Source organism: Corynebacterium atrinae (assembly GCF_030408455.1).
Classification (GTDB): Bacteria; Actinomycetota; Actinomycetes; order Mycobacteriales; family Mycobacteriaceae; genus Corynebacterium; species Corynebacterium atrinae.
This window is the reverse complement of record NZ_CP046977.1, coordinates 2,677,898-2,721,150: the sequence shown is the minus strand read 5'-3', so window position 1 is coordinate 2,721,150 and position 43,253 is coordinate 2,677,898. Positions and strand designations below refer to the sequence as shown.

The 43,253-nt window shown below is 63.1% G+C and carries 42 protein-coding genes (1 of these 42 cut by a window edge); 16 read left to right on the top strand and 26 right to left on the bottom strand.

The annotated features are described in order from the left end of the window. Nucleotides 1-799 precede the first annotated feature (799 nt). The 8 genes from rpmH (at nt 800) to CATRI_RS13105 (ending at nt 6,075) form a co-directional block, all read left to right on the top strand. On the top strand, nt 800-943 hold the full coding sequence (rpmH, locus tag CATRI_RS13140; RefSeq protein ID WP_015402223.1) for a 50S ribosomal protein L34: 144 nt from the start codon (nt 800-802) through the stop codon (nt 941-943). Between the two features lie 15 nt (nt 944-958). Next, complete coding sequence (gene rnpA / locus CATRI_RS13135) at nt 959-1,327, top strand: ribonuclease P protein component (RefSeq protein ID WP_290218386.1); 369 nt, start codon at nt 959-961, stop codon at nt 1,325-1,327. Further along, nucleotides 1,320-1,601, top strand: a complete 282-nt coding sequence (yidD, locus tag CATRI_RS13130) for a membrane protein insertion efficiency factor YidD (protein ID WP_290218382.1) — start codon at nt 1,320-1,322, stop codon at nt 1,599-1,601. Before rnpA ends, yidD begins: the two co-directional genes overlap by 8 nt. Before the next feature lie 5 nt (nt 1,602-1,606). After that, nucleotides 1,607-2,566 (top strand): membrane protein insertase YidC, encoded by a 960-nt coding sequence (gene yidC, locus CATRI_RS13125; RefSeq protein ID WP_290218381.1) that lies wholly within the window; start codon nt 1,607-1,609, stop codon nt 2,564-2,566. Between the two features lie 88 nt (nt 2,567-2,654). After that, complete coding sequence (rsmG, locus tag CATRI_RS13120) at nt 2,655-3,311, top strand: 16S rRNA (guanine(527)-N(7))-methyltransferase RsmG (RefSeq protein ID WP_290218378.1); 657 nt, start codon at nt 2,655-2,657, stop codon at nt 3,309-3,311. Between the two features lie 82 nt (nt 3,312-3,393). Continuing rightward, a complete protein-coding gene (locus CATRI_RS13115) occupies nt 3,394-4,311 on the top strand; it encodes a ParA family protein (RefSeq protein ID WP_290218375.1) in 918 nt (305 codons plus the stop codon). Further along, nucleotides 4,311-5,396, top strand: coding sequence for a ParB/RepB/Spo0J family partition protein (locus tag CATRI_RS13110; protein ID WP_290218372.1), 1,086 nt, complete (start codon nt 4,311-4,313; stop codon nt 5,394-5,396). The genes CATRI_RS13115 and CATRI_RS13110 overlap by 1 nt, the downstream gene beginning before the upstream one ends. A 16-nt stretch (nt 5,397-5,412) precedes the next feature. Continuing rightward, nucleotides 5,413-6,075, top strand: a complete 663-nt coding sequence (locus CATRI_RS13105) for a hypothetical protein (protein ID WP_290218368.1) — start codon at nt 5,413-5,415, stop codon at nt 6,073-6,075. On the opposite strand, the gene CATRI_RS13100 is transcribed toward CATRI_RS13105, so the two are convergent. The 7 genes from CATRI_RS13100 to CATRI_RS13070 all read right to left on the bottom strand — a co-directional run bounded on the left by CATRI_RS13100 (nt 6,072) and on the right by CATRI_RS13070 (nt 15,912). Beyond that, complete coding sequence (locus CATRI_RS13100) at nt 6,072-7,253, bottom strand: N-acetylmuramoyl-L-alanine amidase (protein ID WP_290218365.1); 1,182 nt, start codon at nt 7,251-7,253, stop codon at nt 6,072-6,074. The two genes, CATRI_RS13105 and CATRI_RS13100, sit on opposite strands and share 4 nt — an antisense overlap. Before the next feature lie 43 nt (nt 7,254-7,296). Continuing rightward, a complete protein-coding gene (gene trxA, locus CATRI_RS13095) occupies nt 7,297-7,620 on the bottom strand; it encodes a thioredoxin (RefSeq protein ID WP_290218363.1) in 324 nt (107 codons plus the stop codon). 11 nt (nt 7,621-7,631) lie between these two features. Beyond that, on the bottom strand, nt 7,632-8,579 hold the full coding sequence (trxB, locus tag CATRI_RS13090; protein WP_290218360.1) for a thioredoxin-disulfide reductase: 948 nt from the start codon (nt 8,577-8,579) through the stop codon (nt 7,632-7,634). Between the two features lie 84 nt (nt 8,580-8,663). Continuing rightward, nucleotides 8,664-9,221, bottom strand: a complete 558-nt coding sequence (locus CATRI_RS13085) for a sigma-70 family RNA polymerase sigma factor (protein WP_290218357.1) — start codon at nt 9,219-9,221, stop codon at nt 8,664-8,666. 98 nt (nt 9,222-9,319) lie between these two features. After that, nucleotides 9,320-12,562, bottom strand: a complete 3,243-nt coding sequence (locus CATRI_RS13080) for a lipid II flippase MurJ (protein WP_290218355.1) — start codon at nt 12,560-12,562, stop codon at nt 9,320-9,322. 6 nt (nt 12,563-12,568) lie between these two features. Next, nucleotides 12,569-15,130 (bottom strand): hypothetical protein, encoded by a 2,562-nt coding sequence (locus CATRI_RS13075; protein WP_290218353.1) that lies wholly within the window; start codon nt 15,128-15,130, stop codon nt 12,569-12,571. After that, a complete protein-coding gene (locus CATRI_RS13070) occupies nt 15,127-15,912 on the bottom strand; it encodes an NUDIX hydrolase (RefSeq protein WP_290218350.1) in 786 nt (261 codons plus the stop codon). Before CATRI_RS13070 ends, CATRI_RS13075 begins: the two co-directional genes overlap by 4 nt. A gap of 74 nt (nt 15,913-15,986) precedes the next feature. Here CATRI_RS13070 and CATRI_RS13065 point away from each other — a divergent pair, with 74 nt between their 5' ends. The 4 genes from CATRI_RS13065 to CATRI_RS13050 are packed head-to-tail and all read left to right on the top strand — an operon-like array spanning nt 15,987 to nt 19,117. Next, nucleotides 15,987-17,459: a CCA tRNA nucleotidyltransferase gene (locus CATRI_RS13065; RefSeq protein WP_290218346.1), complete on the top strand. Its 1,473-nt coding sequence runs from the start codon at nt 15,987-15,989 to the stop codon at nt 17,457-17,459. A 7-nt stretch (nt 17,460-17,466) separates the two neighbouring features. Beyond that, complete coding sequence (locus tag CATRI_RS13060) at nt 17,467-18,072, top strand: YqgE/AlgH family protein (protein ID WP_290218343.1); 606 nt, start codon at nt 17,467-17,469, stop codon at nt 18,070-18,072. Nucleotides 18,073-18,074: 2 nt separating this feature from the next. Then, nucleotides 18,075-18,776 (top strand): AzlC family ABC transporter permease, encoded by a 702-nt coding sequence (locus CATRI_RS13055; protein WP_290218340.1) that lies wholly within the window; start codon nt 18,075-18,077, stop codon nt 18,774-18,776. Further along, the gene (locus CATRI_RS13050; RefSeq protein ID WP_290218337.1) at nt 18,773-19,117 is read left to right on the top strand and encodes an AzlD domain-containing protein; all 345 of its coding nucleotides are present in this window, start codon (nt 18,773-18,775) and stop codon (nt 19,115-19,117) included. Before CATRI_RS13055 ends, CATRI_RS13050 begins: the two co-directional genes overlap by 4 nt. Here the strand turns inward: CATRI_RS13050 and CATRI_RS13045 are convergent. The 8 genes from CATRI_RS13045 to CATRI_RS13010 form a co-directional block, all read right to left on the bottom strand. After that, complete coding sequence (locus CATRI_RS13045; protein ID WP_290218335.1) at nt 19,114-19,434, bottom strand: hypothetical protein; 321 nt, start codon at nt 19,432-19,434, stop codon at nt 19,114-19,116. The genes CATRI_RS13050 and CATRI_RS13045 overlap by 4 nt on opposite strands. Nucleotides 19,435-19,484: 50 nt before the next feature. Beyond that, nucleotides 19,485-20,468: a bile acid:sodium symporter family protein gene (locus CATRI_RS13040; protein ID WP_290218333.1), complete on the bottom strand. Its 984-nt coding sequence runs from the start codon at nt 20,466-20,468 to the stop codon at nt 19,485-19,487. 590 nt (nt 20,469-21,058) lie between these two features. Next, nucleotides 21,059-21,403, bottom strand: a complete 345-nt coding sequence (locus CATRI_RS13035) for a Rieske (2Fe-2S) protein (RefSeq protein ID WP_435384209.1) — start codon at nt 21,401-21,403, stop codon at nt 21,059-21,061. A gap of 137 nt (nt 21,404-21,540) precedes the next feature. Then, a complete protein-coding gene (locus CATRI_RS13030; protein WP_290218325.1) occupies nt 21,541-22,110 on the bottom strand; it encodes a hypothetical protein in 570 nt (189 codons plus the stop codon). 31 nt (nt 22,111-22,141) lie between these two features. Continuing rightward, complete coding sequence (locus CATRI_RS13025) at nt 22,142-23,716, bottom strand: efflux permease Rv1217c-related protein (RefSeq protein WP_290218323.1); 1,575 nt, start codon at nt 23,714-23,716, stop codon at nt 22,142-22,144. Beyond that, nucleotides 23,713-24,594 (bottom strand): ABC transporter ATP-binding protein, encoded by an 882-nt coding sequence (locus CATRI_RS13020; RefSeq protein ID WP_290218322.1) that lies wholly within the window; start codon nt 24,592-24,594, stop codon nt 23,713-23,715. The genes CATRI_RS13025 and CATRI_RS13020 overlap by 4 nt, the downstream gene beginning before the upstream one ends. A 196-nt stretch (nt 24,595-24,790) precedes the next feature. Beyond that, nucleotides 24,791-25,738: an SRPBCC family protein gene (locus CATRI_RS13015; protein WP_290218320.1), complete on the bottom strand. Its 948-nt coding sequence runs from the start codon at nt 25,736-25,738 to the stop codon at nt 24,791-24,793. Continuing rightward, complete coding sequence (locus tag CATRI_RS13010; protein ID WP_290218318.1) at nt 25,735-25,974, bottom strand: helix-turn-helix domain-containing protein; 240 nt, start codon at nt 25,972-25,974, stop codon at nt 25,735-25,737. The genes CATRI_RS13015 and CATRI_RS13010 overlap by 4 nt, the downstream gene beginning before the upstream one ends. Before the next feature lie 131 nt (nt 25,975-26,105). On the opposite strand from CATRI_RS13010, the gene CATRI_RS13005 reads away from it, so the two are divergent. Continuing rightward, complete coding sequence (locus CATRI_RS13005) at nt 26,106-26,603, top strand: GyrI-like domain-containing protein (RefSeq protein WP_290218316.1); 498 nt, start codon at nt 26,106-26,108, stop codon at nt 26,601-26,603. On the opposite strand, the gene trpA is transcribed toward CATRI_RS13005, so the two are convergent. From trpA to CATRI_RS12970, 7 genes are all read right to left on the bottom strand, one after another. Then, nucleotides 26,604-27,446 (bottom strand): tryptophan synthase subunit alpha, encoded by an 843-nt coding sequence (gene trpA, locus CATRI_RS13000; protein ID WP_290218314.1) that lies wholly within the window; start codon nt 27,444-27,446, stop codon nt 26,604-26,606. A 2-nt stretch (nt 27,447-27,448) separates the two neighbouring features. Continuing rightward, entirely contained in the window at nt 27,449-28,696 is a 1,248-nt protein-coding gene (gene trpB / locus CATRI_RS12995; protein ID WP_290218312.1) for a tryptophan synthase subunit beta, read from the bottom strand. Further along, entirely contained in the window at nt 28,693-30,138 is a 1,446-nt protein-coding gene (trpCF, locus tag CATRI_RS12990; RefSeq protein ID WP_290221197.1) for a bifunctional indole-3-glycerol-phosphate synthase TrpC/phosphoribosylanthranilate isomerase TrpF, read from the bottom strand. Before trpCF ends, trpB begins: the two co-directional genes overlap by 4 nt. After that, the gene (trpD, locus tag CATRI_RS12985) at nt 30,125-31,153 is read right to left on the bottom strand and encodes an anthranilate phosphoribosyltransferase (RefSeq protein WP_290218310.1); all 1,029 of its coding nucleotides are present in this window, start codon (nt 31,151-31,153) and stop codon (nt 30,125-30,127) included. Before trpD ends, trpCF begins: the two co-directional genes overlap by 14 nt. Next, complete coding sequence (locus CATRI_RS12980; protein ID WP_290218308.1) at nt 31,154-31,801, bottom strand: anthranilate synthase component II; 648 nt, start codon at nt 31,799-31,801, stop codon at nt 31,154-31,156. Further along, the gene (locus CATRI_RS12975; RefSeq protein WP_290218306.1) at nt 31,798-33,360 is read right to left on the bottom strand and encodes an anthranilate synthase component 1; all 1,563 of its coding nucleotides are present in this window, start codon (nt 33,358-33,360) and stop codon (nt 31,798-31,800) included. The genes CATRI_RS12980 and CATRI_RS12975 overlap by 4 nt, the downstream gene beginning before the upstream one ends. A 271-nt stretch (nt 33,361-33,631) precedes the next feature. Next, nucleotides 33,632-34,090 (bottom strand): SdpI family protein, encoded by a 459-nt coding sequence (locus tag CATRI_RS12970; protein WP_290218304.1) that lies wholly within the window; start codon nt 34,088-34,090, stop codon nt 33,632-33,634. 109 nt (nt 34,091-34,199) lie between these two features. On the opposite strand from CATRI_RS12970, the gene CATRI_RS12965 reads away from it, so the two are divergent. Beyond that, complete coding sequence (locus CATRI_RS12965; RefSeq protein WP_290218303.1) at nt 34,200-35,444, top strand: dicarboxylate/amino acid:cation symporter; 1,245 nt, start codon at nt 34,200-34,202, stop codon at nt 35,442-35,444. Here the strand turns inward: CATRI_RS12965 and CATRI_RS12960 are convergent. From CATRI_RS12960 to CATRI_RS12950, 3 genes are all read right to left on the bottom strand, one after another. Continuing rightward, nucleotides 35,419-35,703, bottom strand: a complete 285-nt coding sequence (locus tag CATRI_RS12960) for a hypothetical protein (protein WP_290218300.1) — start codon at nt 35,701-35,703, stop codon at nt 35,419-35,421. The genes CATRI_RS12965 and CATRI_RS12960 overlap by 26 nt on opposite strands. A 72-nt stretch (nt 35,704-35,775) precedes the next feature. Next, nucleotides 35,776-37,110, bottom strand: a complete 1,335-nt coding sequence (locus CATRI_RS12955; RefSeq protein WP_290218298.1) for an MFS transporter — start codon at nt 37,108-37,110, stop codon at nt 35,776-35,778. A gap of 11 nt (nt 37,111-37,121) precedes the next feature. After that, the gene (locus CATRI_RS12950; RefSeq protein ID WP_290218296.1) at nt 37,122-37,502 is read right to left on the bottom strand and encodes a YbaN family protein; all 381 of its coding nucleotides are present in this window, start codon (nt 37,500-37,502) and stop codon (nt 37,122-37,124) included. Between the two features lie 41 nt (nt 37,503-37,543). Here CATRI_RS12950 and CATRI_RS12945 point away from each other — a divergent pair, with 41 nt between their 5' ends. Both CATRI_RS12945 and leuS read left to right on the top strand, forming a co-directional pair. Next, entirely contained in the window at nt 37,544-39,535 is a 1,992-nt protein-coding gene (locus tag CATRI_RS12945; RefSeq protein ID WP_290218295.1) for an exo-alpha-sialidase, read from the top strand. An 11-nt stretch (nt 39,536-39,546) separates the two neighbouring features. Next, entirely contained in the window at nt 39,547-42,360 is a 2,814-nt protein-coding gene (gene leuS, locus CATRI_RS12940) for a leucine--tRNA ligase (protein ID WP_290218292.1), read from the top strand. Here the strand turns inward: leuS and CATRI_RS12935 are convergent. Beyond that, nucleotides 42,357-43,253, bottom strand: the 3' portion of a protein-coding gene (locus CATRI_RS12935; RefSeq protein ID WP_290218289.1) for an MDR family oxidoreductase. Its footprint extends 93 nt past the window's final position; 897 of the gene's 990 nt are visible here — the last part of the coding sequence; its start codon lies off the right edge, out of view — the gene reads right to left on this strand; it ends in the stop codon at nt 42,357-42,359. The two genes, leuS and CATRI_RS12935, sit on opposite strands and share 4 nt — an antisense overlap.

The window sequence follows — 43,253 nt, the reverse complement described above, 5'->3', positions numbered from 1 at the left end:
CGGTACCTCGTTCCTGGATCATCTCAATTTGGGCGCACGAGACCACCGAAGTGAGCTGCCCAGCCGTAAATTCTGTTGCTGACGGAGGTTGTACACTGTGTCATTCACAGGCCAGTATCACTGAAAAAGTGCCTGCCACCTCGCTATCCACAAAATTATTCACAGGTGTGGATAACGGACCCCCGAACATGTTATCCACAGCTTAGTCGAAAGGTTGTGGATAACCTATTTGGGTGGTGATACTGCTGTGACCTGGGATTAAGGGTCGAAGGTGGGAAACTCTCAACCTTTAATTTACAGTTATCCACAGATCCGCTCACTCACACGGTGTGATTCTTTCTGATTGCTCTATTGTTACTAGCTCTCCGGAAGTGCTGTCTAGTGATTTGGCATGAACTTCTGTGAGTGCCCGGTCATGGGCGACTAAATTGTCAGAAGGTTGCCAGGGAAAATGAGCAAAGACCCCGGTAACCAGCGATGAAAGACATCGGTGTTATTTCAGGTGCCCCCGAAGACCTCAGGTGAATGAGTGGGCGTGTCGATTTGTTCGAGGTCCGCGGATTCGCGTAGTCTGGCATGGTCTGTCACACCGCCGGACAAGGATTCGGAAGGTGTGTGTGAGAGCAGAGTCGGCACTGAATTCGGGCCGCGGCACGCACTACCCCGCCGCGCGTCTGTGTGGACACTGCGCGCCCCAGGTGGAGTTTTCCACCCTGGGCATCTCCAAACCGTCATTTCACATTTGTACGGAGGTCCGATCCCGGTCGGCCTCCGCGTTACGTAGTAGAGGAGAACAACCGTGGCAAAGGGCAAGCGGACGTTCCAACCAAATAACCGTCGTCGCGCACGCGTGCACGGCTTCCGTACCCGTATGCGTACCCGCGCCGGTCGTGCAATCGTCTCGGCTCGTCGTCGTAAGGGCCGCGCCAAGCTCACCGCTTAAGAGGAGCACACTCCGGTGCTTCCTCAACAGCAAAAATTCACGTCGCCGTCTGACTTTAGCCGGACGATCAAGCGTGGACGCCGTGCAGGAACCCGCACCGTTGTGGTCCACCTGGTGGATCGCTCCAGCATGCCCGACGCGGACATTGCCCTCCAGGGCGGTCCCCGCGTCGGGCTTATTGTGTCCAAGGCCGTCGGGAACGCGGTGATCCGTCACCGTACTTCTCGGCGGCTTCGGCATATCTGTGTTTCACGCTTTGGGTCTCTCCCAAAGCCCACTGACCTGGTGATTCGTGCCCTGCCGGCGGCAGGGACGGCGTCGTCAAGCGAGCTTGACAGCGACCTGAACAAAGCGCTGAAGAAACTGGGAGTGGGACATGGATGAGGACCTGCCAGTACCGCGGGGATTGATCGCCCGCGGGCTCACTGCAGCAGTGCGTTTCTACCAAAACTATCTTTCGCCCCTTAAGATGGGGTCGTCCTGCCGATTCGAACCAACGTGCAGCGCCTACGCTTTAGAGGCTGTTTCACGCCACGGGGCCGCCACCGGCGTTGTCATGACGCTATCCCGGCTAAGCAAGTGTGGCCCATGGCATCCGGGCGGGTATGACCCCGTAACCACGCGAAACTCGACACCAACTGATATCAAGGAGTTCTGACACAGGTGCTCAACTTCATCTACTGGCCTATTTCGGCCATCCTGTGGTTCTGGCACAAGGTATTTAGCTTTGTCCTCAACCCGGATTCCGGCATCTCCTGGGTGCTCGCCATTATCTTCCTCACCTTCACCATCAAGGCTTTGCTGTTCAAGCCGACGATGAACCAGCTCCGCTCCGGCCGCAAGATGCAGGAGATGCAGCCGAAGATGCAGGAGATTCGCGCCAAGTACAAAAATGACCAGACGAAGATGATGGAGGAGACGCGCAAGCTCCAGAAGGAGATGGGCGTCAACCCCATCGCCGGCTGTCTGCCCATGCTGGTGCAGATCCCCGTGTTCATCGGCCTATTCCACGTGCTGCGCTCCTTCAACCGCACCGGCCAGGGCGTTGGCCAGCTCGGGATGTCGATCGAGCAGAACTACCACACCCCGAACTACATCTTCGGCGTCGATGACGTGCAATCCTTCCTCGATGCCACGCTCTTCGGCGTACCGCTCTCGGCGTTTATTTCGATGCCGCAGGAGATGTACGCCGCGTTCCCCAACGTCGAGTTCACCCGCACCGACATCATGTTCGTCGCCGTGCCGCTGGTGCTCATCATCGCCGTGGCCACGCACTTCAACGCCCGCATGTCCATTGACCGCCAGGCCGCCCGCATCGCCTCCGGCAAGCAGGCCGCCCCCTCCGGTGACCGCGCCGAAATGATGCAATCCCAAATGGCCATGATGAACAAGATGATGCTGTGGTTCATGCCGCTGACCATCCTGTTCACCGGCTTCCTCTGGCACATCGGCCTGCTGTTCTACATGGTCTCCAACAACGTGTGGACCTTCTTCCAGCAGCGCTTCATCTTCAACAAGATGGACGCGGAAGAGGCCGCCGAGGAAGAGGCCCGCAAGGCCCTTAAGCGCACCACTGCGCCGGCCCCCGGAGCCCGCAAGACGAACAAAAAGAAGAAGAAATAGCTTCTTCCCCGCTTCGCCCCCACAGCCACCGCCCGAGCGCGGTGGCTGTGTTGATTCACGCTCATGACCACCAGGTAGTCTCAGGGTCATGAGTCAGACCCCGGATCCCGTTGTGGAACCCATCCCGGCCGCCGCGGCCGATGTGTTCGGCGACCGCCTGCCCCTCGCGGAGGCCTACCACCACTCCCTGGCCACTGATGGCTCGCTGCGAGGATTTATTGGCCCCAGGGAGGTGCCGCGCCTGTGGGAACGCCATATCCTCAACTGCGCCGTGGTGGGTGAGGTCCTAGAGCATGGGATAAGGGTCGCCGACGTCGGATCCGGGGCCGGCCTGCCGGGTATTCCGCTTGCATTGGCACGACCCGACCTAGAGATCATCCTCATCGAGCCGCTGCTCAAGCGCTCGGTGTACCTCGCTGAGGTGGTGGAAATGCTCGCGCTGCCCAACGTCACGGTCATCCGTGGCCGGGCCGAGGAGAAGTCGGTGCGCGCGCAGCTGGGGGCCGTGGATGTGGTCACCTCCCGTGCCGTCGCCCCCCTGGGCAAGCTGGCCGGCTGGTCGTTGCCACTAGTGGGCGTGGGCGGCTCCATGATCGCCATGAAAGGCTCCTCGGTGACCGAAGAACTGACCCGTGACGCACGAGAGATCAAGCGTGCTGGAGGGGGCAAGGCGGAGATTATCAGCGTGGGTGGGAAACTGCTGGCAGAGCCGACGACCCTCATCCGTATCCCCCGGGTGCGTTGAGGAAGTGCTCACTACCGGGTGAGCAACCACTAAGGTAGTAAGAGCTACGTCGACAAGTGCAGGAAGAGGTCCACGCACATCCATGGATGACCACACACGGGTACGTTCCCCCCGGGCCACGCTGCCCAAGCCGGAACGCCCACGCCTGATCACCGTCGCGAACCAAAAGGGCGGGGTGGGCAAGACGACCTCGTCAGTCAACCTGGCTGCCAGCCTGGCGGAGCACGGTAACAAGGTGCTGGTCATCGACCTCGACCCGCAGGGCAACGCCTCGACCGCGTTGGGGGCCGTGCATACCTCCGGCACCACATCCAGCTATGAGATGCTCATCGGTGAGGCCACTGGCCTCGAGGCGATGCAGCAGTCAACTGCCCACGAAAACCTCTATTGCATCCCCGCCACCATCGATCTAGCGGGCGCCGAAATTGAAATGGTCAGCATGGTGCGCCGCGAGTACCGGCTCCATGACGCGCTGCGCCGCGGGTTCATCCAGGAACAGGGCTTCGATTACGTGTTCATCGACTGCCCGCCCTCGCTCGGGCTGCTCACCATCAACGCGATGACGGCCGTCGACGAGGTCCTCATCCCCATTCAGTGCGAGTATTACGCCCTGGAAGGTGTGGGCCAGCTGCTCAACAACATCACGATGATTCGTGAGCACCTGAACACTAACCTGCACATCTCGGCCATCCTGTTAACGATGTACGACGGCCGCACCAAGCTCTCCGAGCAGGTGGCCACCGAGGTGCGCCAGCACTTCGGCGATGTGGTGTTGATCAACCTCATTCCCCGCTCGGTGAAGGTCTCCGAGGCGCCCGGTTTCGGCCAGACAATCATTCAGTTCGACCGTTCCTCGAAGGGAGCGATGGCGTACCTCGACGCCGCGTGGGAATTCGGAGCTCGGGGCGACTACCAGACGGTAGCTTCGACTGGCGCCATCGGAGTGAGCCCGGAAACCGCCGCCGAGCTCAACGCTTTGGACACCGTGGAGGAGCAATAATGACCGACGATAAGGCTAAGAAGCTGCCCAAGGGCGCCCCTAAGATCGTGCAGGAACCCCGCAAGGGTGGCCTGGGTCGAGGTCTTGCCGCGCTCATCCCTTCGGGCCCTACCTCCGGCTCGCCCCGCCTCGGCGACGGTGCGGCCGACGTCATTTTGGGGGGCACCAAGGGTGCCCGCCAGGCCAGCTCAACGACGGCTCCACCGGCGAAACCGTCAAAGCTTGAACCCCGGGGCGTCGATAAGCAGGCGGTAACGCCAGCCGACGGTTTCGGTGCCACCTACCGCGAGATCCCCCTCGGGGAGATCGTGCCCAACCCGCAGCAGCCCCGCCAGGTCTTCGATGAGGAGGCGCTGGCCGAGCTCGTCCATTCGATTCGCGAGTTCGGGCTCATGCAGCCGATCGTCGTGCGCCGCGCCGCCGATGACTCGGGCTACGAGATCATCATGGGTGAGCGCCGCTGGCGGGCATCCTCGAAGGCGGGTCTGCGCACCATCCCGGCGATCGTCCGGGAGACCGACGACGGCGACATGCTGCGCGATGCCCTCCTGGAGAACATCCACCGCGTGCAGCTCAATCCGTTGGAAGAAGCCTCGGCCTACCAGCAGTTGCTCGAGGAATTTGGCGTCACCCAGACGGAGCTGGCGGACCGCCTGGGCCGTTCTCGTCCCGTAATCACAAACACCCTGCGCCTGCTCACCCTGCCGGTGGCGGTGCAACGTCGGGTGGCGGCCGGAGTGTTGTCCTCGGGCCATGCCCGGGCGATCGCCGGCGTGAAGTTGGGTGATGACACGTCTGCCGCGCAGGACCATCTAGCCGACCGGGTCGTCGCCGAGGGGTTGAGCGTGCGCGCCACGGAAGAGGCCGTGACTCTGCTCAACCGCAACGGGGCCCCGGCGGAGAAAAAGCAGGCCACCCCGGTCGCTCAGCCGGAGGCCTTCATCCGTGCGGCGGACCGCCTCGCCGACGAGTGGGATACCAAGGTTACGGTCACGATGGGTCGCCGCAAGGGCAAGATGGTCGTCGAGTTCGGCGACCAGGAAGACTTCGAACGCATCCTCGCGCTCATCGAGGGTCAGGGATAGCGCAGGAGAGCAAGGCGTGTACGCGACGCTGATCCCCTTGAGCCAGGACACGCTGGACCAGATTCACCCGCAGGCCGCGCGTTCCATCTTCTGGGAGCTCGACGCGGAGGCCGCCGCGACGGTCCTGGCGACGAGTGATCCGGCCTTTGAGAAGGAAGCCTGGCTGGCCAGGACGCTGTTCGACTACGGCTCCTGCGGCTTCTCCATCGCGCGCAGCACCTTCAACCATGCGGTGGCCACGGTGCTGTTCTGCTCGCGTATCGACGCCCCCGGGGCCGCCCAGCTGCCTACCGCCCCGGTCTCCGCGGACGCCGAGCTGCTCACGTCACTGTTCATCGACCCCGGCTTCGCCGGTGTCGGCCTGGAGGCCGTGCTTCTCGACGCCGTCATCATGGAACTGGTCGGCAGGGACGTCCCCGCCATCGAGGCTTTTGGGTGGCGCAGTGACTTCTTCGCCCGCCCGGATGTGGATTATCTGCTGCGCGGGGTCGTTGGGGATCTCGTGCGCTCCGCCCCGGAGATTGGGCTTATTTCCGTCTCGGTGCTGGAGGCAGCCGGATTTAAGGTGATCGCGGATCACCCCGTACTCCCCCGCCTGCGGCTCGACCTGCCGCCCCAGCAGGATCTGCTTTCGGCCGCGGACGTGGAATTGCTCCTCGCCCGGGCGCGCTCCTGCTAGAGGTTCTCCGCCTTAAGCAGCTCGGCAAACTTGAACGTTCCGGTCGGCTGATCATCCTGATCGAGCAGGTAGAGCCGTTTCACGGCCACGACTATCGCCTCCGCGATGGAATCGCGCACAGCCGGGTTCGTCAGCTTGGCGACATCGTCCGGGTTCGTCAGGTAACCCGCCACTAGCTCCACCGTTGGCATCTGCGTTAAACGCAGCAGCTCCCACGTGCGGGCATGGCTGCCGCAATTCTGCAGCTCCGTGCGGGCAACGATTTCTCGCTGCACGTAACCCGACAGGGTCTCACCCGTGAGGGAACTATCGCCGTGATCCGAACCGAAGTAGAAGGTAGCCACGCCGGAGGCCTTCTCATTGGGGTAGGAATCGCACTGCAGGCAAATCATGAGGTCGGCGCCGAAGGCGTTGGCGATCTCGGCCCGAGTCTTAGAAGAGGGATTATCCATCCGCGGGCGGGAGATGATCGTCTCCATGCCTGCGGCGACCATCCGGCCCTCCAGGCGAGAGGCCAGGTCCCACAGGATTTCCTCCTCGGTGATCTCGCCGTACAGACCCATGACGCTGCGACCCTGGTGAGACCCGCCGAACGCGGGGTCAATGACTACGCGCTTGCCTGCCAGTTTCGGGCCGGCGCTGCGGACGCTCTCCCGCTCCCGAATCGCCTGCGGGGAACCGCCGGTGATGCGGCGACCCAACAACTTCAGGGCGCGAATCGTATCCGGACCGCACACCCCATCGTCTTGCAAGCCCGAGTTGAGCTGGAAGTTCACCAGTGCCTCATAGGTGGCCCGGCCGAAGTGTCCGTCGATGCGGTGGGCGTAGAAACCTAACTCTTGGAGCTGGTTTTGCAGCTGGGATACGTCATCGCCCACCAGCTCGTTACCGGGCTGGAAGGAGAGCACGCGGGCACCGAGCCGGTACGAGGCCTGGCGAAGTTCGCGCAGCGTCGTCTCATCGATCGCGCCGGAGGGAATAATGCCACGGGACTGCTGGAAGGCCTTGAGGATGACGGAGAGCTCCTCATCAAAAAGCTTGTCTTCCTCGTCGAACTTCTGCGATTTCCAATCGGTGAGGGCATCCTCAAACCCGGGGAGCAGGCCGAGACGAGCGAGCGTCGAACGAGCTTCCGCAACGCGGGGGCTGCGATCCCCGACACGTAGTATCTTCGTCACGACACTCCTTCCAGTCCAGACTTTCGAAGTCTCAGACTACCAGTCAGAGATGAGATTCCAGCTTTGCCACGATCGCCGACTTGGGCTGCAAGCCAACAAACTCGTCAACCTTCTCGCCGTTTTTGAAGAACATGACAGCGGGGATCGACATGACCTGGAACATGGCCCCGAGGGTGCGCTCGGCGGAAACATCGACCTTGGCGACGGTGACCTTATCCCCCATCTCATCGGCGATTTCCTCGATGATGGGGCTGAGCTTCTTGCAGGGGCCACACCAGTCGGCCCAAAAGTCGACGATGACCGTCTTGTCGGAGTCGATGACCACGTCCTTGAACGTGGCCTGGGTGACGTTAATGACGTTGCTCACGATCAGTGTCCTTAAAGGTTTTCGAGGTAATGCTGGGCGTCCAATGCCGCGCGGCAACCGGAGCCCGCGGCGGTAATCGCCTGCTGGTAATGATCATCGACCAAGTCGCCGGCTGCGAAGACGCCGGGGAGGTTGGTGCGGGTGGAAGGCTCGTCGACCTGGACGTAGCCGCCGCCGTTGAGGTCCACCTGGCCGTCAAGGAAGCCGGAGCGCGGGTCGTGGCCGATGGCGACGAACATCGCGGACACGGGCAGCTCCGAGACCTCCCCGGTGACCGTGTCCCGGAGGACCAGGCCCGCAACCTTGCCAGCCTTTTCGCCGGTGCCCTCAATGACGCGGTCCACCACCTTGTTCAGCGCGAACTCAATCTTGTCGTTCTGCTTCGCGCGATCAAGCATGATCGGCGAGGCGCGGAAGCCCTCGCGGCGGTGGATGATGGTCACCTTGTCAGCGAATTTGGTAAGGAAGGTCGCCTCCTCCATCGCGGAGTCACCACCGCCGACGACGGCGATCTCGGCGCCCTTGAAGAAGAACCCATCACAGGTGGCACAGCTGGACACTCCCCGACCCATGAGCTCCGACTCGCCGGGAACGCCGAGCAACCGCGGGGCGGCACCCGTCGCGAGGATGACGGTGCGGGCCTGGAAGACCTCATCTCCAACGTGGATCTTCTTGATGTCGCCGCTAAGCTCCACCGAATCCACCAGCTCCATGCGCAGGTCGGCGCCGAAACGCTCGGCCTGGGAACGCATCTCCACCATGAGGTCCGGGCCCATGATGCCCTTTTCAAAGCCCGGGTAGTTCTCCACCTCGGTGGTGTTCATCAACGACCCGCCGTACTCGTAGCCCTCGAAGACGATGGGCTTGAGCTCCGCGCGGGCGGCATACAAGGCTGCGGTGTACCCCGCCGGCCCCGAGCCGATGATCGCCACATCGTGGATGGTGTCAACAACGGTCATAGTGTGGGATCTCCTGAGTTCGTTGGGTACGTCTGCGGCCTAAGTCTATCCTCCGCCTCCGGTACAACGCCCAGCCACCGTGGTTCATTCCGGCTCCAAATTCTCCCCCAAGTTCTCCCGCAGCGCCTGCCGCGCGCGAGCGCGGCGGGACTTGATGGTGCCAGGCTGGACCCCCTCCTGCCGGGCGACGTGGGCGATCGAATACCCGGCGACGTCGATAAGCCACAGTGCCTCGCGCTGGTTGGGATGCAGCTTGGCTAAACCCTCCTGCAGGTGCAAGAGGGTTTCTTTGTGGTGGATGGGATCGACGGCGAGCTTGAGATTGATCTCGTGCGGGATGGCCTCCCCGTCCAACACGGCCAGCTCGACTTGGTTGCGATGGTTACGGAAGTCCCAGCCGGTGTTCATGACCAGGCGGTGCAGCCAGGTGCTCAGACTCGCCTCGTGGCGGTAGGTGTGTAACTTGCGGCTGGCGCGCAGGAAGGCCTCTTGGAGAATGTCATTGGCATCTTCCTCGTTGTGGCCGTACTTGCGGGCGACCCACAACAGCCGCGCGCGGTGCTTTTCCACGATCCTGCTAAAGGCCCGCATGTCTCCCCCGATGTAGGCCGCTATGAGAGCTCCGTCTGGCTGGTTCATCATTTCCCCCCGGAAATTGTGGTGACCAACCCAGTCCACCCCAGGGGAGCCAACCCCGCCACCGGAGGAGCTCAAAGCGCCCACTCCAGTGGGAACACCTGCTAGCGGGTGCCCACCAGATCTACCTCGGCGATCTCCGTGGGGGCACCGTCAGTGGCTGGCTGAGTGATCCACAGCAGCACCGCCGAGACCTCGACTGACTGCGGCAATGCGATGGTCGTGGTTCCTGCGTGCAAGGTGCCCTGCGCTAGGCGTGACGCATCGCCGGGGTTGACGCTGCCGGCATCGCTGACCGAATAGATTTCGAAGGAGGCACCTGAGCTCGTGGCCTGCACGAGGACGGTTTGCAACTGAAACTGCTCCCCCGCGTCGATGGTTACGCCGGAGGGGAAGGTACTGGGAACCCAGCGGGTAGCAGCATCATCATCGGTGACCTCGGGAGCGCTTGCGCCCACGGGAGCGAGGATGATGGGCAGCTCCGTCGGGGCGGCTTCGCTGGAGCGCTGCAAGGAGTCGCTGGTGACGGGCGCCTCCACATTGCCCTTACCGAAGATCGACGCCACGTAAGTCGTCAGCGCAGCGACCAGCACCACCGCGCCGATGGCAAGCAGGGCGATGAGGGTGGTCATTCGCCCCGAGTAGGCCTTGGAGCCGAAGCCCGGCTTGGCCGAGGGCTTCGGGGTGGAGTCTTCGGGGACGACCAGGACCTCCTCGGCCCGTTCGCCGCCCTCGTCCGCGTCTTCCACCCCGGCGAAGGCGCGGAGCTGGCGGGCGAGATCGCGCATATCCGCGTTTTCGGCGCGGGCCGCATCGACGAGGTGCTCGAGGCCGTGGCTAGAGGAAGCGAGCAGCGCCAACGCGGAGGCGATGGACTGTCGATCGCGGTCGATGGAGGCACCCGGCAGCACCGCCGGGAACGCCAGGACCGCCGTGCCGTCGGTGGAGATGCGGATGCGGGCACGGTTGTCCAAGCCCAACGGTGAGTTGGACTGGTGGGCGTTAGCGGCGGCGTCGACAAGCGGGGCGAGCGCCAGGGCGATGGCCTGTGGATCGAGGCGATCGTCGGACTCGGCGACGGCCTTGAGGGATGAGCCGGGAACCCAATCGGCGACGATGAGGCAGCCGGAGCGATAGGCCAGCGCCTCGACGTCCGGCCCCGCGACCTTGCGGGTGCGGCGCGAGACCTCGGAGGCGATGCCGGCGGCCGCGGCCGAAGAGGTCGGGGCCAGTGGGGCGCTACCGGTGGTGTCCACAAAACTCAGTGCCACTTCGCGGCCGGTGGCCAGCTCCTTGGCCTGCCAGAACCGCGCTCCGGGGACGGAACCGTGATCGGCGAGGAGACGGAAGCGGCCGTCGGAGACCGGCGCGCCGGGAACTAGGCGCGGGCCGCGGACCACGCCGGCGGACATGGGCGGCGGTACCGGGGAGGCGTTGAAGGGGTCCATCGCCATGAGCTGGCTGGACATTTCGCCGACGCTGGGCTCCTCCACCTGGATCTCGCGGGAGGTGTCGGGGCGGATGATGCGGGACAGCCCGGGGATCCGACCCAGGACGCGGCCCAAGTTCTGGACCTCGGGCAAGCGGGAGAACGACAGCGCGAAGCCCGTGACCACGAGGAAGATGAGGCCGACAATAGACATCCGCAGCAGGAAGCCCACGGAACCCAGGGGACGGAAGAGCGGCTCGGCGAAGAACAGGAGCAAGTAATCAGCTAGCAGCGCCACGGCGACGCCGACGAGCGAGGCCGCCGCCGCCCAGATCGTCGTGCGCATCAGCGAGCGGGTGCCCAAGTGACCGAGTTTGCGGCGAAGCAGGAGCGCGCCAATGACCGCACCGGTGATGAAACCGAAGCCGTTGGCGGCACCGAGGAGCACGACGACGCGCTCGGGGGCGGTGGCCACCGTTGGTGCCAGTAGCGACAAGACGATCTTGGTCACCGTGATGCCAGCGATGATGAAGGTGGGCGTCCACGCCTCTTCGCGGGCGTAAAACACACGCAAGTGGAGCAGCACGAGGGCGTAAGGGATGAGCGTGAACGCGGAGAAGCTCAAGGTCAGGCCGATGAGGGTGGCTGAGGCGCCATCGAAGTTGCGGTAGGCAAACAGGCCCATGCCGATCTGGGGGCCAAACGCCGTGAGGAACACGACGATGGGAATGAGCGCGATGAACGTCAGCTTGGAGGCCAGGTTGAGGTCACCCACGACTGCCTTGTCGTCGCCATCTGCGGCATTGCGGGACAGCCGCGGCATGATCGCGGTGAGCAGGGTGACGCCGATGATGCCGTAGGGGACCTGGAGCAACAGCCACGCCTGTTGGTAGATGTTCGGCGCAGAAGCATGCGCCTCAGAGGCGATGCGCATGGTGACGATGTAGCCGACCTGGGAGATCCCGACGTACACGATGATCGCCATGGCCATGCCGCCGAATTGCCGCAGCCGGTGGTCGATGCCCCACAGGGGGCGCAGGTCCACGCCCGCCTTTTTCAGGTAGGGCAGCATGATGAGCGCCTGGATGATCACGCCCAGGGTGGTCCCCGCGCCCAACAGCATGACGTGCGGGTCGAGGATGCCGGAGGGGGCGTGGGGGTTAAGGAACCCCGGGACTGACATGTAGAGGACGAGGACGGCGATGGAGACGACATTGTTTGCCACCGGTGCCCAGGCACCCGGTTTGAAGATGGATTTGGTGTTGAGTACCGCCATGAACAGCGCAAAAATGCCGTAGAAGAAGATCTGTGGCAGCAACAAGTAGGCGAAGGATGTCGCCTGGATGACGTTAACCTTGCCCTCGTCATCGAGCATGATCCGCGTGAGAATCGGCGCGGCCACCACCGCCAGCACCGTCACCACGATGAGCAGCGAAGCCGAGAGGGTGAACAGGCGCCGGAAGAAGGCCGCTCCCCTATCGGGGTCTTCCTTCTCAGCCCGGACGAGCACGGGCACCACGAGCGAGGTGAGCACCGCGCCGAGGACGATCTCGGTGATGAGGTTGGGCAGAGTGTTCGCCGAGTTGAAGGCCGAGGCTACCGCCGGGCCCAGCGCCGCACCGATGAGCAGGTTGCGCAGGAAGCCGGTGATGCGGGAGATGAGGGTGGCCACCGCCATCGACCCACCGGCCCGCACGACTTCCGAGTCTGTGGCTACCTTCTCCGGGAGCGCCTCGTCGGGAACTCCCAGCATGATGCCCGGCGCGGAGGTCAGCGTCGAGCGATCGTGGTCACGCCCCGTTGCTCTTGGCTGAGTGGTGCCGCTTCGTCGGTCGGGCACAGGTGCCGGAGGCGTCGGCGTGGAAAAGCGCGAGCGCTGTCCGACGGGCGGAGTGGGGTTGGTTTCATTGGTAGTCACTTTGACCTAACCATTCTTGATGTGTTCACTCTGACGACGCTGGTAGGAGCGTCGGCGCCCGACCCGGAACACCAGCGTCAGGGTGAGCCCGATGACGAGGAGCAACGCGATTCCGTAGGTTCCGACAATACCGGCCCGGGTTTGCACGGTAATTTCCACCGGAGTGGAGATTGGCGAGCCGTCGCGGGTGGCCAGCCACAGTTGCAGCTGTGTTTGATCTCGCCCGGAGGGGCCGGAGGGCAGATCCGCGGTCATCTGCACCGTGATGGAGCCGTGCGCGGGGATATGGACCCGCTCGGGCACGTTGACGTGGGCACCGGTGGGTCCGGAGTATGCCAACTCGGCGTCGACAGGCAACGGCAGCCCGTTTTCGGCGACGATGAGCAACGGTGAGCTTTCCGAAACACGCGTGTACACATTGCCCGGCGGAATCAGAGCCACCGATCCGCGCAGGTCCTGGAGGGCTTGGCGGTTGGCGTCGAGGCGTTCGTCGGTGCGCAGCACGGCGGTGTCATAGGTGCTGATGCTGTTGCGATCGGTCGCAGTAAGCGAGGAGACGACGTCGAGACGCAGGGGCAACGTGAACCCGTAGCGGGTGAGGGCGATCGCGGGATCGTTGAGGGTGATGCGGGTGAGATCGTCGATGTAGCGGGCCTGCTGGCCCGCGCGGAGGACCTCGGCGTCGCTGATGACGGAGGGGTCCACGTAGGGGCTACCGAAGCGCACGACGCCCGGGGTCGGCGGGGCGATGGGCTGGCTTTCGAGTCCCGTCGGAGTGGTCACGGCGGTTCCCAGGGCGAGCGGTAGCGCCCGGGAGTCAGCGAACAGCGCCGCAGTGGTGTCCAGCAGCGTTGCTGCGGTGTCGGGATCGAGGTTGGCGGGTGGGACCGCGAAGATTGGGTCGGGCTTTTGTGCCCAGTTACCTGGCAGGGACTTTTCCGCGACCGTCAGGCGCAGGGCCGTGCCCGCCGAAATGGCGCGGGCGGCGGTGGAATCCTCCAGATAGTCGAAACGGGCTTCCGGGTTGGAGTAGCCGGTCGTTGCCGGCGCGGGACCGGTGGAGGCGAGCATGGCTCCCAGTGCGCCGGGGAACTTCCACGCTGTAATGCCCGGTGCGAGCAGCGCCGAGGAGTCGGTCGAGGGCACGCCCCAGGTTGTATTGTCGGCGACGAGGACGCTCACCGACTGCGCGGGTGCGGGCGGGACGGCCGGAATTGCCGGGGTGAGGTCGGTGGATTCCAGGGCGGTGTCATCATCAGTAGTGGGTTCCTGCGGCGCGAGGGCGGCGACTTCCTTCTCCCACTTCTGCTGCATGCCGCCGGTGGACACCGTTGAGGTCGAATGGTCGGCCCACCCGAGCGCCGGAGCGGCTTGCTCGGTGACGTACCCGCTGTTGGGGATAACTAGATTGTTCACTGGGGTCGCGCCCAGCTCCTCCTGGAGCACGGTGGGTCCGCGTTCCACGGACTCGCGGAAGAGCCACTCATCGCGGGTGGCGGCTACGGCGTTGAGGTCGGCATTGTTCCAGGGCAGGGCAACGGTACAGCTCCGGGAAGCGACCTCGCGGAGCCTATCCAGCCACTGCTGCGCGTGCTCCGCACCGGTGCCCTTCTCCCCCTGGTCCGCCTCGTTGCTGCTGCCCCAGGAATCGCGGAGCCGTTGGGATTTTTGTACCGGGGACGGGCGGGTTCCTGCTACGACGTAGCCATCAGTTGCCATTCGCGCGACCGTGTCCACCAGCGCGGGATCAATGGCCAAGCAGGAACCCTCCCGCAGATTTCTCGCCTGCGGACCATCGGTGATGGCGTAGCGATACGTCGACAGCAGCCGGTCCAGCCGCCCACCCTCCGCGAGTTGTCCCGCGAGCTGTTCGCTGCTCAGGATCAGTGCCGGTTGCTCTGGTGCGGTTCCCAGCTCTCCGGGGACGATATCAATCTCCGCGGTGAGCGGATACACGAGGTTGAGCCCCGGCGCCTGCGGCGGGGTCGTCTCGCCCTCAGTCGCCTCGGCCGCCACCGACACGAGCATCCGCTCGCTGCTCAGCGACTGTTCGCCTCCGTCGTCCAGCGTGCCACTCAGCGAAAACATCACCGGGTACACCGCGCCGGGTTCGAGGGAAAGGTCATCGGCGCTCACCGTGATGGTGACATCGCGCCGCTCCCCCGGTTCCACATCGGAGATGCTTATCGACGCCCCCCTCAACGGGTAGGCCGAATCCTCCAGGCTCAGAGCCTGCCGGGCCTGCCCCGCCGTCGGCGTGGGGTAGCCCCGCTGCGGGCGCAGTGTGAGGTCGCGAGCCGTGGAGTCAGCTGAGTTCGATACCGTCAGCGTGACCGTCAGCGGTTGGCCGGGTTGGAGTTGGGAGGCCCCGAGATCGGGAGCCTCGCGCAGGTCGAGGTTGATGCCGTCATCTGGTTCGCTGCGGGCGGCCGGGTTGACCCATTGTTCCGCGACCGAAGGGTCGCTGGGGCTGACTGGAGTCGGGAGGGCGTGTGCGGGGGTGACCCAGGCGGGCGTAGATAAGCACAGCAATACCCCGGCAACCAGGAGGCGCTGTGGGCGGCTCACCGTGGGGTCGCCCTTCCGGCCGCCTTCTCCTCCCGCGCCAACTCGGGCAGAAGGTCGTGCGCGGTGCGGGCGAGCTTACGCTCATCGGCATAAGCCAGGTGTTCAATGAGCTCCGAAACGGGGATCCAGGATACCTCCGTGACCTCCGGGTCCTCGTCGTTGAGGCCACCGTCGACAAAGCGCAGGAGGTGATGGTGCACCGTCTTGTGGATGCGCACGCCCTCCGACACAAACCAATAATCGATCACGCCGAGATCAGCGAAAGTTTCGCCGTGAACTCCGGTCTCCTCCCACACCTCGCGCTCGGCCGTCGCGCGGCGGTCCTCCCCCGGCTCGACGTGCCCCTTTGGCATCGACCACAACAGACGCCCGCGACGATCAAGCCGGCCGATCAACGCGACATAAACCCGGCTGAGATCCACCTCTCCGGCGTCGTTGACGGCCTCCGCCAGACCGGAGACGACGAGCCCACCAGCGGACGTCTCATCGCGGGTGACCATCCGACTATTCGCTGACGTGCGGCGTTTATGCTGCGTGTTCCGCTGATTGGAGCGCTGATTCGTCCGCTGGGCCGAAGAGCGACGGCGGTTGCCGGATCCGTCGCGGTTGCCGGACTTCCGTCGCCCGCGATTCTTGTCGTCCTCGCCCGCTGACTCGGGCTTTTGAGCTTTGTGCGCCTTCTGAGTCTCCTCCGGGGCGCCCTGGGCACGGCGACGCGACCGTCGGCGGCGGCGCCGGCGTTTCGGATCGTGGGAATCCGATCCCCGCTCAATGTCAGTCATCCCCGCCATCGTATCCGCTGGGAGCACCTTTCGAAATTCCCGGACGCCCGTGTGTCACCGGTAGATTGGTGGCTGTGACTTTTGAGGACGCTCCGCTGACCCCCCTGGCCCTGTTATCGCGGGCCGAGAAGACCATTGTCGGGCTCGCCCCAGTGCTCTCTGATTTGGTGGCGGCCTTCGCGGCCCGTGGTGTTCCTCTCTATCTCGTGGGTGGCTCCGTGCGCGACGCGGTCCTCGACCGCCTGGGCCATGACCTGGACTTCACCACTCCCGCCCGGCCCGATCTCATCCTTGAGATCCTCAACGAGTGGGCCGAGACAGTGTGGGATACCGGCATTGACTTCGGCACCGTTTCCGCCGTCAAGGCCGGCCAGCAGATCGAGATCACCACCTTCCGCTCCGATACCTATGATGGGCAGTCCCGCAACCCCGCCGTCATGTACGGCGACACCCTCGAGGGCGATCTCATCCGCCGCGACTTCCGCTGCAATGCGATGGCCGTCGAGCTGTCGCTTATCGACGGTTCGCTGGAGGGACGCTTCCACGATCCTCTCGGTGGACTCGACGATGTGCTCAGCCGCCGCCTGGACACCCCCGACGCCCCCGAGATCTCCTTCAACGATGATCCCCTGCGCATGCTCCGCGCCGCCCGCTTCGTATCTCAACTCGGGTTCGGCGTAACTGACCGGGTCCGCTCCGCCATGACCGAAATGGCTGGTCAGATCGAACGCATCACCGTCGAGCGCATTCAAGTGGAGTTGGACAAGCTGATGCTCGGTGATGCCCCTTGGGCCGGAATGAACCTGCTGGTGAGTACCGGTATCGCAGCCTTTGTTTTCCCGGAGATCCCCGCCATGCGGGCCATGCAGGACGAACACCGCCAACACAAGGACGTCTACGCCCATTCCATGCAGGTCCTGCGCCAGGCCATTGATCAGGAAGAGGACGGCCCCGACCTGGTGCTACGCTGGGCGGCTTTGCTCCATGATTGCGGCAAGCCCGCCACCCGCTCCTTTGACGATGGCCGCGTTTCCTTCCACCACCACGAAGTCGTCGGGTCCAAGCTGGTGCGCAAACGCCTGCGCACCCTGAAGTACCCCAAGCACGTCACCTCCGACATCAGCCAGCTGGTCTACCTGCACATGCGGTTCCACGGCTTCGGCGAGGGCCAGTGGACTGATTCCGCCGTGCGCCGCTACGTCACCGACGCCGGCGAGCTCCTACCTCGCCTGCACAAGCTCGTTCGCGCTGATTGCACCACCCGCAACCAAAAGAAGGCGGCCCGCCTGCAGCGCACCTACGACCACCTGGAGGAGCGGATCGCCGATATTGCCGCGAAGGAAGACCTAGCGCGCGTGCGCCCCGATCTTGACGGTAACGCGATCATGCAGGTCCTCGAGCTGCCGCCGGGCCCGGAGGTGGGCAAGGCGTGGGCATTTTTGAAGGAACTACGCCTGGAACGCGGTCCCCTGGAGCGCGAGGACGCGATTGCGGAACTGCGCCAGTGGTGGGAAGCTGAACAGTCACATCGTGAGGAAGGACAATAGCGTGTCAATGCCTGACTTTTTCGCCGATCGGCTGTTCAATGCCCTCGAGCGCAACACGCCCGAGCCCGGCATGTTGCTCGTCGCGGCCCCCGGCATGCTGTCCGAGGAATTCAACCGCACGGTCGTGCTCATCATCGAGCACAACGAGCACCTGACCTTCGGAGTGAATCTCGCCTCGCGTAGCGACGTCGCCGTGTTCAACGTCATGCCCGAATGGCTACCCGCCGTGGCTAAGCCCCAAGCCCTTTACATCGGCGGCCCGCTGAGCCAGCAATCTGTCGTCGGGTTGGCCATGACCAAACCAGGCGTCGATCCGGGGCAGGCCCCCCAACTTAACCGCCTGGCCAACCGGCTGGCACACGTCGACCTGCGTGCCGACCCGGAGGAGATTGCCGACCTCGTCGAAGGCGTGCGCCTATTCGCCGGATACGCTGAGTGGGCCCCGGGCCAATTGGACGAGGAGATTGAACGGGGTGACTGGTTCGTTGCCCCCGCCCTCCCCACCGACGTAGTGGCCCCCGGCCGCGCTGATTTGTGGGGTGATGTTATGCGCCGCCAGCAGATGCCCCTGCCGCTGTTCTCCACCTTCCCCGCTGATCTGGTGGACAACTAGGGATGGGTACTGAGGAAATAAAGAAGGGCTTACGCGAAGCGTGGCCCGTTGCCCTCGGGCTCATTCCCTTGGGACTAGCCTTCGGCCTTCTTATTACCCAGGTGGGATTTGCCTGGTGGTGGGCCCCGATCTTTTCGTTGGTCATCTACGCTGGATCAACAGAGTTCCTCACTATCAGCCTTATCACCTCCGGCGTGGGTCCGGTCTCAGCTGCCATCACTGGCTTCATGGTGAACTTCCGCCATATTTTCTATGGCCTCACGTTCCCCCGGGATGCCATCGGCAGCCGAGCTGGTCGCGCCTATTCCACCTATGCCCTGACGGATGAGAACTACGCGATCGTCTCCGCTCGCCCGCCCGGCAAGGTCAGCGGCGCTTGGGTGCTGACAATCCAGATCTTCTGCCAGGCCTCTTGGGTTTGTGCCGGCATCATCGGTGCTCTCGTGGGTGGAGTGATTCCTTCCGGACTGCAGGGCATGGAGTTCGCCCTAGTTGCCTTGTTCGCGGTTCTGGCCTGGGAGACCTTCCGCAACAACCCGGATTGGTCGTTGCCTATCATCGCACTCGTCCTGGGTGTCCTCGTGGGCCTCGTTTCCCCCAGGCACCTGCTCATGATCGCGCTGCTGCTGTACTTTTTCACCCTCCTGGCGCGCTACCTCTCCCCCGCTCTTGATCAGAAGCTGGAATGGAGGCGGAAGCGATGAACTACGGACTGCCCGAGGGAGTGACCCTCATCGGTGCGCTGGCAGTTCTGCTGCCGATTGCCTTAGTGACGCTGACGCTGCGCTGGCTTCCCTTCGCCTTCGTCAATGTCCTCAAGGGCAATGAGTTCTTCGGGTTGCTCGGCCGCATGATGCCCGTCGGCGTCATGGTGGTCCTGGTCGTGTACACGCTCTTCGGGCAGTCCGGGGCACCCGGCGGAGTGTGGGCGGCGTTGATCGCTCTGGCCCTCACCCTTGGGCTACATGCGTGGCGGCGTGATTCCGGCCTCTCCATCCTCGGGGGAACCGCGGCCTATATGCTGCTGGTCAATCTGGTCTTTTAGAGCTCGGGGAAGGTGGCGGAGGCCTCCGCCCACAGTCCCTCAAACTCCTCGTCGGTGAGCTTGCGGGCGTCGATGTCCGGGAAATCCGCGTAGGTGTCGGGGTGGGGAACCACCGTTTGGGGGCGGTTGTCCATCCCCACTGCCATGTCTTGGGTGGCGGCCCCGCGAATTCGCTCGGCCGGATCCAGCTCGATGATGCGGAGCATGGTGCAGGTCTCGGAGTCGATCTCCTCCAGCTCCGCCAGGTGGGTGACGGACCCGGCGCCGGGGATGCTCATATCGATGCGGACGTAGAGGTGCTGTTTCACGTGAAACATCTTCTGCTGTTTTGGGTCGAAGTGCAAGCCCGGTGGGCGTCGATAAGCAATCAGTAATGCACCTTGGTGGGCTCGCCGCCGCGGGCCTCTCGGGCGTAGCGTGCCGCCAGCCAGGAACACATCATGAGCTGGACTTGATGGAAGATCATGAGGGGCAGGATCAACAGCCCCAGGTTTGCTCCGGCGAAGATAACGGATGCCATGGGCAGCCCTGTAGCCAAAGACTTCTTCGTGCCGCAGAACTGAACTGCCTTGATGTCCTTGTCACTGAAGCCGAGGCGCTGAGCGCTAAATCGCGTCAGCCACAACATAGACGCCACGATCGCGATCGACAGCCCAATGAGGAAGGCGATCTCCCCCACCGTCACCTCGCCCCATACGCCGCTGACCACGCCGGCCGAGAAGGCGGAGTACACGACCATGGTGATCGAACCACGGTCGATCAATTTGGTGGCCTTGTTAGCCGCGAAGCCCTTGACCCACCGGCGTGCGAGTTGCCCCAGAATGAACGGCAGCAGCAAGAGCATGGCGATGTCGATGAATACCTGGGCATCAATATGAATCCCGTCGCCCTGGGACATAAACACCATTACCAGCAGCGGGGTGAGAAACACGCCCGCCAGATTGGAGGCGCTGGCTGAGACGATTGCGCCAGCGACGTTACCCTTGGCGATTGACGTGAAAGCCACCGACGACTGCACCGTCGACGGCACGAGGGTGAGATAGAGGATGCCCAGGTAAAGGCCCTCAGGGATGACATTGGTCAGCGGCTGCAAGGACCAGCCCAGCAGCGGGAACACTACGAAGGTAAACCCCAGGATCAACAGGTGCAGCCGCCAATGCATGAGACCCTTGAGGGCCTCACGCGTGGACAGACGGGCGCCGTACAAAAAGAACAGCAGCGCGATAGCCAGATTCGTGGCAACGGAGAAGTACCTCGCGAACTCCCCGCGAGCCGGAGCGATGAGAGCGACGACTACAGCTAGGACGATGAGCACGATGAGCGGATCGACCCGCCGAAGTCTGGACATCATGCCTTGAGTGTACGACCCGGCGGGGTTCACCTAGGGCTTGAGGCGTCTGCACCCGCTCGTCACGGCGTTTCCGTGCGTTGAAACCGACGATTTGAAGGAAAACTCGGTAGGTCTCCGGGAAAGTACGTGCACAGGTTCAAGTAGAACATCGGCCATTCATAACTACTGGCAAGCCAGGAGAAACCATGGCGGCCGAAGATATTCACACTTCGTGTGATGTAGAACGAGGTGATCAAGCATTGCCAGGGTAACGGTCAGGTCCATGAGCGAAACACTTATGGGCAGGTCCCACACCTGCCCAAGGGGTAGAAGTCGACCGCTTGAGGGGCTAGCTCTACTATTCCACGAGAATTGGTCTAGTACTCCCCTGGGGCACTTCTTGGGGATATGAATAGCCTTCGTATGCCGTTGACATGAACATCATTTCGGCTGACCTTGAGAAGGTTGTCGAGAATTGAAACTGCTCTGGAATAGAGTTCGAGATTCCTAACGTCCCTGGGGCCGACGATTCGTAGCTTCCGAGCGATTGAGCGATGCAGCGTGACTATTGCGGTGTCCATGACATCGCTCTGTCAAGTACCGAGTGTCGACTAGCCGACGACCAAAGAGTCACCCTCTTGCTCAACCGTCTTGGTGGTCAGTGGGTCACGGGCCAAGCCCGAGACAACTGAACCGTCGGAGATCTTGAACACCGAGTTATGGACGGTGCAGCGGACCGTGTCCCCCTCGACTTCGGTAATGGGGTTGTTCTGGTGGGGGCAAGTTGTTGAGTATGCCACGAAGGTGCCCGCCGTTGGTTGAGCGATGATGTACTTGTCGACGATGATCGCGCTCCCCACCGGAACTTCCTGGGCCGCAACTTCTGCGGATGCTTCGGAACCACAGGCGGCGAGAAACGCACCCGCCACGGTGGTCGCCGTACCAAGCAAGAACATTCGTCGAGTGCAATTGGAGGGACGGGGTGCGGTTGATTCGCTCATAGTGAAAATTCTAGTACGGTGCGCATCTGTTGGACGTAAGTGATGAAATGTGACGAAAAGCGGGGAGCGCATTGGAGGGCAAGGCAATAAAATCACTGTGACGATAAGGTTGCCGCGAAATCGTTGAGCACCTTTCTCCAATGGGACCTTGTTGCGTCCCGGGCCTCCATGGAAGCTAGTCCATCGTGCTTCATGCTCAGTCTGGTCTTCGGCTGGTTGCTGCCCGAGACAGCAGAACAATCCAGATTCGCCTTGGAGCCATCCTGGAAGGAACAGCGCCAATAGCGCCATTTTTCAGTTGCGGAGATGGCTGGTTCTCCGGCTGCTGCGGAGGGAAGCAGAGTTGTGCCACCGTTTGCCATGAAAGTGCTAAAACTCTGGAAGACGTCCCCCCACTGCCCCGGAACGGTTTTGGAGACGCCCGCACTGATGGAGCCAGTGACGGTTTGTCCGACCTTCCGTCTGCCGATCCTTCGCTCGATCTCCACTGCGATGCCCTGAGCCCACCAGTCTGTTACATCTTCAGCCTGGGCGATTGCAACCATGTCTCGATGGCTGAGTTCCTGTATCCCGCGGCCCAGGTCAGCGGCTCGGTTCTCAATGTGAGTTTGCCATTCCGCGGCGCTTCGACCGGTAGAGCGGGAGAATTTGTCGGTGGTCATTGAGCCATTGTTTCACGTGAAACACTGCGCGCTATACGAGTTCGCGGCGGTTCGCCCCCCAGAGTCCTAAGACTATGAGAAGGAGGGAGACCAAGGCAAACGTGAAATGCATACTCCAGCTATCCCCTAGTGCGGTTACCTCATGTTCGAAGGGAGAAAGATCAATGAGCCACATCGGTAGCTTGAAGAGCGGACCGAAGAGGGTGAGGATCGAAGCTATTGCGACCGGCACCCAGGAAAAGTAGGAAAATCGTGGTGTGTGGCCAACGATAAGCACTGCGAAAGCCACGAGCAGAAGCGCGGGGGCGAACTGGGACAAAGCGCTGGGAAGAAGAGCTTCGTAGTCCGAGGCGGAGGTGTTGTGTTGGGAAGCCAAGCCGGCTGCGCCACCGGAATACAACGCGATGGTGCTCAACAATACGCTGGCAAGGCCGATGAGAGCGAGTGATCCGAGCGGCGCCCAGCGGCGTATACCGGTCGACCTCATCAACTCTGCTGTGCCGTCTCGCTCCGCCGAATATTGGCCAATGATGCTCTGCACCCCGGCGACCGCCACCAGAATTCCGCTAAGTTTGGCGATGTATCTAATGAACTCCGTCTTCAGGTCCCCTTCATTGAAAAGGTCCTCAAAGACTTTCCCTACCGCCGGATCCCCCGACATCCATTCTGAAAGGGATCCCGTCAGCGCCAAGAACATGGCAGTGATGCCAGCTATCACCAGTGCCCAGGTGATCGCGCTCCCCCGATGGAGCAACCACTGAAGGTGAACAATGCTCCGAGTCTTGCGTGATCGTTTGCTCGTTCGCTCACGGAGCTGAACCAGGCCGCGTCCATACTCGCGGTGCCCCTCAGCAAGATAGAGGCCCCCAGCCAGTGCAAGACACAGGATCGCCAGCAGCACGGCGTTAGTAAAGCTGTTGTCGCCATACGGTGCAATGACTTGCTTCCAGCCGAGTGGGCTCAACCAGTTGAGCCATCCTATCTCCTCGCTGTCGGCTAGCGAGCGCAGTACGAAAGATGCTGCGACGCTAAGTAGACCAACCCGGGTCAAGCTAGCGGGGCTGTTGACCAAGAGAAGGACCGCTAAGGCTAGAAGCGCCGAGCCACACATCGTCAGAGTGAGATTGACTCCGAAGGCCAAGGCACCAACCACTGGCAACTCGTCGATATAGAGGGAGCTTGCTCCCAGTACGAGGAAGGCCCCAAAACCGACGAAAGCAGAAGCTACACAGGTTGTCCCCATCGCGGCTACCAATGGCGCACGACGCCTAATGCCTGTAGACAGTTCCAGCTCGGTGAACCCTAGATGCTCGGATCGTCTAGCCAAACCGATGACAAGGAGCACGGACATGATCGAGCCCAGCAACAAAATCTGGGAGCCTGCCTCCCACATGACAATCTGGCCGAGTGACACGGGTGAATGTAAAGGGCCGTAGATGGCCACCATCCCGAGGTTGGACTGCATCCCGGTCGCAAAGGCGGCCCGAGACTCCAGAGTTGGGTAATAGGATTCATAGGCGGGCGGGAAGGTGGAAAGGAATACCCACAGGCAGACGCTCCACACGAGGATGAAGACGCGGCGGACGCGGAGGTTGAGCGCAATCACGAGACGGCCTCCCCGTAGTGGCTGAGGAAGAGGGACTCCAGGCTCGCCGGGGTGGCAGTGATGTCCACTCCCCCACTGTCCAAGATGAGCTGGAGGATTCTGGATACGTCATCCTTGGCTACGGTGACGTGGAAGTGATTACCTTCGATGTGAGAGTCCGGCAGGTGTTGCAGCTCGCTTGTAGGGTTGGTGACTACCGCAGTGATCTCGTGTGCGGAGAGATGTCGGAGCTGCTCGATGGTTCCGGATTCGACGGTGCGGCCGTCCTTGATGACTGTGACGGCGTCGCAAAGCTTCTCTACTTCGCTCATGATGTGGCTCGAGAGCAGGACGGTGGCCCCGCGGTCTCGTTCCTTGCGGACCTCGTGGATGAAGACTTGTTCCATGAGTGGGTCGAGGCCGGCGGTGGGTTCATCAAGGATGAGTACCTCGGCGCCGAAGGATAGCGCTGCGATTAGGCCAACTTTGCGGCGGTTACCCGTGGAATAGTCGCGAGTCTTCTTGTCGGGGTCTAGTTTGAAGGCGTCAATGAGCTCCTCTTCGCGCCGTGGGTCGACGCGAGTTCCGCGGAGGGACTCCAGGGCACGGAAGACTTCCCGCCCGGTGAGCGCCGGCCAGAGAGCGACATCGCCAGGAACATACCCCACCATTTTCAAGACTTCTGGATATCGGCGCGGGTCTTCGCCCAATACAGTTGCTGAGCCTGCGCTTGGATGTAGGACACCGAGGAGGATGCGGATCGTGGTGGACTTTCCCGAGCCGTTGGGGCCAAGGAAGCCGTGAATACTGCCCTCCTCCACAGCCAGGTTGAATCCATCCAGGGCTCGGAACGTGCCAAAGCGCTTGGTGAGGTTCTCAGCATTGATTACGGGGCTCATGCAGGTTCAGCTCCTAATGTTTCACGTGAAACAATTTCAAGGCCCTGGACGCCCGATGCTCGGAGGCGGAAACCCAGCCACCGCCCTCGCCAGAAGCTTGCACCTTTCACGCTCGGGGATCACAATCGACCAGCGCACGCACTCGACGGCTCTGGGTACGGCCCATTTTACGCTGAAGTTGCCGCTACTTTCCGGGCTAGGAGCGAAGAGCCTGGGAGATGTTGTCGGCAGTGTTTCTGAGATGATTCCGAAGTGCGAACGGGCGGAGAAGCTGCAGGAACGGTCGCATGACGAGATGCCCTATCCCCTTTTGTCCACGCGACCCGGCTTGCGTGAAGTAGGACAAAGTCATGTCCGTTCCGCTCACACCCGCAGGCGTCAATGAAATGCGAAGGATGTAGATTCCCGACGCCGCCACCTCCGGAAAAGTGCGCTCCCACTCGATTAGGCGAGGTGGTTCGTACCTTCTCACGATGACTTCCGCAGTCACCGCCCGACCCAGAGCTTTCGCTCGCGGGAAGGCTCGAAGAGCGCCGAAGTCGGCCTTCTCAATTCGCTCAAACTCGACGTCATTCCATTCCAGCCACCGGTCAGCGTTAGCCAGGAGCGACCAGACGTCCTCGGGACTGGCGGGAACAAACCTCCGATACGTATCGGCGCGACCGCCTATACCGTCGGTTGGCTCACCGGACTTGGCTGGAAAGCTCAACTCACCCGGCTGAATTCCCATCGATTGCAGCGCCACAGAAACTACTCCGGTGGGCTCCGATACCAGCGAGGAGAAGAGAGCAACGTCTGGCTGCGGATGATCCTGGGCGTCCAGGAGCATGTCGCGCACACCCGCTCGGAATGCCCACGGGCGCCCGGGAACGTTAGGCGGAATTCGATGTTGCTCTGGGGATATCGGCAACGAGAGTCCTAAGGAGGCGATCCTATCTGCATGCACCTTCTCGATTGCGCTTCGGGCGGTGGGGATTGTGACTCCTCGTTGCGCTAGAGCCTCCGTCACCGGTCCCCCTATTCCCAGAAGCGCGAGGAACAGGTGCTCAACATCGATCTCCGGGTGCCGGGACCGGCGTTGCTCTTCCTCGGCCAGGACTGCTAGCTCCCGGAAGTTCTTCATTGCTTTGTACAGGTTATTCATCCTCGTCGCCTCCTGGGCACGTCGATGGTTGGATCGATCCTCTTGCTGTACTTCTTGTGGACGGCCTGTCGTGTCACGCCGAGGTTCTCGGCGACCTCGCTCCAGCTCATTCCCGCCCTCAACCCGGCTTCTACCTGGTGGAACTCCAGTGATTCGACGAGCAGACGCAGCGACGCGACGGCCTGTAGTCCCTCGCGGGGGTTGGTGGTGTCGTTGGCGGCTTGGGAAAGATTCATGTTGTCCACAATTAGCAACCTAACTTGCTAAACCCACTTTTGTCAACCCACGTTGCTAGCTGCGGATAGAGGTATTCTCGTCCACATACTCCCCTGCCCGACGAACTACCCTCGAGGAAGGCCCTATCATCATGACTGACTTCAGTGTCGATGAAGCCCGCGCTGTCTCCACCGCTATCGTCCGGGCGGAAAATGCCCCCATGAATGCCCTTGAGCCGCTGTTTGATGCGACCTTCGCAGCCCTCGGCCCGCTCATTGAAACGGCCGGCATCTCGCCGATGGGAGCGCCGTTCGCAATGTACTCACGTTTCTCCGATGATTGGCAGCACTGTGACATCGAAGTAGGCGTGCCGGTCGAGGTCGCCCTCACTCAGGCTATCGAGATCGCCGGGGCAGACGGGAAGACCGTCGTCATTGAACCCTCGGAGCTCCCCGGAGGCAAAGTAGCCTCGACGGTGTACGAAGGTGCCTACGACGGCCTGAAGGGGGCGTGGGAATCCTTCACGGACGCCCTGGCGGAGGAAGGCTACCGCCCCGACATGCCGTGCTGGGAGGTCTACCTCACTGAACCCACCCCGGAGGCAGACCCCAGTACGATGCGCACGGGCTTGAACACCCGCGTGGAGTAGCTAACGCACGGTGGCGGCCTTCATACCCGCCACAAACGTCTCTAGCTCTTCTTTCAGGGCTGCCATATCCGTCACCCTCCCCGGCGAGGGGTGCTCCCCGGCGACGTAGCGGTCGATGATCTTCGTGATCGCGGAGCCGGAGATTGCCCCCGCCGCCCCGGCGGCAATGGCATCGCGCACGTGGGAGGGGCTCGAAATGCCAAACCCCAGCAGGATCGGTGCTCCACCGTGCTTCTTGACGTTGCCCACCACCTCTTCCAGGCCCGTTACGGAGGACTCGCGTTCGGTGCCGGTGACGCCGTCGCGGGAGACGGCGTAAATGTAGCCGCGCGAGTGGGCAGCCACCCCCTCCAGGGTCTTCTCGGCGGCTTGGGCTGGGGCGATGAAGATGGGGTCAATTCCGGCGTCCATCGCGGCCGCAGCGAAGGGCTCACCTTCGCGGACGGGGACGTCGGGAAGCAAGATGGAATCGGCGCCGACATCGGCGAACTCGCGGTAGAAGGTGTCGATTCCGCGGGTGAAAGGCACGTTGCCATACACGAGCATGCCAAGCGGCAGGTCGGGGAATTCGGCGCGGATCGCTCGGATCTGGGCGAGGGCGTCATTGACGGTCACTCCCCCGTCGAGGGCACGGATGTGAGATTTTTGGATCGTCGGGCCGTCGGCGACCGGATCGGAGAAGGGGACGCCGAGTTCGAGGGCGTCGGCACCCGCGTCCACGACGGTGCGGATGATCTCGAGCGCATCGGCCGGGGTGGGGTCACCGAGCATGATGAAGGGGACAAAGGCTCCCTCCCCTCGGGCGTCGAGGTCGGCGAAGAGCTGATCGTAACGGCTAGCCATGATTACTTGTCCTCCTTGAGCACGAGCTCGGGGTTCTCTTCGAGGGTGCGGCGCACATGGTCGACGTCTTTGTCGCCACGGCCCGACAGGGACACGAGGATGTTGAGGTGCTCGCCTCTTTCTTCTGCCAAGGCGGCGCGCTTGAGCGCGTAGGCCAGGGCGTGGGATGACTCGAGCGCGGGGATGATGCCCTCATGCAGGGAGAGCAGTTGGAAGGCTTCGACTGCTTCGGCGTCGGTAATTCCGACGTAGGTTGCTCGGCCGGTGTCGTGCAGGTGTGCATGTTGCGGTCCGACGCCGGGGTAGTCCAGCCCAGCGGAAATGGAGTAGGACTCCTCCACCTGACCGTCGGAGTTGCGCATGAGGTAGCTGCGTGCGCCGTGCAAGATACCAATCTGCCCGTTGGCGATGGTAGCGCCGTGCTTACCGGAATCCAGGCCGAGGCCGCCGGGCTCGGCCCCGACGAGCTCGACGCCATCTTCGTCGATGAAGTCCGCGAACATGCCGATGGCATTGGAGCCGCCACCGACGCAGGCGACGACGACATCGGGCAAACCGCCGACGCGCTCGATCATTTGGGCCTTGGCCTCCTCGGAGATGATGCGGTGGAAGTCACGCACGATCGTCGGGAAGGGGTGGGGCCCGGCGGCGGTTCCCAGTAGGTAGTGGGATTCGTGGAATGTCGCGGTCCAATCGCGCAGCGCCTCGTTGACGGCATCTTTGAGGGTGCCGGAGCCGGCGTCAACGGGAATGACCTGCGCGCCCATGAGCTTCATGCGGAAGACGTTGGGCTGCTGGCGCTCGACGTCCTTGGCGCCCATGTAAATCACGCAGTCGAGGCCGAGCAGGGAGCAGGCCAGGGCGGTCGCGGTACCGTGTTGGCCCGCGCCGGTCTCGGCGATGATGCGAGTCTTGCCCATTCGCTTAGCCAGCAGGGCCTGGCCGATCACCTGGTTGGTTTTGTGGGCGCCGCCGTGCACGAGGTCCTCCCGCTTGAGGAAGATCCGCGCATATCCCTGGCCCCGGCCCGCCAGCGGCAGGTTAGAACATTCGGTCAGTGGGGTGGGGCGACCGAGGTAGTCGCGCAGGTATGCGGCGAGTTCCTCTCGGAAAGAGGGGTCATTTTGGGCATCGACGAAGGCCTGTTCCAGCTGGTCAAGAGCGGGAATGAGGGATTCGGGGACGAACTGGCCGCCGAACTCGCCAAAGTAGGCCGGAAGCAAGGTGGCGTGGGAAGTGTGATCGGTCATGGTGTTTCCTTGGCTGGTGCGTAGCGGCGGATGATGTTGAAGGCGCGTTGCAGGGCGCCGGCGTCCTTGCGTCCGGGTTGACCGGGGTATTCGAGGCCGGAGTTGAGGTCGAGGCCGTAGCAGTCGACGGCGAGGGCACTTTCCAGGTTGTCCAGGGTTAGTCCTCCGGCGAGGAAGCTGTGCTGCCTGACGACGTCTGGGATCTCCCCCCAATCAAAACTCGTCCCGGTCCCACCGTCCCCGGCGTCCAGGACGATGCCGTCCACGGCATCGCCGTGGATAAGGGCAGCCGCCAGGGCGGCCCCGTCGTGTTCGCCCGTCATGCTGACGGCGCGCCACACCTGGACGGTGTCGGGGACCTCAGCGGTGACGGCGTCGATAAGCGTGATCTCTGCTTCCGTCGATCCCTGGTAGGGGGCGTGGACCTGCACTACCCCGATGCCGTCCTGGATGAGCTCGGCGTAGCCGCTGGTGCGACGGGAGACCGCGACATAGACCAGACCGGGCTCATGAGAGATGATCTCGCGAGCTGTTTCACGTGAAACATTGCGCGGGGAGGATTCCTCAAAGATCAATCCACCGTAGACGGCGCCGACCGCGCGGGCAGTCTGGGCGGCGGTCGTGGACGTGAGGCCGCACACCTTGTTCTCTCCGAAGACGAGTCTGCGGGCCGCTAGATCGATGTCGGGTTGGCTGGTCAGCTGCGAGCCGACGAGGAACGCATTGGAGTGCGCCGCCAGGGAGCGAACGGTCTCGTTGTCGCGGATGCCCGACTCAGACACCACCACGGCGTCCGCAGGAAGCAGCGCCGCTAGCCGGGCGGAGCGGCTGAGATCAATGCTGAGGTCATGCAAGTTCCGGTGGTTAATACCGATGATATTTGCCCCAAGGTCCACTGCGCGAGCAACCTCGGACTCATCGATGACCTCGGTGAGAATATCGAGGTCATAGCGTTCCGCCACCGCGGCGAGGGCCCGGTACTCCGCATCCGAAAGGATGGAGAGCATGAGCAGGATGGCGTCGGCACCGAAGTAGCGGGCGGCGTGGATCTGGACCTCATCGATGATGAAGTCTTTGCACAGCACCGGAAGATGCGTGGATGCGGCGACGGTGGCCAAGTGGTCGTAGTCGCCGCCAAACCGATCGGGCTCGCAGAGGACGGAAATGCCGGAGGCGTAGCGTGAGTAGACGCGGGCGATCGCGCCGGGCTCGTAATGCGAACGGATGAGACCCAACGAAGGCGAGGAGGACTTGCACTCCATGATGAAGGCCGGTGCCGCCTCTCCCCTCCCCCGCCCCTGCAAGGCCTGGTAGAGCGAGCGGGTTGACCGCGGCAGGGATTCAACCGAGACATGCGCCAGCCGGGCGCGGATTTCCGGCAAGTGCCCGCGACGACCGGCGACGATACCTTCCAACACGGTGGGTAGCTTAGACACTGTAATTAGTCCCTTCGTGGCGGGCGAGCCACTCCTTGACGGTTCCCTCTTCAATCAGCTGCAGGGCAAGTTCGGTGCCTTCCCGCAGGCTGTCCACCCGGGAGTTGAGGTAGAACATGCCGGCCGCATTGACAGCGAGGGCATCCCGGTGAGCCTGGGGGCCAGTCCCATCGAAGATGGCGCGCATGTGGGCGGCATTCTCGATGCCATCACCGCCGACCAAGTCACCCAAGGACCACTCCTTGACGCCCAGGTCAGCAGGGGTGACGGTGTAGTTTGACACCGAGCCATCTGCGGCCAACTCCCAGATGGTGGTCGGCCCGTGCACGGCGATTTCATCGGTGCCGGAGCCGTGGGCGACGAGCGCGCGGGACCGGCCGAGTTCCCGGAACACTTCGAGGATCATCTGCCCTTGCGCGGGGTTGGCCACGCCCATGATCTGGAACTCTGGGCGCACCGGCGAGAGCAGCGGCCCGAGGACGTTGAACAGCGTCGGTACCTTGAGCGCCTTGCGTACCGGCTGAACGTGCGCGATGGCTGGGTTGTAGGCGGGGGCGAAAAGGAAGGTAAAGCCCGAGGACTCGAACTGGCGGACCGCGCGATCGGGATCGAGGTCGAGCGGAATGTTCAGCGCCTCGAGCACATCGGCGGAGCCGGACTTGGAGGAAACCGAGCGGTTGCCGTGCTTGACCACCTTGAGCCCGCCGGCGGCGGCGACCAGCGAGGCTCCGGTGGTGATGTTGATGGTGTTGGCGCCGTCGCCGCCAGTTCCCGCAGTATCCAGCACTCCCCGGCCGCTCACTGGGAAGGGGCGCCCGGCATTGAGGAAAGCCTTCGCCGCTCCGGCGATGTCGGCGAAGGTTTCGCCGCGGGTGCGGATGGTGGCCAGGAGGGCGGCAATGTGGACGTCGTCGTAGTCACCGACGGTCAAGGGGGTGAAGGCGGCGACGGCTTCCTCTACGGACGGATCGCGATTATCCAAATAGCTAATCAGTGTTAGGAGTGTATTCTCGCTGGTCATTTAGTGGGGCCCTTCCTTGATAGCATTGTTCAATAATTGTTCGACACACCGGCTAAGCATGATGGGACCCTGCGGACTCAGGATGCTCTCGGGGTGAAACTGCAGTCCTATTGCCTTCCCGTCGGTGGTTTCGGCGGCCATGACGACATCGCCCACATCGGTCGTCGTCGTCGCCAACGACACCATCCCGGGGGGAGTTGCCGCGCAGCCCAGCGAGTGATAGCGAGCCACCGGCACCAGTCGGCCGATGACGCCGGGCAGGTCCGGTCCGGCGTCGATAGTCATCCCGGCGAAGACGGGGTGCCCCACCCCGGCATCGGTCAACCGCATGGGTACGGACACGCCGTGGACGGGGCCGCAGGGCTCGACGGTGCCCTGGTGGGCGTCGAGAAGCGCTTGAAAGCCGAGGCAAATCCCCAGCAGCGGCACCTTTCCCAGCACCGCGGAAATCAGCGGCATCATGATGCCGGCGTCGCGGGGGTGGCCCGGGCCGGGGGAAAGGCAGATGAGGTCCGGCTCGGCGGCGAGGACATCCTCGACCGAGACGGTGTTGCGGAAGACTGTGCAGCGGAACCCGGCTTCGACGAAAGCGTCGACGAGGTTGTACACAAAGCTGTCCTGGTTATCCAGCAGCACGATGTGGGTCATCGGATTACCTCCAAAGTTGAGCCGGATGCCAGCGCAATGGCGTTGAGCACGGCGTATGCCTTGTGCAGAGTCTCATCGGCTTCCGACTGGGGATGGGAATCGCGGACCACACCGGCTCCGGCCTGCACGTGAGCCACTCCCCCACGCACGAAGGCGGAACGAATGACGATGCAATTGTCCATGTCTCCGTTGCCGCGCAGGTAGCCGATCGCCCCGCCGTAAGAGCCGCGGCGTTGCTTCTCCACACCCCGCAGCAACTCCATCGCCCGAATTTTCGGCGCCCCCGACAGCGTCCCCATGTTCATACAGGCCCGGTAGGCGTCGAGCGCGTCGAGGGAGGGATCGAGGGTGGCGGTCACCCGGGAGACCAAGTGCATGACCCGGGAATAGCGGTCCACCTGCAGCAGGTCCGCTACGCGCCGGGTCGCCGGCACCGCAACCCGGGCCAGGTCATTGCGGGCTAAGTCGACAAGCATGGTGTGCTCGGCGATCTCCTTGGCATCGGTGCGCAGCTCCAACTCCATGCGGATGTCCAACTCGTCGTTGACCGTGCCATCCGGGTTCATCCCGCGCGGGCGCGTCCCAGCGATCGGGTACAACTGCACTTCGCGGGTGGCGGAATCGAACTTGAGGTTGGACTCCGGGGACGCCCCAAACAGCTCATAGGTCTCGCCGCTGGCGTCGAGTCCGCGTTGGTAGAACATGTACGGGCTGGGGTTCGTTTCGCGCAGCTTGCGGTAGGCGGCGAACGCATCCGGGCAGGGAGCGGAGAAGGTGCGGGCGGGGACGACTTGGTAGATGTCGCCGTTGTGAATGTTGCCCTTGAGGTCGCCGACCCAGGAGCAGAACTTGTCATCGGCGATGTCCGCCTCGACGCGAAGAACATCCTCTGGATGTTCCGTGACCTGATAGGCGTGCTCGGCGGAGGGCTCGGCGGCGTCGATAAGCGAAACGAGCTCGTCCACCCGTTCCTCAACTCCCGGATCACCGAAGCTCACAGCGGTCAACGTTGCAGTCTGCGACTGATGATTAATGGTGAGGACAATCTCCGCCAGGATGAACTGATAATCCGGGTAGGTATTGGGGCCATCCCCCACCGCTGGAAGCTGCTCGAAAGTCTCCAGGAAGTCGAAGGCGATCCCCCCGGCCAGCATGGGCAACGTGTGGGAAGGATCCTCGTAGCCCGCCTCCCGGGTCAGCGCGCGCAGCGGCTCGATCGCGCTGATCGCAGTCAGCCGCTCGCGCTCATCGACGGCCGCCGACGGTGGGAAAGAGAAGCTGTCGCGCCCATAGGCGGCCAGCTGTTCATTGAGCTTATCGACGATTCGCGTCCCCGACGCCGTCAACGGCGTCGCCGTCACGGTGGAACCCTCGCAGGTCAAACGCACGGACGCGGCAATGACGGCCACGGAAGAAATTCCCGACCGGGTAGTAATGTCAGCTGATTCCAGCAAGACGGAATCCTGGGCGTGGGTGCCGCCGATGTGGGCGAACAGGCCGGATGCGTCGGCGTGATAGCGGACGTTCCGGGTGATCAGCTGCGGAGACGAAGGGCTCATCTGGCCTTCCTGGAGTACGGGGGCGGGGTTGGGACGAAGGTCTGCCAACTCACATCTTCTGCGCCGGATTCCAGGATTCTCCCGGGTTGAGTGGGCCGGGAGAGAAATGGCCCGCGACGCTTCGATGGAAGCTGGCGGGCCGGAATGTGTAACAAACGTGGCACGCCGATTAAGCGCGCCACCACCAGTTGGTGCTTCGGGAAGAAGGAGTGTTATTCACAATGTAAAACGATAATCTCACTGCGCGGGAAGCGCAACTTCTTTGGCACCACTATTCATCCGAGGCGGCCGCCGCGCGGCGCAGCGCCTGAAGATCCACGTTCGCGGGGGCTTTCTCGGGCGCCGACTCGCCGCAGTTGCAATCAGTGCCACATCCGCCGCCGCTGGACTGGCCAGCTTGTTCATCCATGAGCACCGCCATGCGCGCCCCGGAGTTGGCTCCCACGCTCACGGCCATGAAGGCGGCAATGAGGAAGAACAGCGGGACAAGGGACCACCAGCCGCTCACCACCCAAGAGATGAACCCGCCGAACAGCAGGATGAGCGCGGCGAGCAGCCAGAAGGGACCCGCGACGGCGTGGGCACCGTCCCACACCTCCTGTGACTTCCGCACCTCCGGCACCCGCAACCCAATGACAGAGTTACCCGGCAGCCGTCGGACGGTAGCCAGCGCTCCGACGACAAGCAATACAGCACTGAGGGCAAAGAAGATGAGGCCGACTACAAACATGGGGTCAGTCTATCCCTCCTGCTGAGAGCCTAGAGAATCGATGTTTCTTAAGAGCCGGGTAGTAACCTGAAGTGCGACACTAGTTCAGCCCAAGAGAAAGAGGCCACGTATGGACCTCAAGCGCATCTCCTCTTCGCTGCTGTTTAGGGTGGTCATCGCGATCATCCTGGGCATCATTTGCAGCTTCTTCTTCCCCGATTGGCTTGCCCGGGTGTTCGCCACCTTTAACAGCCTGTTTGGCGGATTCCTCAGCTTCTTCGTGCCGGTTCTTATTTTTGCCCTGATTACTCCGGCCATTGCTGGTTTGGGTCGCGGTGCCGGCAAGTGGCTCGGCATCACCACCGGAATCGCGTATCTCTCGACCATCCTCTCCGGAATCACCGCCTACGCCACCGCTCAGCTGGTCTATCCGTGGCTGCTGGCTAACCAGGGCCAGGTCGAGGCTGTCGACGTTAGCGAGGGTGATCTCGCCCCCTACTTCAGCATCGTGATGGACCCTCCGTTTGCGGTCATGACCGCCCTGCTCCTGGCTTTCGCCGTGGGCCTGGCTATGACCTCGGTGAAGTCGGACACGCTGTACAAGGGTTCGCGTGACCTCGAGCGCGTCGTCATGAAGGTCATCTCCAGCTTCATCATCCCGCTGCTGCCGGTCTTCATCTTTGGCATGTTCTTGTCCCTGGGAATGAATGGCAACCTCGTGGACACGATGGTGGCCTTTGGTAAGGTCCTCGCGCTTTCGGTCTTCATGACCTTCGTATTCCTCTCCGTGCAGTACGGCGTGGCCGGGGCGATCGCTGGGCGCAACCCGTTCGTGGCCTTTAAGAACATGCTGCCGGCTTACGCCACCGCGCTGGGCACCTCGTCCTCTGCGGCGACCATTCCCGTCACCTACGCCTCCACCTTGAAGAACAAGGTCGAGGTCAATGTCGCTGGCTTCGTCGTTCCGCTCTGCGCGACGATCCACCTGGCCGGTTCGATGATGAAGATCACCCTCTACGCCTTCGCCATCGTCTACATGTCCGGCCTCGACGTTTCCCCGGGACTGGCGATTGGATTCATCCTTCTGCTCGGCATCACCATGATCGCCGCGCCGGGTGTGCCGGGTGGCGCCATCATGGCCGCCGTCGGCTTGCTGGGCTCCATGCTCGGCTTCGATGATGCCCAGGTCGCCCTCATGATCGCCGCCTACATCGCGGTCGATTCCTTCGGCACCGCCGCCAACGTTACTGGCGACGGCGCGATCGCCATGATCGTGAACAAGTTCGCCAAGGGCAAGATCCCTCCCACCGTCTCCGAGGACGACGGCGCGGATGAGCTAGCTAAGGCGATCAGCGGCGACGCTGAGGCGAAGTAGCCGGCTGGCGCCAGGAAAAGTCGAGCTCTACGACGCTCGCTTCTCCCGGCGCACAACCCGGCGCGTACACCCGCAGTTGGTTGGTCGCGGGGTCGAGGTAGGCCCGGCCGCACCCGGTGAAATCTCCATCGAGGCCCAGGGCCAGGTGGTGGAAGCGGCGCACGGCCTCGGGGTCCTGGTTCCAGATCGACATGAGGCGGTCATGAAGTGCGAAGGTAAGCCAGTTGCCGTCGTGGGCCAGCACGTCGATGGGGGTCATAGCGGGGACAAACCTCCTGGGGCGCGTTTGACTATGGTGGCGCCCAGGCTAACACCGACTAGACCAAGTTGTCTATCTGTGGTGAATAAAATGCGCCGTGGATTGTTCTTCCTCATGCTCGGGGCCGAGCGGGATGCCCGTGCGATCCCGCAGGGATAACACCGCCAAGAACCCCACTACCGTGGCCACGAGCAGGTAGATGGTTACCCCAGACGTTGAGCCGGTGGCTCGCACCACCGAGGCGGCGATGGTGGGCGCGAAAGCACCACCCAGGATGGAGCCCAGCGCGTAGGTAATTGAGGCGCCTGAGCCCCGGACCGAGGCGGGGAAGAGCTCCGCGTACATGGCGGCCTGTTGGCCGTAGGTGGCCCCGAGCGCTAGGCCGAGCAGGACCATCGCTAGCCACAGCCCACGCGCCTCCCCGGTATTCACCAGGGGAAATAGTACTGCCGCAGCGACGGCCTGGATACCGAACCCCACCAGGTATGCCCGCTTGCGGCCCACGCGATCGGAGACCCATCCGGTAAATACCGTGGACATGAGCCACGCTACGGCGGCACCGGCGACAGCCCAAAGGACCGTTCCGCGCTCCATCTCCAATTGGCCGACGGCGTAACTTTGCACGTAGCCACCGGCGATCATGTACCCCACCACACCATTGCCGGCGAAGACTAGGGCGCCGACGAACACGACGGGGAAGAAGCGGCGGAACAGATCGGCGAGCGGGTTGGGGGAGCTGGTTTGCCGGCGTTCGGAGATCTCCTCAAATACGGGGGACTCGTCGACCCCGCGGCGAATCCAATAACCGAGGCCGACCAGCACGATCGACAATAGGAAGGGAATTCGCCAGCCCCATTCGAAGAAGGCCTCCCCCGGAGCGATGATGTTCATCAGCGCGAGCATGCCAGACGACAACAGCAGCCCGGCCGGGGCGCCTGCTTGGGGGCCGGCGCCAAAGATGCCGCGCTTGTCCGCCGGGGCATGTTCCACTGAGAGCAACACCGCCGAGCCCCATTCGCCACCCGCTGAGATCCCCTGGATGATGCGGAAGAGGATGAGCAGGAGCGGGGCCCACACACCGATGGTGTCGAAGGTGGGCACGAGGCCGATGAGGGTCGTCGCCCCGCCCATGGCTAACAGCGTGACCATGAGGACGAATTTACGTCCGTAGCGGTCCGCGAAATGCCCGGCCAAGACGGCGCCGAGGGGGCGGAAGAGGAAGGAAAGGCCAACGCTGAGGAAACTGACGATCGTCGCCAAGCCTGGTTCCAGACCGCCGAACATGATGTGGTTGAACACCAGTCCGGCGACGGAGGCGTACAGGAAGAAGTCGTACCACTCGATCGCGGTGCCGATGGTGGTGGCCGCGACGACGCGACGCCGCTCAGAAGGGCTGCTCTTGCTCATGAAGGGGAATTCTAGCTAGCACTGGCTATGGCCTTCTCGGGTTGCGGGCTCAGCCGCAGGATATGCACAGTCACTCCCGTGGCGATGAACACCGTCATCACACCCGGCCAGAACATTCCCATGAGCCACACGGACAGCCCGATGCCGATCCACAGCAGCATCAACGTACGCACCTTATCGCGGGGCGACATCGCGTGCTGATAGTAGTTGGAGATGTAACGGCCAAAGATTCGATGATTGAGCAGGTAGGAGTGCAGGCGATCGGATCCGCGGGCGAAGCAGAAAGCGCTGAGCAGGAGAAACGGGGTCGTCGGCAAGAGTGGCAGGACGATTCCCACCGTTCCCAACGCCAGGCTGAGGCAGCCAATGGCGATGAACAGCGGCTTTAACATGAGACCTACCTTAACGCGCGCGGCCAACCTACCCTAAGTAGATGACCCGCACGATCCTCTGTGATTTCCGCAGTACCGTCGATGACACTCTCCTCCTCCACTCCCCCTCCCTCACCCTGGAACTCCGTCGCGGCGCCCTCTACCTCACCGCGCCGGGCATCGATCTTGACATGGAGGACACCGCCAATCTCGCCGACGGCACTTGGCACAGCCTGGGCATCATCACCGGTGGGTCGGGTACCCGCATCTTCGTCGACGGCTACCAGTGCTTCTCCGCCACCGCCGACCTTAGTGCTTTCCGTGACCTCCAGCCCGCCACAGCCGTCCGCGGACTCGAGACAATCGACGGCGAACTTCCCGAGGCCGAGATCCTCGCCCGCGCCGTCCGCCCCGTCCCGCTCATCGAGTTTGCGGCCGCGGAACTTGATCCTTTCGACGTCGCCGAGGTCGTCGGCTTGAGCTCCGGCACCATCTTCTTGCGTTTCCGCGTCCGCGGCCCGGGCCAATTTGGCACCGTGCTGGCGGCCGCCGGTCAGGGCGAGGAGCGCCTCACCGTGCTTATCGACGCCGCCGGCATCCACTACCGCGTCCTCACCCGCCGCGGCACCTGGCGGGAATTCACCCTGCCGGGTCGCTTCGACGATGGCAAATGGATCGATCTTGGGATCACCGTCACCAGCGGGGCTGTCGACATCTATCATTCCGGCTACCTCAACGCCCACCTACCGGGCAGGGCATTCTTCGCCGACACGGCCGGCCTGGATCGAATCATCGTCGGGCAAGACACCCAGGGCGAGCGCCTGTGGGGCGAGGTCCGTGACGCCGCGATCTACCCGGTCCCCCTCAACGGCGCCCAGCTCAAGCGGATGAGCGGGGTCGCCCCGATCCACACCCGCTGCCTCTTCGACTCTGGCTACGAGGGCTCCATCAGCTACCGCATCCCCTCCCTGCTCACCACTGCCTCCGGCGTCGTTATTGCGGGCGCTGACCAGCGGGAAACGATTCCCAACGACGCCCCCAACGCCGTCAACTTCGTCGTGCGTCGCTCCCTCGACGGCGGTGACACCTGGGGGCCAATGCACACCGTCGTGTCCTGGCCGGGCGAGGGGCTGCTCGGCGCATCGGCGACCGATTCCTGCCTCGTGCAGGACCGCGCCTCCGGGCGCGTCATTGCTCTCCTTGACCACTTCCCGGGCGGAATTGGGCAGCCGAACGCTGCGGCGGGGGTGGGCGTCGATAAGCAGGGCCGCTATCTCCTGTCTGACGGCACCGTGGACGCCGAACCGCCGCGGGAGGCATTTCTGGCCGCTGACATCGCGCCGGAGGGCCAGGCGCTGACCGCGCGGACCTCCTACGTGCAGATGGTGGTGTCCGAGGACGACGGTGCCACGTGGTCCCAGCCGGTGAACCTCAACCAGCAGCTCAAGGACGAATCGATGATCTTCCTCGGCGTGGCGCCCGGGTGTGGCATTCAGCTGGGGACCGGCCGGCTGCTCATCCCGATGTACTTCAACACCACCGCCGATCGCGGGCATTTCCAGTGCGCAGTAGCCTATTCCGATGATGGCGGGGACTCGTGGACGTTGGGCTCGGCCCCACTGGGAGAAACCGCTGCTTACGAATCCACCATCGTCGAGCGCTCCGACGGTTCGGTGCTCATGCTCATGCGCAACCAGGCGGAGGTTGGCCGTGTCGCCGCGGCCATCAGCGAGGACGGCGGCGAAACCTTCGGGGAGATCACGTTCCTAGCCGATGTGCCGGAGATCTTCTCCCAGCCCAATGCGATCCGCCTCGGCGACAAACTCGTCTTCGCCAACGCCTCCCAGCTTCTCCCCTACCGCGGGCGCGGAGTGTTGCGACTGAGCAGCGACGACGGCACCACTTGGCCCATCGCCCGGACTTTCAACCCCAAGCATTACGTCTACCAATGCATGACCGAACTTCCCGATGGGACCCTCGGCCTGCTGTGGGAACGCGAGACCCAGGGCCTCTACTTCACCCACGTGCCGTTGGAATGGTTCCCCGCCTACTAGACTGCTTAACCATGACAAACCCGAGCGAATCTACTCCCGCTTTCCGCTACACGCCGCAGCTCGCGAACCAGATTGAGCAGGCCTGGCAGCAGTACTGGACCGACAACGGCACCTTCAACGCGCCGAACCCCGTCGGTGACCTCGCGCCGGCGGATGGCAGCTCGCTCCCCGAGAACAAGCTCTTCGTCCAGGACATGTTCCCCTACCCCTCCGGCGCCGGGCTGCACGTCGGTCACCCGCTGGGCTACATCGCCACGGATGTGTATGCGCGCTTCAACCGCATGCTGGGCAAGAATGTGCTGCACACCTTGGGCTATGACTCCTTCGGCCTGCCCGCCGAGCAGTACGCCATCCAGACGGGCACCCACCCGCGCACGACCACGATGGCCAATATTGAGAACATGCGCCGCCAGCTCGGGGCGCTCGGCCTGGGCCATGACCAGCGGCGTTCCGTCGCTACGACTGACCCGGAGTTCTACCGGTGGACGCAGTGGATCTTCCTGCAGATTTACAACTCTTGGTTCGACAAGGAGCAGCAGAAGGCGCGCCCCATCTCCGAACTGATCCCCCTGCTGGAGGCAGGCGAGCTGCCGACGCCGGACGGGCGAGCCTACGGTGAGCTGACGGCCGTCGAAAAGCAGCAGGCCGTCGACGAATACCGCCTGGTCTACCGCTCGAACTCCATGGTCAACTGGTGTCCGGGCCTGGGCACGGTCCTGGCCAACGAGGAGGTCACCGCCGATGGCCGTTCCGAGCGCGGCAACTTCCCCGTGTTCCGGAAGCAACTCTCGCAGTGGATGATGCGCATCACCGCCTACTCCGATCGCCTCATCGATGACTTGGAACTCCTCGACTGGCCCGAAAAGGTCAAGTCCATGCAGCGCAACTGGATCGGCCGTTCGCGCGGTGCCGAGGTTGACTTCAACGCGCAGGGACACCCGCTCACCGTCTTCACCACTCGCCCCGACACCCTGTTCGGCGCAACCTACATGGTGCTGGCGCCGGAACATGAGCTTGTCGACGCCCTCGTAGCAGGCGGCACCGGATCCTTCGATGGCGTCGACCCGCGGTGGACCGCGGGGCAGGCGACTCCGGCTGAAGCCGTCGCCGCTTATCGCGCCTCCATCGCCGCGAAGTCCGATCTGGAGCGCCAGGAGAACAAAGAAAAGTCCGGCGTGTTCCTCGGTGCCCACGCGGTCAATCCCGTCAACGGTACGGAGATCCCCATCTTCATCGCCGATTACGTCCTCACCGGCTACGGCACGGGCGCGATCATGGCCGTCCCCGCCCATGACGCCCGCGACCACGAATTTGCCACCGTCTTCGGCCTGCCGATCATCGAGGTCGTCTCCGAGGACGGGATCGTATTCAACTCTGCCAGCGACACCGGCCTGGACATCAACGGCCTGAGCAAGGCCGACGCGATCGAGAAGACCATTGAGTGGCTTAGTTCTGCTGGCCTGGGCGTGGAGAAGATCCAGTACAAACTGCGCGATTGGCTCTTCGCCCGCCAGCGTTACTGGGGCGAGCCCTTCCCGGTTGTCTACAGCCAGGACGGTCTCGCGCACGCGTTGCCGGATTCCATGCTGCCCGTTGAGCTCCCCGAAGTGGCCGATTACAAGCCCGTCTCCTTCGACCCGAATGACGCTGACTCCGAGCCGCAACCCCCGCTGGCGAAGGCCCGCGAGTGGGTCGAGGTTGAACTCGACCTGGGCGACGGCCCGCAGATGTACACCCGCGACACCAACGTCATGCCGCAATGGGCAGGTTCCTCCTGGTACCAGCTGCGCTACATCGACCCCACCAACAATGAGGCGTTCGTCGACATCGACAACGAGCGCTACTGGACTGGGCCTCAGTTCCCCGGCGACAGCGGCGGCGTCGACCTCTATGTCGGCGGCGTCGAGCACGCTGTATTGCACCTGCTGTACTCGCGTTTCTGGCACAAGGTGCTTTTCGATCTTGGCCACGTCACCTCCGTCGAGCCCTACCGCCGCCTGTACAACCAGGGCTACATCCAGGCCTTCGCCTACACCGACGCCCGCGGAGTCTACGTTCCCGCCGAAGAGGTCTCCGAGAAGGACGGAAAATTCTTCTACCAGGGCGAAGAGGTCACCCAGGAATACGGCAAGATGGGCAAGTCCCTCAAGAACGCCGTCGCCCCCGATGACATCTGCAACAACTACGGCGCCGACACCCTACGCGTGTATGAGATGTCCATGGGTCCCCTGGATACCTCCCGCCCGTGGGCCACGAAGGATGTCGTCGGCGCGCAGCGTTTCCTGCAGCGCATGTGGCGCCTCATCATCGACGAGTCGACCGGTGACATCCTGACCACCGACGCCGCCCTCACCGACGAGGACAACAAGTACCTGCACCGCACCATTGAGGGTGTGCGTGATGATTACGCCAACCTCCGCGTCAACACCGTCGTGGCCAAACTCATCGAGTACGTGAACTACCTGACCAAGACCTACCCGCAAGAGGTCCCGCTCGCTGCGGTCGAACCACTGGTCATCATGGTCGCCCCCGTCGCCCCTCACATCGCCGAGGAACTGTGGAAGCGCCTTGGGCACACCGACACGGTTGCCTTCGTCGACTTCCCCACCTTCGACGAAAAGTGGCTTGTCGACGACGAGATCGAGCTACCGGTCCAAATCAACGGCAAGGTCCGCGCCCGCGTCGTCGTCCCGGCCGATGCCTCCGAGGAGGCCATCATGGAGCGGGTCCTGGCCGAGCCCAACGTCGCCGCTCACCTGGAAGGCAAGAACCTGCGCAAGCAGATCATCATCCCGGGCCGCATGATCAACCTGGTGATCAACTAGCTAATTTCCACGACCGTCCGACCGCTCCGCTTGCCCGCCAGCTGATCCTGGCCCGCCTCGATCAGTTCATCCAGGCTGACGGTAGTGGTCAGGCGGTCGAGGACGGAGCGATCAATCTGCTGGTCCAGGTCGCTCCATCGGTCGATGCGCTCGGACAAGTCGGCGTCAACGGAATTAATGCCAATGAGGTTGACCGCACGCAGGATGAAGGGAAGCACTGTCGCCGGCAGGTCGGGGCCCTGCGCCAGGCCACACGCGGTGACCACGCCATTGCGGCGCGTCATTGCTAAAGCGTTCACCAGGGTGTGAGAACCGAGCGAGTCCACCACCCCGTCAAAGCGCGCCTTCTGCAGCGGGCGCCCTGGACTGGATAGCTCCGCTCGGTCGATGACCTCCCAGGCGCCAAGACCACGCAAATGGCTTTCGAACTCCGCGACCCGCCCTGTCGAAGCCGTCACCCGATAGCCCGCATTGGCCAGCATGTGTACCGCAATGGATCCCACTCCCCCGGTTGCGCCGGTGACCAGCACGTTCTCCCCGGGGTGAATGCCGAACTTCTGCAGAGCATGGACGGAGAGCGCGGCGGTAAAGCCGGCCGTGCCGATGGCCGCCGCATGATGTGAACTCATGGACTCGGGCAGGACGATTGCCGCCGCGGCGTCGATACGCAAACGGGTGGTGTAGCCTCCGTGCCGAAACTCGCCGAGACCGGCCCCATTAACGACCACGCGATCCCCGGGATGGAAGCGGGGCGAATCGGAATTGACGACGACGCCGACCACGTCGATGCCGGGGATGAGCGGAAGGGTGCGCACGACCCCGCGATCCCCCGCCAAGGCCATGGCGTCCTTGTAGTTCAGGCTGGAGTGGGTGACGTCAATGAGGACATCCCC

Excerpts from the sequence above, each read along its gene's own strand:
- CATRI_RS13045 (WP_290218335.1), bottom strand. The coding sequence starts at position 19,434 with ATGTTTCACGTGAAACAGCACCTCTACGTCCGCATCGATATGAGCATC.
- CATRI_RS13115 (WP_290218375.1), top strand. The coding sequence starts at position 3,394 with ATGGATGACCACACACGGGTACGTTCCCCCCGGGCCACGCTGCCCAAG.
- CATRI_RS13050 (WP_290218337.1), top strand. The coding sequence starts at position 18,773 with ATGAACTACGGACTGCCCGAGGGAGTGACCCTCATCGGTGCGCTGGCA.
- CATRI_RS13035 (WP_435384209.1), bottom strand. The coding sequence starts at position 21,403 with ATGTTCTTGCTTGGTACGGCGACCACCGTGGCGGGTGCGTTTCTCGCC.
- trpD (WP_290218310.1), bottom strand. The coding sequence starts at position 31,153 with ATGACCAGCGAGAATACACTCCTAACACTGATTAGCTATTTGGATAAT.
- CATRI_RS12965 (WP_290218303.1), top strand. The coding sequence starts at position 34,200 with ATGGACCTCAAGCGCATCTCCTCTTCGCTGCTGTTTAGGGTGGTCATC.
- CATRI_RS12960 (WP_290218300.1), bottom strand. The coding sequence starts at position 35,703 with ATGACCCCCATCGACGTGCTGGCCCACGACGGCAACTGGCTTACCTTC.
- CATRI_RS12950 (WP_290218296.1), bottom strand. The coding sequence starts at position 37,502 with ATGTTAAAGCCGCTGTTCATCGCCATTGGCTGCCTCAGCCTGGCGTTG.
- CATRI_RS13110 (WP_290218372.1), top strand. The coding sequence starts at position 4,311 with ATGACCGACGATAAGGCTAAGAAGCTGCCCAAGGGCGCCCCTAAGATC.
- CATRI_RS13055 (WP_290218340.1), top strand. The coding sequence starts at position 18,075 with ATGGGTACTGAGGAAATAAAGAAGGGCTTACGCGAAGCGTGGCCCGTT.
- CATRI_RS13005 (WP_290218316.1), top strand. The coding sequence starts at position 26,106 with ATGACTGACTTCAGTGTCGATGAAGCCCGCGCTGTCTCCACCGCTATC.
- trpB (WP_290218312.1), bottom strand. The coding sequence starts at position 28,696 with ATGACCGATCACACTTCCCACGCCACCTTGCTTCCGGCCTACTTTGGC.
- CATRI_RS13060 (WP_290218343.1), top strand. The coding sequence starts at position 17,467 with ATGCCTGACTTTTTCGCCGATCGGCTGTTCAATGCCCTCGAGCGCAAC.
- CATRI_RS13085 (WP_290218357.1), bottom strand. The coding sequence starts at position 9,221 with ATGATGAACCAGCCAGACGGAGCTCTCATAGCGGCCTACATCGGGGGA.
- CATRI_RS13015 (WP_290218320.1), bottom strand. The coding sequence starts at position 25,738 with ATGAATAACCTGTACAAAGCAATGAAGAACTTCCGGGAGCTAGCAGTC.
- CATRI_RS12980 (WP_290218308.1), bottom strand. The coding sequence starts at position 31,801 with ATGACCCACATCGTGCTGCTGGATAACCAGGACAGCTTTGTGTACAAC.
- trxB (WP_290218360.1), bottom strand. The coding sequence starts at position 8,579 with ATGACCGTTGTTGACACCATCCACGATGTGGCGATCATCGGCTCGGGG.
- CATRI_RS12955 (WP_290218298.1), bottom strand. The coding sequence starts at position 37,110 with ATGAGCAAGAGCAGCCCTTCTGAGCGGCGTCGCGTCGTCGCGGCCACC.
- trpA (WP_290218314.1), bottom strand. The coding sequence starts at position 27,446 with ATGGCTAGCCGTTACGATCAGCTCTTCGCCGACCTCGACGCCCGAGGG.
- yidD (WP_290218382.1), top strand. The coding sequence starts at position 1,320 with ATGGATGAGGACCTGCCAGTACCGCGGGGATTGATCGCCCGCGGGCTC.
- CATRI_RS12975 (WP_290218306.1), bottom strand. The coding sequence starts at position 33,360 with ATGAGCCCTTCGTCTCCGCAGCTGATCACCCGGAACGTCCGCTATCAC.
- CATRI_RS13020 (WP_290218322.1), bottom strand. The coding sequence starts at position 24,594 with ATGAGCCCCGTAATCAATGCTGAGAACCTCACCAAGCGCTTTGGCACG.
- CATRI_RS13070 (WP_290218350.1), bottom strand. The coding sequence starts at position 15,912 with ATGACTGACATTGAGCGGGGATCGGATTCCCACGATCCGAAACGCCGG.
- CATRI_RS12945 (WP_290218295.1), top strand. The coding sequence starts at position 37,544 with ATGACCCGCACGATCCTCTGTGATTTCCGCAGTACCGTCGATGACACT.
- CATRI_RS13030 (WP_290218325.1), bottom strand. The coding sequence starts at position 22,110 with ATGACCACCGACAAATTCTCCCGCTCTACCGGTCGAAGCGCCGCGGAA.
- rsmG (WP_290218378.1), top strand. The coding sequence starts at position 2,655 with ATGAGTCAGACCCCGGATCCCGTTGTGGAACCCATCCCGGCCGCCGCG.
- CATRI_RS13010 (WP_290218318.1), bottom strand. The coding sequence starts at position 25,974 with ATGAATCTTTCCCAAGCCGCCAACGACACCACCAACCCCCGCGAGGGA.
- CATRI_RS13040 (WP_290218333.1), bottom strand. The coding sequence starts at position 20,468 with ATGATGTCCAGACTTCGGCGGGTCGATCCGCTCATCGTGCTCATCGTC.
- leuS (WP_290218292.1), top strand. The coding sequence starts at position 39,547 with ATGACAAACCCGAGCGAATCTACTCCCGCTTTCCGCTACACGCCGCAG.
- CATRI_RS12970 (WP_290218304.1), bottom strand. The coding sequence starts at position 34,090 with ATGTTTGTAGTCGGCCTCATCTTCTTTGCCCTCAGTGCTGTATTGCTT.